Source organism: Novosphingobium bradum, assembly GCF_042646485.1.
GTDB classification, from domain to species: domain Bacteria; phylum Pseudomonadota; class Alphaproteobacteria; order Sphingomonadales; family Sphingomonadaceae; genus Novosphingobium; species Novosphingobium bradum.
In genome coordinates this window covers 1-48,749 of record NZ_JBHRTQ010000014.1, presented here as the reverse complement: position 1 = coordinate 48,749, position 48,749 = coordinate 1, and the positions used below count along the sequence as shown (strand labels likewise).

The following is a 48,749-nucleotide window of genomic DNA, read 5'->3' as shown; positions in this document are numbered from 1 at the left end:
TTCCTATCCGCTGTCCTCATCGTCGCCGCCATCATCTGGTGGGCCAATTGAGTCCGGACCCTAGCGCGCGGCCCTGCTCACTCCACCCACAGCAGCGAATCGTCGCGCGCCAGCACCGCCAGCGTCAGGCCCGCCGCCCGGGCGCGGCTCGCCGCAAGGTCGGTGGGGGCGGAAATGGCGACCAGCAGCGGGCAGCCGGCGCGCACGGTCTTTTCAACCAGCTCATAGGAGCAGCGCGAGGTCACCGCGATGAAGCCGGTGGCCGCATCCTCGCCGCTTCGGGCAAGCGCGCCGACCAGCTTGTCGAGCGCGTTGTGGCGGCCGACATCCTCGCGCAACGCAACCAGCGTGCCATCGGCGCGGCAGAAGGCGGCGGCGTGGGTGGCGGCGGTTTCGCGGCCCAGGTCTTGCGCGGCGCGCAGGGCGGCAAGTCCGCGCGCGATCGCGGCGGCATCCACCCGCGCCCGCGCGCCCAGCGGCGGCAGCGGACGCAGCGCGGCCTCCACGCTCTCGATCCCGCAGATGCCGCAGGAACTGTCGCCCAGCCGCCGCCGCGCGCGCTCCATCAGCGGCGCGGCGCGGTGGGGCGGCAGGTTGAGCCGGGCGACGATCCCCGCGCCGCCCTCCACCGCATGGAACGCCGCCGCCCCGATCTCGCCGGCATCGGCCAGGCCTTCGGACAGGAGGAACCCGGTCAGGAAATCATCGAGATCGCAAGGCGTCGCCATCATCACGGCATAGGCCACGCCGTTGAGTTCGATGGCGATGGGCACTTCGCGGGGCACGGCGCGCGTGGTCCGCTCGCCCGCGCCGGCATAGTCATCCCGGCGCACCGCAATGGCCACCGCGCCTTCGCTCATGTCTCAAAATCCTCCGGCCAGTGGCGCAGGGCCGAGCGGACCGGATAGGGGGTGAACCCGCCCAGCGCGCAAAGCGAGCCAAGCTCCAGCGCCTCGCACAGATCATCGAGCAGGGCGAGTTCGGCCTCCCGGCTGGGCGGAGCCTTGGGGGCATTGGCCATCTGCGGCAGGGCGGCAACCGGATCGGCCACCGGCTGCCCGGCGCGCAGCCGATCGATCAGCTCCACGCCCCGGGTGGAGCCGATCCGGCAGGGCGTGCACTTGCCGCAGCTTTCCGCCGCGCAGAAGGCAAAGGCAAAGCGGGCCATGCGGCCCATGTCGGCGCTATCGTCGAACACCACCACGCCGCCGTGGCCGATCAAGGCCTGGGCCTCGGCGAAGGCCTCATAATCAAATGGCAGGTGGAACTGCGCGGGCGGGATATAGGCGCCGAGCGGCCCGCCCACCTGAACCGCCTTGACCGGCCGCCCGCTGGCGGTGCCCCCGCCGATGTCCATCACCAGCTCGCCCAGAGTCATGCCGAAGGGCACCTCGAACAGGCCGCCATGGCGAATGTTGCCCGCCAGTTGCACCGGCATGGTCCCGCGCGAACGGCCAGAACCGAGCGCGGCATAGGCCTGCGCCCCGCCGGGCCGGAGGATATGGGGCACCGCGGCCAGCGTCAGCACGTTGTTGACCACGGTCGGGCAGCCATACAGCCCTTCGAGCGCGGGGAGCGGCGGCTTGGCCCGCACCTCGCCGCGCTTGCCCTCGATGGAATTGAGCAAGGACGTTTCCTCGCCGCAGACATAGGCGCCGGCCCCCACCCGCAGTTCGACCGCGAAGGGGGCGATCATCGGCTCGGCCAGCGCGATGGCGGCGCGCAGCTTGGTTATGGCGTGGGGATATTCGCTTCTGACGTAGATGTAGCCCGCTTGCGCGCCCGTTGCATGGGCCGCGATCGCCATGCCTTCAAGCAATTGAAAAGGATCGCCTTCCATCAGCATCCGGTCGGCAAAGGTGCCGCTATCGCCCTCATCGGCATTGCAGACGATGAACTTGCGCGCCCCCTTGGCCCCGGCCACGGTCTGCCACTTGATCCCGGCGGGAAACCCCGCCCCGCCCCGCCCGCGCAGGCCCGAGGCGATGACTTCGGCGACAACCTGTTCGGGCGCAAGAGCGCGGGCGCGCGCCAGTCCGGCCCAGCCGCCGGTGGCGGCATGATCATCGAGGCTGAGCGGCCGGGTGCGGCCGGCGCGGGCAAAGGTCAGGCGCTGCTGGCGGGCGAGAAAGGGATGGTCCGCAATCTGCCCGATCGCCTTGGCGCTGGTGCCCGCGAGGATTTCCGGCACGTCGGCCGGGGCGGCCGGGCCGAAGCCCTGCCCGGCGATTTCCACCAGCGGTTCAAGCCAGTGCAACCCCCAGGACGATACCCGCTCCACCGTGCAGCCGGCCTCGGCAAAGGCTGTGGCCACGGCATCGGCCCCGCAGGCCAGCGCCAGGGCATCGTCGCTGATGCGGACAATCGTCATCGCGCATCCTCGATCAGCCTGACCAGCGCTGCTTCATCGAGCCGGGCGTGGACCGTGTTCCCCACCCGCGCGGCAGGGCCGGCGCTGCACAGGCCGAGGCAATAGACGGTGGACAGGCGCACCCGATCGCCGGCCGCCGCCTGTGCCGCCGCGACCAGGGCTTCCACCCCGCGCGCCTGGCAGGCTTCGGCCCGGCACAGCTGGACATGGGGTCGCGGATCGGGCGCGCTGGTGAAATCGTGGTAGAAGCTGACCGTGCCGCGCACTTCCGCGCGCGACAGGTTGAGCGCCTCGGCGATGGCGCGTTCGGCTTCCGGCGAGACGCAGCCAAAGGCCTCCTGCACATCGTGGAGGATCGGCAGCAGGGCGCCTTCGCTGGCAAGGTGGCGCGCGATGATCAGGGCAAGATCGGGCTCGTTCACCCGGCTGGATTGCTCCCGGCGAAGCCGCGCGTCAACCGCCCCGATCAACCGCTGGCGGCGGCCCGGTCAGCCGCCAGCACGGCCTGGATCGCGGGGATCACGGCAGGGTCCTCGATGGTTGGCGGAATGGCCACAGCCTCGCCGGCGGCGAGCTTTCGCAGGACATTCCGCAGGATCTTGCCCGAGCGGGTCTTGGGCAATTGCGCGACCACGTGGGCGGCCTTGAGCGAGGCGACCGCGCCGATATCCACGCGCACCGCGGCGATCACCCGCGCGGCCATGGCGGCGGCATCGGCATGGCCAGCGCGGGCCACCACGAAGGCCACGGGAACCTGGCCCTTGAGCGGATCGTCGGCGCCGATCACCGCGCATTCGGCCACGCCATCGGCGGCGGCGACGATCTGCTCCATCTGCCCGGTGGAGAGGCGGTGGCCGGCGACGTTGATGATATCGTCGGTCCGCCCCATGATGTGGAGGAACCCTTCGGCGTCGCGGTAGCCGGCATCGCCGGTTTCGTACCAGCCGGGAAATGTGGCGAAGTTCTTCGCGAAAGCCGCCGGGTTGTTCCAGAGGCTGCGGAAGGCGCCCGGCGGCAGGGGCGCCCTGATCGTCACCGCGCCGCTCTGGCCATCGGGCACGGGGTGGCCATCCTCGTCAAGGATCGCGAAGTGGTAGCCGGGCACCGGGAAGCCGGCCGAACCGGGCTTGCGGCGCCTATCGCCCAGCGGCAGGCAGGTGGTGATCGCCGGCCAGCCCAGTTCGGTCTGCCACCAGTTGTCGACGACCGGCAGGCCGGAGTGGCGTTCCAGCCAGGCGATGGTTTCGGGATCGGCGCGTTCGCCGGCAAGGAATACCGCGCGCAAGGGGCCGGTGCCGATCTCGTGAAGGAAAGCGGCCTCGGGATCGTCCTTGCGGATCGCGCGGATCGCGGTGGGCGCGGTGAACATGGCCGTGACCTTGTGACGGGTGACCACGCGCCAGAAGGTGCCCGCATCGGGCGTGCCGACCGGCTTGCCCTCGAACAGCACCGTGGTCGCCCCCACCAGCAGCGGGCCGTAGACGATGTAGCTGTGGCCCACGACCCAGCCGATGTCGGAGGCGGCGAAGAACACGTCGCCCGCCCCGATCCCGTAGATATTGGCCATCGACCAGGCCAGCGCGACGGCATGGCCGCCGTTTTCGCGCACCACGCCCTTCGGCACCCCGGTGGTTCCCGAGGTGTAGAGGATGTAGAGCGGATCGTCGGAGGCGAGCGGAACCGGCGCCGGCACGGGATCGGCGGCGCATTGCGCGCGCAGCTCCATCCAGTCCCGATCGATCGCCGGGGTCATCTCGGCGCGCAGCCGGTCGCGCTGGAGCAGCACGACGGAATCGAGCCGGTGCGCCGCAAGCGCGCGCGCTTCGTCGACCATCGGCTTGTAGGCAATGGTGCGGGTGCCCTCGATCCCGCAGCTCGCGGTGAGCAGGACCTTGGGCGTGGCATCGTCGATCCGCTTGGCCAGTTCGTGGGCGGCAAACCCGCCGAAGACCACCGAATGGATCGCGCCGAGCCGCGCGCAGGCCAGCATGGCGAAGGCCGCCTCCGGGATCATCGGCATATAGATCACCACGCGGTCGCCCTTGCCCACGCCAAGCCGGGCCAGCATGGCCGCGACCCGGCCGACCTCGTCCAGCAGTTCAGCATAGGCCCAGGTGCGGGTGGCGCCGGTAACCGGGCTTTCGTGGATCAGCGCGAGGGCATCACCCCGGCCCGCCGCCACGTGGCGATCGAGCGCGTTGTGGCAGGTGTTGAGCTGGCCGCCGGGAAACCAGCCGCGCGCCTCGTCATGCGCCGCGCCCGGCGGGGTGGACCAATCGACCAGCTCGGCGGCGCGCGACCAGAAGCCTTGCGGATCCTGCGTGCTGTCCTCGTAGGCCTGGCGGTAGGCTTCGCTCATGGTGTCCTCGTGCGGTGGTGGCCGGCGCCGGTGGGGCGCCGGCCGGATGGTCAATCGTCGATCGAGCGGCGGAAGGTTTCGGGCAGGAACAGCAGCCCGATCACGCAGGTCGCCGCGGCCACCACCACTGGATACCAGAACCCGTGGTAGATGTTGCCGTTGGCCGCGACCATGGCGAAGCCCACCGCCGGCAGCAGTCCGCCAAGCCAGCCATTGCCGATGTGGTAGGGCAGGCTCATCGAGGAGTAGCGGATGCGGCTGGGGAACAGCTCGACCAGCATGGCCGCGATCGGGCCGTAGACCATGGTGACCAGCAGGACGAGATACCACAGCAGCGCGATGACCCGGGGCTTGTCGATCCGCGCCGGGTCGGCCCTGGCCGGATAGCCGACCTTGGCCAGTTCGCCGGTCACGCTGGCGGCGAAGGCGGCGATGGCGGCCTTCTTCTCGTCACCCGAGTGGACCTTGGGATCGGGGGCGACGATGGTTTCGCTGCCGATCGCGATCGCGGCGACAGTGCCGGCGGGGGCCGCGACATTGGTGTAGTTCACCGCGGCCTTGGCCAGCGCGTTCTTGACGATATCGCAGCTTGTGCGATCGAACTTGTTGGTGCCCACCGGATCGAACTGCGAGGAACATTCGCCGGCATAGGCGGTGACCGTGACCGGCGCGCTGGCCTGGGCGCGGGCGAGCGCCGGGTTGGCGGCCTCGGTCAGCGCGTGGAACACCGGGAACAGCGTGGCGGCGGCCAGCGCGCAGCCAGCCAGGATGATCGGCTTGCGCCCCACCTTGTCCGACAGCCAGCCGAAGACCAGGAAGAACGGCGTGCCCAGGAGCAGCGCGACAATGATCAGGGTGTTGGTGGTTAGCCCATCGACCTTGAGCATCTTTTCAAGGAAATACATCGCGTAGAGCTGGCCGGTGTACCAGATCACCGCCTGGCCGGCGATGGCGCCGAAGAAGGCGATCAGCACGATCCTGAGGTTCTTCCATTCCCCGAAGGCTTCGGTGAGCGGGCGCTTGGACGAGGTGCCCTCGGCCTTCATCTTCTGGAACACCGGGCTTTCATGCAGCTTGAGGCGCAGCCACAGGCCCACTGCCAGGAACAGGCCGCTGAGCAGGTAGGGAATGCGCCAGCCCCAGTCCTTGAACGCCTCTTCGCCAACGCCGGTGACCGGCGAGCGCACGGTGATCACGATGAGGAGTGCCATGGCGAGGCCCGCCGTGGCGGTGATCTGGATCCAGCTGGTGTAGAAGCCGCGCCGGTTGTCGGGCGCGTGTTCGGCGACATAGGTGGCCGCTCCGCCATATTCGCCCCCCAGCGCCAGCCCCTGGAACATCCGCAGGCCCACCAGCATGACCGGCGCGGCAACCCCGGCCGTTTCATAGGTGGGCAGGCAGCCTACAAGGAAGGTCGACAGGCCCATCACGAGGAGGGTGATGATGAAGGTATAGCGCCGCCCGAAGGTATCGCCGATCTTGCCGAAGACCAGCGCGCCGAACGGGCGCACGATGAACCCGGCGGCAAAGACCAGCAGCGCCATGATGAACGAGGTGGTGGGGTTCAGCCCGGTCAGGAACTTGGCCGCGATGATCGCGGTGAGAAGGCCATAGAGATAGAAATCATACCATTCGAACACCGTGCCGAGCGAGGACGCGGTGATGATCAGCTTCTCATCGTGGGTGGCCTGGTGGTGCCTTGGCAAGGCGGCATATTCCGCCGCGGTTTCGTGTTGGACCATAATCCCCTCCTCTTGTTGTCGTTGTGTCAGAAGTCGCAGGCTTTCAGAAGTTGTATCGGGCGGCGAATTCCACCCGGTCGAGCGCGCCGGACGCGCCGCTGACCAGCTCGCGCGTGCCGTGGCGGTATTCGACGCCGAGATCGACCTGTTTGACCGGCGACCAGAACAGGTTCGCGGCCGCGCTCCACGCGCTTCGGTTGAGCGCGGCAAGGCTCGCCGCGGTGAGCGAGCGATCGTAGGCAACGTGCTGGAAGCTGCCCATCAGGTTGACCCGCAATTGCGGGGTCAGCGCGACATGGGCCGAGGCCAGCGCGGCCAGCACCCGCACCTTGGTCAGGCGGTTGGTGGTGGGGTCGTAGACCGCGTCGGGCGCGAAGTTGAGGCCGACATAGCGGCCGATGCCCTGCCCGAAGGTGGCGATGAAGCGGACATCGCTGGTCCTGCGCTCATCGAGGAACAGCTTACCGCCGATACTGGCGCCAAGCCCCGTGGCGGTGACCCCGCCGCCGGTGGCTCCGGCACTGGCGACATTGTTGACCAGCGCCAAGCCGCTGCTTTCACCGCGCACCTGCCGGGCCACGCCGGCCAGCGAAAGCTCGCCGCGCTTGCCGGAATAGGCGAGGCGCGCGGTGAGATCGGGCAAGCGATCGGTCCCGCTTTCCAGGGTGGCGGCGGCCCCGGCGGTAACCAGCGCGGATTCCGGGTTCTCGATGCCCACGGCCAGGGTTAGCGCCTTCGACAGCGGCGCGGCATAGCGCAGCTGCGGCTGGCGCACGAAGACCGTGCCTTCCGCCCCGCCGACATAGTCGGTCGATTCCGGCAGGGCGCCGGTATACTGGAAGGTGGTCCAGTCCTGGCCGATGGTGAAGCGGTCCACCTGGACGAAGGCCCGGCGCAGGCCCAGGGTATAGCCGTTGGTGGTGCGCTGCGAGCCGCCGGCGGTGACGTTCTGGGCGGCGCTGGCGGTGACCTGGAAATCACTTTCGAGATAGCCCTTCACCACGTGGCCGGCGACCTGCGTATCGAGGTTCAGCCACAGCCGGGTCTGCTTGGCGGTGAAATCGGTGCCGGTGAAGGCGCGGCCGCCGGGCGTGGTGGGCAGGCCTTGCGGCAGGTAGAAATCGCGGCCCAGCGTGTTGGTGGCAACCGAGCCACGGGCAAAGCGGCTGCGCGAGGCGACCATCTTGAGATAGCCGCCCAGCCGGATCGTGGTGCTGCCCGAGCGGAAGCCTTCGGCCGGCGCGGCGGGTTTCGCTTCCAGCACGGCAAGGCGGGCGGCGGTGGCAGCCGCCTGCGCGCTGGCGGCCTCGGCCTGCCGGCTGGCGGCAGCGGCGTTCGCGGCGGCAACGGCATTGGCGGCGGCCACCGCCTGGGCCTGGACCTGGGCCTGGCGGGCCTCGGCCAACTGGCCCTGTATCGCGGCCATCTGCGTTTCGAGCCGGGCGAGGCGCGTTTCCAGCGCGCGTTCGTGCGCGGCATCCGCGAGCGCCGGCGTGGGGGCGAACAGGGGCGCGGCCAGCGCGCTGGCGGCCAGCAGCCTTGCGACAATGCGGGTCCGGCGAAAGCCCATGCCCCTCTCCTCTCGTCATTTGTTCTTCGGGCAGGGATGATCGTGGCCCCTTTGCGGGATCGCTTGCAGCCGGACCTTGGTCGGTTGGCCTACGACCTTGGTCGCGGGAGGTCGGGGCAAGACGCGAGGTGCGCTCTGCCCTTGCCGATCCCGCCACGGGCGATAAGCTGGCCGCAAACACGAAAACGGCGCGGAGGAATGCCATCGACACGATCCTGATCGCCGACGATCATCCCCTGTTCCGCCAGGCGCTGGCCGTGGCGGTGGGCGCGGTTGCGCCGGGGGCGCGGGTGGTGGAAGCCGGCACGCTCGCCGCCGCCGTGCGCGCGGCGGGCGAGATCGCCCAGGCGGCCCCGGATGACCTGCGGCTGATCCTGCTCGATCTCAAGATGCCCGGCGCGGTCGGCTATTCCGGCATTGCCCTGCTCCATGCCGAATGCCCGGGCGTGCCGATCCTGGTGGTCTCCAGCGCGGATGCCGCCGGCGCGGCGGACGAGGTGCGGGCCTTCGGCGCGGTGGGGTTCCTGAGCAAGGACGCCGACCTTGCCGCGATCGAGGCGGCGATCGCCGGGGCGCTGGGCGCGCCGGCCCCGGCGGCGGCGGGCGAGCAGCCGGTCGACGCGGTGCGGCGCGAACTGGCGCAATTGACGCCAACCCAGCTCAAGGTCCTGCTGGCCGTGCTGGACGGCAAGCTCAACAAGCAGATCGCCTATGACCTCGCCATCACCGAGGCCACAGTGAAGGCCCACATGACCGCGATCATGCGTAAGCTCGATGTCCGCAACCGCACCCAGGCCGCGCTGGCGGCCCGCGCGCTGGGGCTAGACCTGTCCCACTGACACCCCGCCGAGGAAAGCGGCGATGGCCGCCGGATCGGTCGGCTTGGCCAGCACCGGAACGCCCATGGCGGCGGCCCGCGCGGCCACGGCGCGATCCTGCTCGGCGGTGACCAGCGCGGCGGGCAAGCCCGGCCGACGCTGGCGCAGGGCCGCGATCAGGGCAAGGCCGTCGCCATCGTCAAGGTGATAGTCGGCCAGGACGGCATCGCAGGGATCATCGAGCGCGAGCGCCTCGGCCAGGCCGCCCGCGCCCCGGGCCTGGTGCCCGGTCGCTTCGAGCAGGGCCAGGGTAGCGGCGACGATCTCGGGCTCGTTGTCGACCACCAGCACCCTGCGCGCGCGGTGCTGGCCGGCCTCGGCCGGCGGCGCGGGCGTCGGCGCTGGCACCGGCGGCGCGGCGGGGAGCAGCAGGCTGAACCGGCTGCCCTTGCCCCGCACCGAGGCCAGCTCGATCCGCCCGCCCAGCAGCCGGGCGAGGCGCGCGGCGATGGCCAGGCCCAGCCCCAGTCCTTCGGCCTCGGCCTCGCCCAGGCGGATGAATTCGCGGAAAACCTCGGCTTGCCGATCGGGCGCGATGCCAAGGCCGGTGTCGATCACGTCGATCCGCCAGTCGCCCCCGCGCCGCCGCACGCCGACCAGCACGCCGCCCGACGGCGTGTAGCGCACGGCATTGGTGAGGAAATTCTGGAGGATCGAGCGCAGGAGGCCGGGATCGGTGAACAGGCTGCCGGGGGCCGGGCCGAGCCGCAGCTGCAGCCCCTGTTCGGCGGCCAGCGGGCGCATCCCGTCGATCAGGTCGGCCAGGAACGGGGCGAGTGCAAGGCCGCTGCAATCGGGCTGCACCCCGCCCGCATCGAGCCGCGAAATATCCAGCAAGGCGCGCAGCAGGTTTTCCCCGCCGGTGATCGCGCGGTCGAGCCGGGTGACCAGCTCGGGCCGGGTCAGGCCGGGATCACGCGCGAGGGCGGCGGCGAACAGGCGGGCGGCGTGGAGCGGCTGGAGCAGGTCGTGGCTGGCGGCGGCGAGGAAGCGGGTCTTGTCGCGGGTGGCCTCGGCGAGCTGGCGGTTGGCCTCCGACAGTTCGCGGGTGCGCGCTTCCACGCGGCTTTCCAGCTCGGCCAGGGTGCGTTGCAGGGCATCGCGGGCCTCGGCCTCGGCGGTGACGTCGGTGAAGCTCATCACGTAGCCGCCGCCGGGCATCGGGCCGCCCACGGTCTTGATCACCCGGCCATCGCGGCGGTGGCGCGCGAATTCGTGGGGCTGGCCGCGCCGCATATGGGCAAGCCGCTTGGCCACGTGATGCTCCACCGCGCCGGGGCCGAAATCGCCGGCCTTGGCATTGTGGCGGATGAGATCGGCGACCGGCGCGCCGACCCGCACCAGGGCCGGGGGATAGTCGAACATATCCAGATAGCGATTGTTCCAGGCGACCAGATTCATCTCGGCATCGACCACGCTGATCGCGGCATCGACGTTCTCGAAGGTGGCGGCCAGCAAGGGCCGGGAGAAGCGCAGCGACTGGGCGCCTTCATCGAGCAGGCGGGTAACATCGGCCAGCCGCATCTGCCCGCCGGCCAACGCCGAGGCCACCAGCGCGCGGGCCGAACTGGCGCCGACCACCCGGGCGATGAGATCGCGCGCGCGCTGGGCGGCGGCGCGATCGACCGGCTGGCCGTGGCGATCGGCGGGAAATTCGCGCTCGGCGGCCTGGGTGCCGACGAAATCGGCGACCAGCCGGTGCAGCCCGGCCATGTCGCTCACCGGACGGCCGGGCGCGAACAGGCGCAGGCGCGGGGCAACCGCGCTCCCGCGCGCCGCGACGAGGCCGAGCAGGGCCACATCGACCCCAAGGCTCCAGCCCACCCCGTGGACCAGCGGCCCGGCCCGGCCCACGCCCAGGAGGTTGAGCGGATCGACCGGCGTGCCGTGAAGCGCTGCCAGCCAGGCTTCGGGCAGGATCGGCGGCAGGGCCAGGGTCCACAGCCACAGGGCCAGACCCGCGGCCAGGCTGATCCGCGCGGGCAGCGGATCGCGCCCGCCGCCCACCGCGGCCAGCAGCAGGTGGGGCGCGAACAGGGCCATCGCCGCGAAGGCGACATAGCCGATCGAGGCGAGCGAATTGCGCCCGCCGACCAGCACCGCCCAGGCCAGCGCCAGGGCGACGATGGCCACGATCGACAGCCGCCGGACCCGCAGCATCCGCCGGCCGATGGCGCCGGCGCCAGCCTCTGCGCTTTCCGGCCCGTCGCGCGCGGCCTTGAGGATCGAGGGAAAGACGAGATCGTTCGAGACCATGGTGGCCAGCGCGGTCGCATCGACGATGACCATCGAGGCGGCGGCGCCCACCCCGCCGAGCAGGGCCGCGACCAGCGCCCAGCGCGCGCCGGCTTCCAGCGGCAGTTCGAGCACGAAGACATCGGGCGGCACCGCGCCATCGAACAGGGCGACCCCAGCCAGCGCGATCGGCAGGGCCAGCGCGGCCATGGCGGCGATATAGGCGGCCAGCCCCTTGCGGGCGCGCACGAGGTCTTCCGGTTCGCGCGCTTCAACCAGCCCCATGTAGAACTGGCGCGGCAGGGCGATGACGGCGAAAGTGGAGATCACCAGGATCGCCAGGGTTTCGAGGCCGAGGCGGGTGGGATCGAAACGGGCGGCGATCTGGGCGAGGCCCAGCGCCTGCCGCGCCGGCCCGGCCCCGGCGAACAGCATGGCGGCGAGGCCCGCCACCACCGCCAGCGCGCCCAGCTTGAGCAGGCTTTCCAGCCCGATGGCAAAGACCAGCCCTTCGCTGCGGCCGGCCAGTTCGAAGCGCCGCGCCCCGAACAGGATCGCGAACAGGGCCAGGACCACGGCGGCCACCACCATCGCCGCCAGGCCCAGCGGCGCGCCCGCGACCAGCGCCAGGGCATTGCCGATCGAGCGCAATTGCAGCGCGACATAGGGGATCGTGCCGAGCAGCGCGATCACCGTGACCAGCCGCGCCACGATCACATCGTGGCCGAAGCGCGCGGCGATGAAATCGGACACGGTCTTGGCCTGTTCCTGCGCCACGGCGCGGGCCAGCCGGCCAAGGAAGCGCGGGGCGAACAGCAGGAGCAGCACCGGGGCGAGATAGATCGGCAGGAAGTTCCAGCCATCGCGCGCGACCGAGCCGACCGAGCCATAGAAGGTCCAGCTCGTGCAATAGACCCCGAGCGCGAGGGTATAGGCGCCATGGCGCAGGCGCGGCCGCGCGAAGGCGGCCGCGCCGATGCGGCCATGTTCGACCAGCGCGGCGAAGGCGAACAGCAGCAGGATCGGGGCCAGGGTGGCCAGCGCCGCCCATTGCCAGCTCATCGCGGGGGTTCTCCTTGGTTGGTCAGGCCGTGAGTTGGTCGGGCCGGGGCGCACAATCGGCCGGGGCGGCGGGGAGGTCAACGCCCTGCCCGTTGCGCGCGCCGGACCCGATCGGCGCGGCGGCCGTTGTGGCAGCGAGAGGGGCCGATGATGGGAAGCGGCCGATGACTGACCAGGCCGAGAAGCGGCGGCGGATGGTGGAAAGCCAGCTTGCCGCGCGCGGCGTGCGCGATCCGCGCGTGCTGGAGGCCATGGGCCGGGTGCCGCGCGAGGTCTTCGTGCCCGAGTCCTTGCGCGAATATGCCTATGACGACACGCCCCTGCCGATCGAGGCCGGGCAGACCATCTCGCAACCCTGGATCGTGGCGGTGATGATCGAGGCGGCCGCGATCCAGCCGGGCGACCTGGTGCTCGAAGTGGGCGCGGGTTCCGGCTATGCCGCGGCCGTGCTGGGGGAGATGGGCGCGGAAGTGGTGGCGATCGAGCGGCACGAGGCGCTGGTGCGGCTCGCCCGCGAGCGGATGCTGCTGCTGGGCTACCGCAATGTCGACGTGGAGCCGGGCGACGGCTCGCAGGGGCGGCCCGGGCTGGCGCCCTTCGCGGCGATCCTGGTGGCGGCGGGCGGGCCGCGGGTGCCCGAACCCCTGCTGGCCCAACTGGCCGTGGGCGGCCACCTGATCATGCCGGTGGGCGAAGCCGACGAACAGGTGCTGTGCAAGGTCACCCGGACCGGCGCGGACAGTTATGAAACGCAGCCCCTGGGCGCGGTACGCTTCGTGCCGCTGATAGGCGCCCATGGCCGCGACGGCGCCGGGCCGGGCGACCTGTCGGCTCAGGGCAGCGGGGGTTCGCGGTAGAATTCGACCTGGCAGCGCAGCGGGCCGGCCAGGCGCACGAAATGCGTTTCCTGCGGGGGGATCACGCCGGGTTGGCCGGGGGCGACCGCCACTTCGCGGCCCGAACCGGTGAAGACCAGCGTGGCCGCCCCTTCCAGCACGCGCAGCAAGCCCCAGGTGCCCGGCTTGGTGCGGTGTTCGCTGCGGATCGCCTCGGGCAGGGTGGTTTCATCGAACACCGGGGTGGACTTGTAGGGGGCCGGGCGGCTCATGGCGTTTCCATTCAGGCCGGGGCGAGGCCCGGCTGGCGGCAGATATCGGCCAGACTGTAGCCGGCGAGAACCTGGCGGAAGGCGGCATCGGCCTGATCGAGCACGCCGGGCAGGCTGCACCGCTTGACCAGCCGGCACGAACCGCAATCCACCAGCGGGCAGCGCGGTTCCATCGTCTCGATCACCGCGCCGAGATTGATCGCCTCGGGTGGGCGGGCCAGCATGATGCCGCCGCCGCGCCCGCGCACCGCGGCGATGAAGCCGGCGCGGGCCAGTTCGTTGGCGATCTTCATCAGGTGGGTGCGCGAGATGTCCTGCGCTTCGGCGACGGCGGCGATCTGCGAGCGTTCATCGCCCCGGCCGGCGAGATAGATCAGCAGGCGCAGTGCGTAATCGGTGTGTCGGGTCAATTGCATGGCGTTCAGCCCCCTGCCGGTTTCCTAACTCACCAGCGCTTCCGGGCAACTCCCTTATCGGCCGGAATCTTCGCCCTGCATTTGATTCATGTCAAAGCCATGTTTCGCCCGGCGACATAAGTGGAATTTCGTTGTCATCTTTTTGCGGGAGTTCCTCCATGTATTGCGTGCAGTGCGAACAATCGAACAAGGGCGGCTGTGCCGTGAAGGTCGGCTCCTGCGGCAAGACCGCCGACGTGGCCGACCTCCAGGACGTGCTGCTGCGCGTGATGGAAGGCGTTTCCGTCTATGCCGACCGCGCCGCCAAGGCGGGTGCGCGCGATGCGGCGGTGGATGCCTTCACCCCCCATGCCTGGTTCACCACGCTGACCAACGTGAACTTCGACGCGAGCCGCTTCGAGAGCCTGATCGCGGAAGCCCTGGCCATGCGCGAGCGCGCCCGGCTGCTGGCGCAAGGCGCCGGAGCCGATCTTTCCGACCTGCCCGAACCCGCCACCTGGAACCCCGGCACGAGCGCGGCGGAGCTGGCCGAGGCCGCGCCGATGGCCGCGATCCAGCGGTTCATGGACCGCGACGGCCCTTCGATCACCGGGCTTCGCAATCTCATCCTCTATGGCCTCAAGGGCACGGCCGCCTATAGCGAGCACGCCCGCGTGCTGGGCCAGGAGGAAGCGGCGGTGAGCGCGGAATTCCACCGCATTTCCGCCTTCCTCGCCAGCGATCCCACCGACATGAACGCCCTGCTGGCCGAGGCGCTGGCCACGGGCGGGCTGAACCTCAAGGTGATGGAGCTGCTGGACGCGGCCAATACCGGGCGGTTCGGCCACCCCGAAGTGACCATGGTGCGGATGACCCCGGTGGCCGGCAAGGCCATCCTGGTTTCGGGCCACGACATGGGCGACCTGGAGGCGATCCTCAAGCAGACCGAGGGCAAGGGCATCAACGTCTATACCCACGGCGAGCTGCTGCCGGCCAACACCTATCCCGGGCTGAAGGCCTACCCGCATCTCGCCGGCAACTATGGCGGCGCCTGGCAGGACCAGCAGAAGGACTTCGCTGCCTTCCCCGGCGCGATCGTGATGACCTCCAACTGTCTGATCAATCCCGAGATCAAGGGCTACCAGGACCGCATCTTCACCGCCGGCCCGGTGGGCTGGCAGGGCTTGCCGCATATCGAAAACCACGATTTCGCGCCGGTGATCGCCTGTGCCCTGGCCCAGCCCGGCTTTGCCGAGGACGCGCCGGAACAGCGCATCCCCGCCGGCTTTGGCCGCAACACGGTAATGGGCGTGGCCGATACCCTGCTGGGCATGATCAAGGACGGGGACGTGAAGAACCTGTTCCTGATCGGCGGCTGCGATGGCGCGCGTCCGGGTCGCAACTACTTCCACGATCTCGCCATGGCGACGCCGAAGGACAGCCTGATCCTGACGCTGGGCTGCGGCAAGTTCCGCTTCAACCGCGAGGACCTGGGCGAGATCAAGGGCGTGCCCCGCGTGCTCGACATGGGCCAGTGCAACGATGCCTATTCGGCGATCCAGGTGGCCGTCGCGGTCGCCGGGGCGCTGGGCTGCGAGGTCAACGACCTGCCGCTGCACTATGGCATCAGCTGGTTCGAGCAGAAGGCCACCGCCGTGCTGCTGACCATGCTCCACCTTGGCCTCAAGCGCATCCACCTTGGCCCCACGCTGCCGCAGTTCCTCACGCCTGAAGTGCTGGGCGTGCTGGTGGAGAAGTTCGAGATCCGTCCGACCGGCGATGCCCGCGAGGACCTGGCCCGGATGCTGGAAGCCGCCTGACCGACCCCTTGTCGTCAGGCAGCTTGCTGCAACCCTCCGGCGCCGCCCCCCGGCGCCGGAGCGGGAGAGCCCCTTCACCCGCAACCCTCATCGCGGGTGAAGGGGCTCTTTTTGCCCGCGCCGCTTGACCGTGGCGGCAAGCGGCCAAACACTGCCCGCATGACCAGCCCCGCACCCCTGATGCACGCGATGCAGTTCGATGGCGTGGGCCAGCCGCTGCACATGGTCAGCCGGGCGCTGCCCGAGCCGGGGCCGGGGCAAATCCGCGTGGCCGTGCGCGCCTGCGGGGTGTGCCGCACCGATCTCCACGTGGTGGAGGGCGATCTCCACGGGCCGCTGCCGATCGTGCCGGGGCACGAGATCGTGGGCACGGTCGACGCGCTGGGCTTGGGGGTGGATGGCCTTGCGCTTGGCCAGCGGGTGGGCGTGCCGTGGCTGGGCCATGCCTGCGGGTACTGCCGCTACTGCGAAAGCGGGCGCGAGAACCTGTGCGATGCGCCGCTGTTCACCGGCTTCACCCGCGATGGCGGCTATGCCAGCCATGCGCTTGCCGATACGCGGTTCTGCTTCCCCCTGCCCGACCGGTTCGACGATCTCCATGCCGCGCCGCTGCTGTGCGCCGGGCTGATCGGCTACCGCGCCTTGCGCCTGGCCGGCGATACCCCGGTGCTGGGGCTCTATGGCTTCGGCGCGGCGGCGCATATCCTGGCCCAGGTGGCGCTGTGGCAGGGGCGGCGGGTCTTCGCCTTCACCCGCCCCGGCGACCGGGCCGCGCAGGACTTCGCCCGCAAGCTCGGCTGCCACTGGGCCGGGCCAGCGGATGCCAGCCCGCCCGAAGCACTTGATGCGGCGATCATTTTTGCCCCCGCCGGCAAACTGGTGCCCCAGGCGCTGAAGCAGGTGGGCAAGGGCGGCCGGGTGGTCTGTGCCGGCATCCACATGAGCGACATTCCCGCCTTTCCCTATGCCGACCTGTGGGAGGAGCGGCAGATCCTTTCGGTCGCCAACCTGACCCGGGCCGACGGGGTGGAGTTCCTCGCGCTCGCCGCCAAGGCCGGAGTGCACACCCATGTCGAGGCCATGGCGCTGGCCGAGGCCAATGTCGCGCTGGCCCGCCTGCGCGAGGGCCAGGTGGAAGGGGCGCTGGTGCTCGTCCCCTGAGCGGACGGACTTTCGGCTTGGTTGACAAGTATTTGACGCGACTCGGGCAGAAGCGTCATGTTCCATCTCGGGACGGGGGGTATGGAGCCACCCCATGGAAGACGATCGCTCCTTCTATCAGCGTCGCCTGGCCGAGGAACTTGCACTTGCCGCGGCCCAGACCGACGAAGGCCTGAGCGCCCTGCATCGGCGATGGGCCTGCCTCTACCGTGAGCGCCTGGCCGCGCTTGGCCCGACCCGCCGGCCAGCCCGGCCGCTCGGCAGCCACGCCGAGCGCCTCGCCGAGCGCCTGTCGGATGCGCCCCCGCGCGTGCTGCTGCCCTGAAGGGGAGGCATTGGCGCCGGCCTGGCGGCCGTCCCGGCGATCCGGCGATTTTCGTTAACCTTGCGCGTGAACGCGTGGGCAAGCAGTCGCGCTTAGGCTGTGTTGACCAGTTTGCCGGGGAGCGTCGGATGGAGACGATCACCATCGACGGCGTGGACGAACATACGTTCCGCCATGGTGTCGAAGACCTGTTGCGCGTCGATCAGGTCGACATGGCGCTCGACCAGTTGCGTGAGCAGCTGGCGCCCTATGCCGGCCCGGGCAAAATCCTGCCCGCGCGGTTCCTGGAGGTGACCCCGGGCGAGGTCGAGATCACCGGATGGGAGCGGCTTGCCAGCCGCCTTGCCAACCATGACCGCCCCCATTTCCCGATCACCGCGATCGGCGTGGTCCTAGCCGATGCGCGGGTGCTGGGCGGCCCCGGCCCCCAGGGCGGGCGGCTCGCGCCGTTCATCAAGACCTACTATTTCAGCGATGACGCCTATCCCTTCACCAATGCCGGGCGCGACGACCTGCTCGACGGCTATTCGCGCGAGGGCTTCGGCTGGCAGGGCGACTACCAGGCGACCGACGCGACCCTGGCGATCAAGGGCATCGATGATCTGCACGGCGCGATCATCGAGCTGGAAGACCGCCTGTTCGACAGCGCCCGCCCGGACGAGGACCAGCTGCGCGCCGGCTCGATCGGCGCCTGTTTCCTCGCCGCGCTGATCCACCAGGCCCTGCGCGAGACGATCCGCCGCCAGGGTCTGCCCCGGCCGCTCTGCGTGCTGGCCGCCTGCGACGGGATCTATCCGTTCTTCGATGCGCCGGTGGCCGGCTGGGACGACGGGATGATCGATGCGGTTGCCCCGGCCGAGGCGAGCCTGGCGGACGGGGGCGAGGAAACCTGGCCCAACGAACTGGACGAAGGCGCCGCCGGCGAGCAAGGTAGCCTGCTGTCCATCGTTTCGCGCAAGGGCACCAAGGCCATGGCGCTGGAACTGGGCGAGGACGATGTCCGCGAAGCCGCGCGCTTCACCGCCGATGCCGGCGCCCAGCGCCTGACCATGACCGACGACATGGCACTGAGGGGCCTGTTCCACGGCGTGGCCGCCGCCACGCTGCTGGCCGGTGACGAGCCGGAAACGGACGGGGATGAGGCGGCAGCCGCCGGCCCCGGCCAATCGCCCCCGACCGATGCCACCGCCGCGCCCGCTGCCGTGCCCGCTGCCGTGCCCGACGCCTTGATTTCCGCCGGAGCGGACCCGGCTCGGGCGATCGCCCCCGACCTCCCGGCTCCGGACAACGACCCTGCCCCCGCATCTGGCCCAGCCCCTGCTGCCACCTACGCCTGGGCCGACCCGCGCGAACAGTTTCGCCGGGCCGAGGAAGCCCATGCCTTCCCCACCGGGACCAGCCTGCGAAGCCGCTTCAAGGCCGAAGAGGTGCAATCGGCCAATCCGCTTCTGGCCATGGCCGGAGCCTTGGCCAATCGCGCCCGCACCCGGATGACCACCCTTGTGGCGCGGGGGCGATCCGGCGTTTCGGGCCAGCTTGCCGCCGGGCGGGACAAGTCCCGCCAGTGGTCGCGGGGACTGGCCATGCGCGCCGGGCTGGTACTGGTCCGCACGCGCCGGGCGCTGGCCTTCGCCGGCCTGCGCGCGGCGGTCCGCCAGCGCGCCCGGGCCATTCTTGCCGCAAGGCCGCGCTGGCGGCGCTGATCAGCGCGCCCGCTCAGCCGAGCAGAGCTTCCGGCGCGGTCCAGGCGAGGCCGTGTTCCTCGGCCACTTCGCGGCAGGTCACCTGGCCCAGCGCCACGTTGAGCCCCTGGGCGAGGTGGGGATCGCGGCGCAGCGCCTCCTGCCAGCCGAGATCGGCGATCCGCAGGGCGTGCGGCAGGGTCACGTTGTTGAGCGCATAGGTGCTGGTGCGGGCCACGGCGCCCGGCATATTCGCCACGCAATAGTGAACCACGCCATCGACCACGAAAGTGGGTTCGGCATGGGTGGTGGGGTGGCTGGTTTCAAAGCAGCCGCCCTGGTCGATCGCCACGTCGACCAGCACCGCGCCGGGCTTCATCGTGGCCAGCATCGCACGGGTCACCAGCCTGGGCGCGGCGGCGCCGGGCACCAGCACCGCGCCGATCACCAGATCGGCCTCGGCCACGGCGGCGGCCACTGCGGCGCGGCTGGCGAAGGCGGTGCGCGCGCGGCTTTCGAAATGGATCGCCAGGCGTTCGAGCACTTCGGGATTGCGATCGAGGATGGTGACATCAGCGCCCAGCCCCGTGGCCATCTGCGCGGCGTTGAAGCCGACCACGCCCCCGCCCAGGATCGTGACGCTGGCCGGCAGCACGCCCGGCACCCCGCCCAGCAGCACCCCGCGCCCGCCGTGTTCCTTTTCGAGCGCCGTGGCCCCGGCCTGGATCGCCATGCGCCCGGCGACCTGGCTCATCGGCTTGAGCAGGGGCAGGCCGCCATGGCCATCGCTCACCGTTTCATAGGCGATGCACACCGCGCCGCTGGCCACCAGTTCGCGGGTCTGGACCGGATCGGGGGCGAGGTGGAGATAGGTGAACAGCACCTGCCCCTCGCGCAGCAGGGCACGTTCATGGGCCTGGGGTTCCTTGACCTTCACGATCATCGCGCATTCGCCGTAGACCGCCTCGGGCCTGGCCGCGATCCGCGCGCCGACCGCCTCGTAATCGGCATCGGCCGCGCCGATGCCGAGGCCCGCGCCGGTCTCCACCGTTACGGCATGGCCGTGCTCGACCAGTTCGCGGGCCGATTCCGGGGTCAGGCCGACCCGGTATTCGTGGTTCTTGATCTCGCGAAGGGTACCGATGTGCATGGCTTTGCCCCGTCAGGTGGAACAGGGATCATATAGGCGGCGCGCGGCCCGTTTGCAGGGTGGCCGGCGCGCGCCGGCTCAGCGCACCGTGAAGGCGTAGGATCCTTCCACCCGCTGCTGGTCGGCGGCGGCGGCGTGCCATTTGAGCTGGTAGCTGCCGGCGGGCAGCGGGCGCGGCAGGGTGACGGTCAGGACCGGGCCGGCGGTGGCCGTGGTGAAGCCGCGGATCGGCATGGGGGCGTGGCTGGCCATGCCGGGCATTCCGGTCATCACCAGGTCCACCCCCGAAAGCGGCGCGGCCAGCGTTTCGGAAAAGGTCAGCCTGAGCACGGTGGGCCGGCTGACCGTGGCATTGGCGGCCGGCGTGGCCGCGACCAGCCGGGGCTGGGCCAGGGCCGCGCCGGGGATGGCGAACAGGGCAAGGGCGGCAAGACCAAGGGCGGCAGGGGCAGGAAGCGAACGGCGCATCGGAAGATCCCGTGAGAATGGCAGATGGGGGCATAGTGCCCCGGATCGACGGCACATATCCTGAACCAGCGCAAAATGCCGGCGACAGGCAAAAAAATTCCCCCTCTCTATGGGGTTGGCGCCGTGCACCGGCTATGGATCGGGGGATGGATCGCCCGCCCCCGGATGCCGCCCTGCTGACCCGCCGCGCCCTGCTGCGCTCGGGCGGTTCGCTGGCCGCCGGGCTTGCGCTGGCTCCGCTGTTCCCGGCCTGGGCGCAGAGCGGCACGTCGGGCGCGGGCCTGGGCACCACCGGGCTGACGATCGCGCCGGGCCACGCGATGGTGGGCGGGCGCGCGGCGCATCACGCGGTCATGGTCAACGGCACGATCCCCGGCCCGCTGGTCCGCCTGCGCGAGGGCGATGTGGCGCGCATCGCGGTGAGCAACCGCCTGGCCGAGCCGACCTCGATCCACTGGCACGGGCTGCTGGTGCCCTTCCAGATGGACGGCGTGCCCGGGGTGAGCTTTCCCGGGATCACCCCGGGAGAGACCTTCGCTTACGAATTCCCGCTGATCCAATCGGGCACCTACTGGTATCACGGCCATTCGGGGATGCAGGAGGCGCTGGGGCTTTATGGGCCACTGATCATCGATCCGGCCGGGCCGGACCCGATCGGGGCCGAGCGCGAACACGTGATCATGCTGGCCGACTGGAGCCCGCTGCACCCGCACGAGCAATTGCGCCGCCTCAAGATCCGGGCCGGCTACTTCAACCGCCGCCACCAGGACCTCGCCGGCCTGCTCGCCGGGCGCGACCAGCCGCTGGCGGAGCGGCTGGAATGGGCCAGGATGCGGATGGACCCGACCGACATCGCGGATGTCACCGGCGCCACCTATGCCTATCTGATCAACGGCCACGACACGGCAGCCAACTGGACCGGGCTGTTCCGCCCCGGCGAACGCGTGCGCCTGCGGATCATCAACGCCTCGGCGATGACCAATTTCAATTTCCGCATTCCCGGCCTTGCGCTCTCCGTGGTCGCGGCCGACGGCAATCTCGTCCAGCCGGTGGAAACCGACGAGCTGCAGATCGCGATCGCCGAGACCTACGATATCCTTGTCACCCCCACCGAAGACAAGGCCTTCGGCGTGATCGCCGAGGCGCTCGATCGCTCCGGACAGGTGCGCGGCACCCTGGCCCCGCGCCAGGGCATGGCCGGCGACGTGCCGGCGCTGCGCCAGCGTCCGCTCCTCACCATGCGCGACATGGGAATGGACATGGGGGGAATGGACATGGGGGGAATGGACATGGCGGGAATGGATATGGGCCATGGCGGGGTGATTGACCTCTCGCAGCCGGCAAACCCCGCGATGGGCGGCCATGCCATGGCCATGCGCGACAAGCGCGCGGCGCCGCAGGTGGCCTTCGGCCCGGCGGTCGCCACGATCGCGCCCGCGCCGGTCGACCGGCTGGCCGACCGGCCCACCGGGCTGGAGGCGGTGGACCACCGCGTGCTCACCTATGCCCAGTTGCGCGCGCTGGCCCGCAATCCCGATGGCCGCGCGCCCGGCCGGCAGATCGACCTGCACCTCACCGCCAACATGGACCGCTATATGTGGTCGATCGACGGCCAGACCATGGCCGACGGCGCCGCGCCGATCCCCTTGCGCGAAGGCGAACGCGTGCGGATGAACCTCATCAACGATACGATGATGCCCCACCCGATCCACCTCCACGGCCATTTCTTCGAACTGGTCAGCGGGGAGCCGGGGCACCGGGCGCGCAAGCACACGGTCAACGTCCTGCCGGGGGGCAGGGTTGCCTTCGATCTCACCGCCGATGCTCCGGGCGACTGGGCGTTCCACTGCCATATGCTGCTCCATATGCACGCCGGGATGATGCGCGTGGTCACCGTGCGCCGCGCCGGGGATCAGGCCTGATGCGCGCGCTGGCCCTGTTCGCCCCCGCGCTGCTGGCCGCCACCCCTGCCCCGGCCCAGGATTCCGCTCACCACCACGCCATGGGCCAGATGGCCATGCCCGGCGAAGAAGCGCCCCCAGCCACGGCCCCGGCCCCAGCCCCGGCAGACGACCAGCCCGGCGAGGATGCCCCGCCGCCCATCGCCACCGACCACGCGGCCGACCGCTATCATGCGCCCGGGCGCATGGCCGCGGCCCGCGCGGCACTGCTGCGCGAGGGGCAGTGGACCGGCGGCGCCCTGATCCTTGACCGGCTGGACTACCAGGCCGGTTCCGGTCCCGATGGCCTGGCCTGGAAGGCGCAGGCCTGGCGGGGCGGGGATAGCGACCGGCTGGTGATCGCCACCGAGGGCGAAGCGCGCGCGGGCCATGGAGTGGAGCGGGCGGAGATCGCGGCCCTGTGGCGCCATGCGCTGGACCCGTGGTTCAACCTGGAGGCGGGGGTGCGGCAGGACGTCCGGCCCGGGCCGCGGCGCACCTATGCCGTGATCGGGGTGGAAGGCCTCGCGCCCTGGTGGATCGAGACCGAGGCCCGGCTGTTCGTATCCCAAACGGGCGATGTCCACGCCCGGCTTGGCGCCAGCCACGACCTGCGCCTGTCAGGCCCGCTGGTGCTGCGGGGCGAGGCGGAGGTGAACCTGGCCTTCCAGGCGGTGCCGGCGCTGGGCATCGGCGCCGGGTTCGAGCGGACCGAACTGGGCGCGCGGCTTCGCTACGAGCTGCGCCCGGAGCTGGCGCCCTATGTCGGCATCGATTGGGAGCGCCGCCTCGGCGCCACGGCGCGCGCAACCCGGGCGGCCGGCGAGCCGGCCTCGCGGGTCAGCGCGGTGATGGGCCTGAGCGCCTTTTTCTGACCGGCGCGTCCGTGTTGCAAAGCCCTCGGGCCGTGCCGCACGGCGCGGCACGGCCCGAGGGCTGTTCCTCGATCAGAACGGCAGGTTGTAGAGCTTGACCGCGTTGGTCTCGAGGATCTTCTTCTTGATCGCGTAGTCGTGGTGGCCCAGCACCTTGACGATATGCTCCTGGACATCGGGATAGAGCGAGGTCGGGTGGGGATAGTCGGTCTCGAACAGGACCTTGTCCTCGCCCACCAGGTCCAGCATCTTCGAGGGCGCGATGGATTCGTACCAGAAGGTGCACCAGAAATTGTCGCGGAAATACTCGGTCGGGCGCTTCTGGAGGGTCTTCTTGAAGTTGGGCATCATCTCGTCGAACTGGTGTTCGAGCATCTCGACCACGAAGGGAATCCAGCCCATCCCGCTCTCGATCAGGCCGATCTTCAGCTTGGGATAGCGGTCAAGGATGCCCGAGACCATCCAGTTGCCGAGATTGGAGGCATTGGCGATCGACATCATCATGCCGACCACGGCGAGACGCTGCTCGAACTCGAACTCGTCCCAGGTGAGCGCCTGGGGATTGAGCGAGGAATTGAGGTGGAAGTTGAGCGGCGTGCCGGTGGCCTCGCACATTTCCCACAATTCGTCCCAGTAGCTGTTCGACCAGCTCGGCTTGCCGATCCGCTCCGGCTTGTCGGGCAGGACGAAGCCCTTGAGGCCGAGATCGATGCAGCGGCGGGCCTCGGCCATGGTCGCCGCGCGGTCCCACATCGGCAACTGGGGGAGCGAGAACAGGCGGTTGCCCGATTCCTCCTGCCGCGCCGCGCAGGCATCGTTGAAGGTCTGGATGATGACCAGCGCAAGCTCATCATCGCCCAGTGCCATCAGCGAGCCGGCCTGGGTGACGCCGCCGTTCTGAAAGCAGATGTGGGCATGGACCCCCATCTCGTCCATCCGCTCCAGCCGCTCCTTCACCCGGTAGGAGCCGGGATCGCCCAGTTCGAGGCGGGGATAGGCGAGGCGGCCATAGAGCTTGGAGCGATCGTTGCCGATCACGTTGCCGCCGGTGAGGCCGAAGCTGCGATCGCCGATGAACCACTTGTCGAAGCCATCGACCGTCCGCATGACCGGCATCCGGTCCTTGTACTTGGCCGGCGCGTTCCTGAAGAGATCGGGCGGCTCGCTGAAATGGGTGTCGCAGTCGACGATCTTGATGCCCTTGAGGCTGGGATCGAGCCCCTGCATATGGCGTTCGTCAAGCGGCACGCGCTCACCGCCGTCGGTGAAGCCTTCCATCAGCCAATAGTGATCGGCGTCCGACGCCTTGGCGCGGGTATCGCTACCGTCAGTCATCACAGCTCTCCATGGTCTGTTGTCATCGTGCAGGATTCAAGCCTGTCTGGCCGCGATGATAGGCCCGCGGTCGGCGCCGGGTCCAACGCATTCAGCGCCCGCGCGCAAAGCAACGCCCCGGCGGAGTAGCCCGTCAGCCGGCCGCGTCGATGACCTCGGCGGGGACGGTGATCGTCGCCGGATCGCGCGCCGGGAAGGCGGGATCGAGCGTGGTCACCCGGCGCAGCGCGCGCACTTCATGGGCACTGTCATAGCGGCGCATCCGGTGCATGGTACAGCGGTTGTCCCAGATGACCAGATCGTGGCGGCGCCAGCGGTGGGCGTGGACATGGTCGGGCCGGGTCGCCAGCTCGGTCAGCTCGTGCAGCAGCATCCGCCCGATCGGCACCGGCATTCCCACGATGTGCGAGGCATGGGCCGAGAGGTAGAGCGAGGTCCGCCCGGTTTCGGGGATGGTCCGCACCAGATCGTGGGCCACGCCGGCCTGGGCGAGCTGGGCCGCGCTCCAGTCGTCGAAGCCCAGCATCATGCGGGCATGGGTGGCGGAATGGGCGGCGACCAGCCCGGCGATCAGCGCCTTCCAGCCATCGGACAGGCCATCATGGGCCGCGCGCATATCGGCGAACTCGGTTTCCCCGCCGGTGCGCGTGACCTGCTGCGCGTAGAGCATCGAGAGGTGGGCGCTGACCGGCTTGTAGGAACTGTCGGTGTGCCAGAACTTGTTGCCGATATCGAGCAGGCGGCGGCGCTCGGTCGGCCCGGCCGGGCCGGCGGCATCGTCGTCGGCGTTGGACACCCGGAGCAGGTCGGCGCGCAGACCGCCGTTGTAGGAGCCGGTCAGCAGCGAGTTCACATCCAGCAGGCCGAAGCGTTCGCCAAACCGGGCCTGTTCGTCCTCGGTGAGCTCCTGGCCGGGAAGGACCAGGACGGGATAGGCGAGCGAGGCCTGCCGGATCGCGGCGATCTGCGCGTCGCTGGCCGTCCGGGCATCGATCCCGGCGATCTCGGCGGCAAAGCCGGGTTTCAGCACAGTGAGCGCCAATGCGTCGTTAGCCATCTGCCTTGCCTCTCGCGGGTGGGCCGGTCGCTGGGCCGCCCTTTCAGGCGCGATGCTGCCACAGGCGCCGCCCGGTGTCACACCCGGTGGCATCATGGGCGGCCTCATGGGGCGGGCGACACTTCCGGAACCGTTTTCTGGCAGTTTCGGACCTTGCACAGGGCCGGCTCGCCTCCCTAGACTGGGCGGCAGGCGATCAGGGTCGCGCGCAGCAATCCGGGAGTGGCGGCATGGCAGGGCAGCAAGGACACGACCTGCCGCGCGTCGGCTTCATCGGCTTGGGCGACATCGGGGCGCCGATGGCCCGGCGCCTGCTGCGCCAGGGCTTTCCCCTCTCCATCTGGGCGCGCCGGCCCGAAACCATCGCCGCCTTCGCCGAACCGGAAGCCCGCGCGGTGGCCGATCTGGCCGAACTGGGCCGATCGGTCGACATCGCGGCGATCTGCGTGGGCCATGATGCCGACCTGCTCGACCTCCTGTTCACGCGCGGGCTGATCGCGGCGATGCGGCCGGGCGGCGCCCTCGTGATCCACAGCACGGTGCATCCCGGCACGGTGAGCCAGGCGGCCGAGGCGGGGCGCGCGCGCGGCGTGGCCGTGATCGACGCGCCGGTCAGCGGCGGCCGTTCCGGCGCGGCGCAGGGCACGCTCACCCTGATGGTGGGCTGCGAGGAAGCGGACCTGGCGCTGGTGCGCCCGATGCTGGAAGCGCTGGGCACGCCCACCCGGCTCGGGCCGGTCGGCGCGGGGCAGACCGCCAAGATCCTCAACAACACCCTGATGAGCGCGAACATCGGCCTGGCCGCCGATGCCATGGCTTGCGCCGCCGACCTCGGCCTCGATCCCGCTGCCTTCGCCCAAATCCTTGCCCGGTCCAGCGGCAACAGCGCCGGGCTGGGCATCCTGATGGCGCGGCTGGCCGAGTTCAGGGCCGGCGGCAATCCGCTGCGCCCCGCGATCCTGGCCAAGGACGTGGGCCACTTCGGCGCCATCCACCTCCCCGGCCACGGCGCGGACCGGCTCGACGCGGCGGCGCGCCAGGGCGTGGCAGCGCTCACCCACCTGTTCGCGCCGGCCAACGGCCCGCCTGCTGCCTGACATGACCTTGCCCCGCCCGCCTCTTGCACCCGACCATCTGTGCACCCCGGCCCCATCCTGGACATTCCGATGACCGCATCCCAACGCCCGATCCCCGTTCCCGACGCCAATTCGGCCGGCCACTGGGAAGCCGCCGCGCGGCACGTCTTCGCGCTCGCCCGCTGCCCGGATTGCCAGCGCTTCAGCCATCCCCCCGACGGCATCTGCGCCTCGTGCGGGGCGATCAACCCGGCGTTCGAATTCGTTCCGCTGAGCGGCAATGGCCGGGTGCGGTCGTGGACCGTGATCCGCCAGGCGCTGCTGCCCGGGTTCGACCGGCTGGTGCCCTATGTGCTGGTCGATGTCGAACTGGCCGAACAGGCCGATCTCAGGGTGATCGGGCGCCTGCTCGATGGCCCGGAGGCCGAAGTGACGATCGGAGATGCGGTGAAGGTCGAATTCGACGACGTGGCCGAGGGCGTGTCCATCCCCGAATTCCGGCTGGTGCGGGCATGACCGGGTTCGCCGCGCGCAACCAGGTGGCCATCGCCGGCCACGCGCAAAGCCCGATCGTGCGCCGCGCCTCCGAAACGCTGGGCGCGATCACCCTTCGCACGGTGCGCGCGGCCATTGCCGATGCCGGGCTTTCGGTGAGCGATATCGACGGCTTCATCACCAGTCCGCTGTTTCCCAGCCTTGGCACCCACGTGGCCGAGGATGGCGTGGCCTTCGTCTCGTCGAACTGGGTTTCGCAGCGCCTCGGGATCGCGGCCGAGTTCGAGCAGAACCCGCAGGGGCAACTTCCCGGCTCGGTGGCCCTGGCGGTGAACGCGGTCCATTCCGGCGCGGCGCGGCACGTGGTCGTCTATCGCGCGCTGCACAATCCGCCCGGCACCTATCACGCCAATTCCACCACCCGCGCGGCGGGGCGCGAGCAATGGGGGATGCCGCACGGCCATTTCGGCCCGATCGCGGCCATCGCCATGGCCTACAACGAATATGCAACGCGCTACAACGTGCCCGAAGGCGCGCTGGGCCAGGTGGTTGCCGAGGCGCGCAAGAACGGGGCGCGGCTGCCCTGGTCCTACTGGAAGGACAAGCCGCTGGCGCTGGAGGACTATCTTGCCGCTGCCCCGATCAACGATCCGATCCGGATGTTCGATTGCGACATTCCGGTCGACGGGGTGGCCGCTTTCGTCCTGACCTCGGCCGAACGCGCGCGCGACCTGCCCAACCGCCCGGTCTACGTCTCGGGCTATTCCGAAGTCCTGCCGGTCAGGCGGCGCTCCGCCCTGCACTGGCCCTATGACGACATGATGGACCTGGGCGCGGCCTGCATGGAGCGCCTGTGCCGGCGCGGCGGGGTGAGCCTGGCCGAGATCGACCTGCTCCAGGCCTATGACGGCTTCGCGCCCTTCGTCTATTTCTGGATGGAACTGGCCGGCCTGTGCCCGCGCGGCGAGGCGCACCGCATGGTGGCAGACGGCGGGATCGACAGCGACCGGCCCGGCGCCTCCCCCGTCCTGCTGGGCGGCGGCGCGCTGGGCAACGGGCGAATGCACGGCACGCCGCAGATGCTGGAATGCTACCTCCAGCTATCGCGCCGCGCCGGGGACCGCCAGCGCGAGGTTTCGCTGGGCATGGCCTGCCAGGGGGTGCCGCACATGGGCGGCGCGGTGCTGTATAGCGCCGAGGCGTTCTAGCGCGGGGCTGGCGTCAGTTCACCGAGCGGCACTGGCCGCCATCGACCCGGTGATCGGCGCCGGTGACGAAGCCGGAGAGCGGGCTGGCCAGCAGGCAGGCGATGCGGCCGATGTCTTCCACCCGGCCAAGGCGATTGACCGGCAGGTTGAGGCGTTCCTTGGCGAGCAGGCGTTCGAGTTCCTCCGGGCCGGGATCACCCCAGCCGCTCTGCCGGGCGATCTCCTTGCCCCATGACTTGAGCACGCCCTCGGTGGTGATGATGCCCGGCGAGATGGTGTTGACCGTGATGCCGGTGCCGCGCAGGGCGCCGGCCAGGCTCACGGTCATGTTGTTGATCCCGGCCTTGGCGCTCGAATAGTCCGGCCCGATATTGTTGGGCTGGGTGCCGACCGCGCTGGAAATCTGGATGATCCGGCCGAACCCGGCCTCCTGCATGGCGGGCACCAGCCGCTGGATCAGGCGCACGGCCGACAGGGTGTTGCTCTGGTAGGTGGCCACCCAGTGCTTCATCGTCACATCGAGGAAGGCCTGGGTGGTGGAGGCGATGCCGGTGTCGGGATCGGTCCAGCCGCCGCCGGCATTGTTGACCAGGATTTCGACATGGCCGCCAAGCGCCGCAAGCGCGGCCTCGCAGGTGGCATCGGCGCCTTCGTCGGTCGACAGGTCGCCCAGCGCGATGCCGGCGGCGCCGATCCGCGCGGCCACCTCCTCGGCCCGGCGCTGGTTGCGGCCGTGGACGATCACCCGCGCGCCCTCGCCCGCCAGCAGCCGCGCGATGCCTTCGCCGATGCCCTTGGTGCTCCCGGTGACCAGCGCGCGGCGCCCTTTCAGCTCCAGATCCATGATCGCTCCCTTGGCGTGTTGTTGTCAGGTGTTCAGTGGCGGCTGGCCGGCACCTGCGCCCCGCGCACCAGCCGCCCCGGCAGCGCGCCGGTGGGTTGGCCGTGGCGGTAGGTGACCTGGCCCGCGACCAGGGTGGCGGCATAGCCGGTGGGGTCCTGGCCGATGCGGCGGCCCTGTTCGGGCAGGTCGAAATGGATCTGCGGCCGAGGCAGCGCAAGCGCGGCCAGATCGATCACGTTGATGTCGGCCCGGTGGCCCGGCGCCAGCAGCCCGCGATCGGCGAGCCCCACCGCCATGGCCGTTCGCCGGGTCAGCGCGTGGATCGCCCGCTCCAGCGGCCAATCCCCGCTGCCGACCCAGCGGGTGAGCATATAGGTGGGCAGGCTGGCATCGCAGATCATCCCGCAATGGGCGCCGCCATCGCCAAGGCCCAGGATCGTGGCGGGGTGATCGAGCATTTCCCGCACCGCCGCGATGCTGTTGTCCGCGAAATTGACGGCGGGCACAAAGAGCACGGTGTCGCAGCCGCGATCGAGCAGGAGGTCGTAGGTGAAGGCGGCGGCGCTCTGCCCGGCGGCCTCGGCGCGCGCGGCCATGCTGGCGGCGGGATCGGGCTCGTAGCCGCTCCCGTCGGCCAGCTCGTAGACCTGGGCGAACCTTTCGAACAGGTTGAAGAGCTTGCCCCGGCCGTCCGGGCCGACCTGCCCTTCCGGCCAGCCGGCATCGAATTCGGCGAGGATCGCGGCGCGCACCTCGGGCCGGCGCATGATCCCAGCCCGCTCCGCCGCCGGGAGGGGCATCAGCGCGCGATAGGTGGGGCAGTTGATGAACGGATTGCGGCTGAAATCGAAGCCGCCCATGATCCCCACCGGCCGCCCCGAAACCTGGCCGCTGATGTCCAGCCCTTCGGCCCGGGCCTGGTCCACCCGGTCCAGCAGTTCACGCCAGCGGTGCGGCGCGAGGTGGACCTGCATCAGCGAGAACGACAGCGGCCGGCCGGATTCGCCCGCCATCCGGCGCAGGATGGCGAATTCGGCGTCCATCTCGTCGAAATCGGAGATGATCTGGAGCACGCCCGCCCCGGCATCCCGAAGGCCCAGGGCAATGCCGGCCAGTTCATCGGCCGCCGCGCCGTAGGTGGGGGTGATCGAGCCGTCGCTGGCCTTGTGGTTGAGGCTGCGCGAGGAGGAGAAGCCCAGCGCGCCGGCCGCGATGGCCTCGGCTGCCAGCCGGCGCATTCGGGCGATATCGTCGGGCGTGGCCGGTTCGCGGGCCATGGCGCGGCTGCCCATGACCGCCAGGCGCAGCGGGGCGTGGGGAAGCTGGGTGGCCACGTCCATGTCGAACTGGCGGCTGGCCAGCAGGTCGAGATAGTCACCGAAGGATTCCCAGGTCCACGGCAGGCCCGCGCTCATCACCGCTTCGGGGATATCCTCCACCCCCTCCATCAGGGCGATAAGCCGCTGGCGGTCGGCGGGCGCGCAGGGGGCGAAGCCGACGCCGCAATTGCCGGTGACGACCGTGGTGACCCCGTGCTGCGAGGAAGGAGCCAGCCGGCTGCTCCAGGTGGCATGGCCATCATAATGGGTGTGGATGTCAACGAAGCCGGGGGTGACCACCTGGCCGGCGGCATCGATCTCCTCCCGCCCCGGCCCGAGGCCTTCGCCAACCGCGAAGATCAGCCCATCGCGCACCGCGACATCGGCGGCGACCGGCGCGCCGCCGGAGCCGTCGACCACCAGCCCGCCGCGGATCACCAGATCGTGCATCACCCGTCTCCCGGATCGAGTCCCTTTTGCGGAGCAGTGTGCGGGCAGGCAGGCTTTGCGTGAAGCCCGGCCCCCGCAATAACGCGGGTGCGACGCCGGAGCGATGCGGGGGCCGGTTTCACGCCGGGGCGATGGCCCGCCCCGGCGCGGGGATCACAGCCCGGCCACGGCCCGGGGTTCGCCATCGAGAATGATGAACTTGGTTTCCAGGTAATTGGCCAGGCCTTCCGAGCCGCCTTCGCGGCCCAGGCCCGATTGCTTGAACCCGCCGAACGACACGCCAAGATCGCTCCGCATGATGTTGTGGCCCACCGTGCCCGAGCGCAGCTGGCGCGCGACCGCATAGGCGCGCTCCAGGTCGTTGGTGAAGACCGCGTTGTTCAGCCCGAAGATCGTATCGTTGGCGAGGCGCACGGCCTCGGCCTCGTCCGCCGCGGGGATGACCGAGAGCACCGGGCCGAACACTTCCTGCTGGGCGATGGCCCAGGAATTGTCGACATGGCCGAACACGGTCGGCTCCATGAAGTAGCCCCGGTTGAGGTGGGCCGGCCGCGCGCCGCCGGTGGCGAGCGTTGCCCCGTCGGCCTTGGCCCCGGCGATGTGACCCTCCACCCGATCGCGCTGGATAGCGGTGGCGAGCGGCCCCATCTGGCTGGCCGGGTCCATCGGATCGCCGACCACGACCTCGGCGAACCGCCCGGCCAGCGCATCGAGCAGGGCATCGTGGCGGTGGCGCGTGACGATCACGCGGGTGAGCGAGGAGCAGACCTGCCCGGCAAGGAAGGTCGCGCGCGAGGCGATGTCGGCGGCAGCCCGCTCCACGTCATAGTCATCGAGGATCACCGCCGCCGACTTTCCGCCCAGTTCGAGCGTGCAGCGCGCGATCCGTTCGCCGCACAGCGAGGCGATGCGGCGGCCGGCGCCGGTGGAGCCGGTGAAGCTGATCTTGTCGACCCGGGGATCGCGCACCAGCATTTCCGAAACCTCGCGGTCGGCCGCGACGACGTTGATCACCCCGGCGGGCAGGCCCGCCTCCTGGCAGATCTCGGCCAGCACCCAGGCCGCGCCCGGCGCCTCGGGCGAGGCCTTGACGATGGTGGTGCAGCCGGCCAGCAGGGCCGGGGCGACCTTGTGGGTAATCAGCAGCAGCGGCACGTTCCAGGCGACGATCGCGCCGACCACGCCAACCGGCTCGCGCACCAGCAGGCCGAATTCGCCGCCGGCCGACGGGGTCCGCCGCTCGTAGAACGGGTAGGTCTCGGCCAGGTCGGCATAGTCGGCCCAGTTCTTGGCGATGCGCTGCGCCGCGCCCACGGCGGCGTGATAGAGGATGCCGGATTCAGCGGTCCAGATCCGGGCGATATCCTCGGCCCGGGCCATGATGCCCTTGCTGATCGCCCGCAGGTAGGTGGCGCGCTCGGCATGGGTGAGCGAGGGCCAGGGGCCATTGTCGAAGGCGGTGCGGGCCGCGGCGATGGCGCGCTCCATGTCGGCCACCTGGGCTTCGGCCACCTCGAGGAAGACATCTTCCGAAGTGGAATCGAACACGGTCATCCGCGCGGCGCTGCTCGGCTCCACCCATTGGCCATCGATGAACAGCTGCCCGGGATGGGCGACTGGGGCGGGAGTGCCGGTGGTGGTCATGATCTGCGTCCTGTGAAGCGGTTTAACGGCAATGGGATGAGATCGCCCGCGCAGTGGCCCGCGACGACGGGGGGCAATCCCCCGGGCGGACGGCTGATTCCCGAACGGTTCCCTGACACCCGCCCTAGGAGGGGGAGGGGCCGCTCGGCAACCATTTTGCGCGGGACGATCAGAACAGCGCGCCGGCGGGAAGCTCGACGGTATAGGCGTTGGTGCGGACCAGCCGGCGGCTGGCGATCAGCCAGCGCCCGGCGACCTTCTCGTAGGTCTCGTGGTAGTGGCCATAGCCGTGGAGGCACTTGGTCTTGCCGTCCTTTTCCCAGAACAGCACGTCTTCCATGGCCCAGATGCCCGTGGCCGTGGTGTCGGAGGTAAGCTCGATCTCGGGATTGTGGACGTGGTGGTTGGTGCGCTTGCCCTCGGTCGCCTTGCGGACGCTCTGGGTCATCGCCTCGTTGCCGACCACCGGATCGGCATCCGAACCCAGCGCATAGGACTTGCAATCGACCGTGTGGCAATCGCGGTAGAGATCCCAGTCCTTGGTATCGACCGCCCGGCAGCGCCGCGCCTTGACCTTGCGGATTTCCTCGATGGCCAACAATTGTTCTGCGGCATCCATGTTGCGGGCCTTCCTTGCCTGTTGCTCGTCGCGGTGCCACCATCATACCGGGCGAGACCCTGAATTCCAGAGAGTGGCCGTTGTCATCGCCGGGCCGGCGCCCGGCAACCGCACCGCGGCCAGGCGCCGCTATCGCGGGGGGTGGCGCGAAGCCGGGCCAGGGCGCGAACGGGAGGAAGCAATCATGTTGAAGGGCAGGAAGATCCTGATCACCGGCGCCGCCGGCAATGTCGGCTATCCGCTGGCCCGCTCGCTGGTCCAGAACAACGAGGTCTGGGGCCTGTCGCGGTTCGGCAATCCGGCCGAGCGCCGCAAGGTCGAGGCGCTGGGGGTGACCACCCTGGCGGTGGACCTCGAAGCGCCCGATTTCAGCGGCGTGCCCCGGGATTTTGACTATGTGATCCACCTGAGCGCGATCACCTCGGCCGCCGGATTGGACTATCAGCGGGCGATCCGGGTCAACGCCGTGGGCACCGGCCTGCTGATGACCCATTGCAAGGGGGCCAGGGCGTTTCTCTCGATGTCGACCACCTCGGTCTACAAGCCCAATCCCGATCCGTGGCACGCCTTCCGCGAAACCGATCCGATCGGCGATGCCAACCTCCCCGGCACCCCCACCTATTCGATGTCGAAGATCAGCCAGGAGGCGGTGGCCCGGTTCTGCGCGCTGCAGATGCAGATCCCGACCATCATCTGCCGCCTCAACGCCGCCTATGGCGAGACCGGCAACGGCGCCCTGCCCGGCCGCTTGTTCGACACGATCCGCGACGGCCAGCAACTAGTGCTGCGCGGCGATCCCAATCCCTACAGCCCGATCCACGACCGCGACATCTTCGACCAGCTCGAAGCCATGCTGGGGGCCGCCTCGGTGGACTGCCCGATCGTCAACTGGGGCGGCGACGAGGCGGTTTCGGCCCAGGACATGGCCGCCTTCTTCGGGGAATTGCTGGGTGTGACGCCCGATGTCGTCTCGCGGCACTTTCCCGGCTCGCAGACCGGGGTCGCGCTCGACACGGCCAGGCGCATGGCGATAACCGGCCCGTGCAAGGTCCACTGGAAGGACGGGATGCGGGAAATGGCCGAGGCGCATATGCGGGGCCGGCCCGTGGCCCGGGCGTGAGCCGGATCGGGGCGCGCGCGGAATGATCCGCGATGCCAGGATCCTGGTAACCGGGGCCACCGGCGAGGTTGCCCAGCCGCTGATCCGCCATCTCGCCGCCGACAACGAGGTGTGGGGCGCCGCGCGGTTCGCCGACCCGGCGGGCGCAGACAAGGTGCGCGCGCTGGGCGCGCGGCCGGTGCAGGTCGATGTCGGCAGCGGCGACCTTTCGGCCCTGCCCGACAACTTCACCTATGTGCTCCACCTCGCCTTCCATCGCGGCGGCGCGACCGACTACGACGGCGCCGTACGGATCAACGGCGAAGGCACCGGCCACGTGCTGCACCATTGCCGCAAGGCCAGGGCGGCGCTCGTCATGTCATCGGGCGCGGTCTATTCGGCCGTGGACGATCCCCATGCCTATCCGGCCGAGGACAGCCCGATCGGCAATGCGCTCACCCCGTGGTCGCCCACCAGCGGCATGGCCAAGGTGGCGCAGGAGGCCGTGGCGCGGTTCTGCGCCCGCGCCTTCAACCTGCCGGTGGTGATCCCCCGGCTCAACACGGTCTATGGCCAATCGCCGCGGTTCCTGCCGACCATGCACATGGACTCGATCATGGCCGGGCGCGAGATCGCCGCGCGCTGGGATCCCAACCCCCACCACCCGATCCACACCGATGATCTGTGCGGCCAGCTCGAAGCCATGCTGGACGCCGCCTCCACGCCCGCCACCGTGGTCAACTGGGGCGGCGACGAGGTGGTGACCTTGCAGGAATGGTGCGCGATGGTGGGCGAATGGTCGGGCAAGGCGGTGCGGATCAACACCGTGCCGGTGCCCGGCACGACCCGCACCGGCGGCTCGGACCAGACCAGGCGCCGGGCGATCACCGGCCCCGCGACGGTCCGCTTCGCGCAAGGCTACCGCCGCCTGTTCGACCAGCGCCACGGCGCGGCGATCGGCCTGGCCGACTGACCTTTCGCGCCCGGCTCAGGCCCGGAAGGCCGCGCCCGGGTCCGCCTTGCGCCGGGCCGACTTGCGGACATTGCGCGCCCAGTAGCGCGGCACATCCAGCGGGCCGAGCAGGCCGGGCCGCGCCGCGCAGACCGCCGGAATGGCGTTCACCACCGGCATGACCGTGGCCCCGCCGGTCGATCCATCGGGCGCATAGGCCACTTCGAGAGTAAAATTGGGATCGCCCTCGATCTCGATCCGGTGGGCAAGGTCGACCGGGGCGTGCTGCGATTTCCATTGCCGCCCGGCATCGCGCCAGACCTTGTCGACGTGCTCGACAATGGCGATCGGCTTGCCGCCCGACAGCGCGCGCAGCTCGAAATGGAGCACCACCGCGGTGCCCGCCGCCACCGTGCCGATCCCGGCCTCGATATCGTGATCAAGGGTATCGACCTCGAAATGGGTTTCCCAATCCTCGATCTCCACGCCCAGCACGTCGGCGATGGCATGAAGCGTGGGCGCCCACAGGCCCATCAGCTTGCCGTCGCGAAGCATCCCCGGCGTGGTTCCCGGCGCAATGCCGAAGCCGAAGATCTCGCGCAACGACTGCGAGGCATAGTTGCCCATCCATCCCAATTCGAGCACCCGCACGCAGTCTACCCGGTCAGCCGCGGCAAGCGCGGCGATGGCAAGGTCGGTCGTGGCCCAGCCCGGATCGATCCCGGTGAAGAAGAAGCTGCTGCCCCCCTTGGCGCAGGCCGCCTCCACCAGTTCGCGCGCCCGGGCCGGAGCGGTGGGCGGATGGGCGAATTCGAAGGCGGAGAAGTGGACCACGTTGGTGCCCGCCGCCAGGAACGGCAGCATATCGGCGATGGTCGCTTCCGCATCGCCGGGCATGGTCCGCCCGAAATAGCAGACGCAATCGGCATCGAGCGCGAGCAGTTCGGCCCAATCGGTGGTGGCCCGCACGCCCACCGGCGCCCGCCCGCACAGCTCGCCCGAATCCTTGCCGGCCTTGTCCGCCGACCAGACATATTGGCCAACCAGTTCGAGATCGGGGTGATCGAGAATGCCCCGAAGCGCCCGCCGCCCCATCGCCCCGCTTCCGCAATGCACAACGCGCAAGCCCATGCCTTGTCTCCCTGTTCTGTCTGGCCGGACTGTGGGCCGGTCGGGACGGGTCTGTAAACAGCGCGAGGGGTCGCGCGCGGCGCAGCGGGCGAACGGCCTGTCGAAATCGGCGGGCCGGCCCCGGCCCAGAAGCCGGGCGCGGCGAGCAGGGCGGCGCGCACGAAGGCCCGGGCCGTCCGACCACCTTGGCGGCCGGCATGACGTGGGCCTTGCCGCGATGAACCACACCACTAACTGCAATTGCCGGGCGGACCGGAAGGCCTTGCCAAAGGCTCTCCAGGCAGTTACCGCTAACACGTTTAGAGTGGGGACCAATCCCCAACGAACGGGAGGGTGCTGACATGAGGAATCGACGGGCAAACTACGTCTACGCTCCGCTGACGGCCGCAATTCTGGCGGCAATGCCGATGGCCGCCCACGCCCAGGCAGCAGGCGGCTCCGGGCAGAATGCGGCAGCAGCCGAAAGCAATGCCAACCCCACCGACATCGTCGTCACCGCGCGTCGCGGGGATGAACGGCTGCAGGATGTTCCGGTCAGCATCCAGGTGGTCACCGGCGACAAGCTGGATCGGCTCGCCATCACCAACTTCAACGATATCGCCAAGCTTGCCCCGGGCCTGAGCTTTGGTGGCGGCGACGGTCTTGACGGCGGCATCTCGCTGCGCGGGATTCGCTGGTCGCCGACCGGGGGAACGCCCGCCATCCCGTTCTACCTGAACGAAGTGGCCTTCTCGCCGGGCAGCATCCAGGCCAGCCTCTACGATATCGGCCAGGTCGAAGTCCTGCGCGGTCCGCAGGGCACGGCGCGCGGCCGGCCCTCGATCTCGGGCGCCGTCACGCTGACCACCCGCCGCCCCAACCTGTTCGAGGCGGGTGGCTACATTTCCGGCCAGTTCGCCAGCCGCGAGCGCCGGCAGGTGCAGGGCGCGGTGAGCTTCCCGATCATCCCGGGCAAGCTGGCCGTGCGCCTGGCGGGCTTCTACGAAACCTATGATACGCCCGTCCGCAGCATCATCACCAACGAGCATTCGCACAACAAGAACATCAATGGCCGCATCTCGGTTCGCTACGAGCCGTCGGATTCGGTCAACTTCAACGTGATGTATGCCCACAACCACAACGAGGCGCGCACCTACCTCCAGGTGGTGGGCGCGGGCAGCCCGGGGTTCACGACCTCGTCGCCATTCGGCGCCACCCTGGTGCTGCCGGCGGCCTACAACACCGGCGGCCGCACGATCAAGGGCGAGGACTTCCTCTCGGTCATGGGGATTCCGAACACGTCGAAGGGCAATTCCGACCTGATCTCGGCCAACCTGAACATCGATGTCGCCGGGCAGCGGCTGAGCTACATCTTCGGCTACGACAAGAGCGGCGGGCCGTCCACCGCTTCGCCCGATACGGCCAATATGCTGATCGGCTACGACCCGACGGTGGTTGCGCCCCGCAACGCCAGGAGCAAGGACAACGTCGTCATGACGCACGAACTGCGTCTGTCGTCGATCCGCGGCGACCGCTTCTGGGATTACGACGTCGGCCTCTACTACTACGGGCTCAACCTGGACCTGCAGAACCAGCAGATCGCCTCGTTCCTGCCCGGCGCCTTCGGCGCGCCGATCGTTGCCGCGCCGAGCCCCTACGTGACCAATCCGGCGATCCCGAACTTCTATGCCCTGCCGATCCTGCTCGACATCCGGGCGCGGGAACGCAGCTATTCGGCCTATGCCAATGTCATGCTGCACTTGCCGCATGGCTTCGAACTGACCGTGGGCGGCCGCTATATGAGCGACACCCGCCCGTTCCGGACGGTCGGTTCGACCCTCCAGGGCACGCTCACGCTGCCCAATGCGCTGGTCGGCGGAGCGCCGGGCTGCGCCTTCATCGGGGGTACGGCGAGCGCACTCTATGGCGCCTCGTTCTGCGACACGATCCGGGCACAGGCCGTGGTCATAGACCAGGACTACAAGGAAAAGTTCCACCCGTTCATCTACAACGTGTCGCTCTCGCGCAAGTTCAGCGATGACCTGCTGGTCTACGGGACCGTCGGCAGTTCCTATCGCACGGGCGTTCCCAACATCGGCACGGCCACCAATGACATCTCGTTGGCGCAGACCCGTCCGGAACGGGCGACCTCCTTCGAACTGGGCCTCAAGTCATCGTTCGCGGATCGGAAGGCCTGGTTCAACCTTGCGGTGTTCCAGATCAACTACAAGGGCCAGATCAACACGTTCCGCGACGTGAACTTCTGGGACGTCGGCAAGGCAGCCGTCGCCAAGACCAGCGTCGGTTTCAACCAGAATGCCGACGTGCGGGTTCGCGGACTCGAGGCGGAAATCGGGTTCGACCCGACTCGCAACCTCAGCCTGGCAGCCAATGTCAGCTACTCGAAGATCTCTTCGCGCGTGAACCTGCTGCCCTGCAACGATCCGGCCAATCCGCCGACGGCCACCAATCCCATCGCCCGGTGCACGGTGCCGGCCGGAATTGGCTTCAACGTCAACCCGCCCTTCCAGGCCAGCGTCAACGGCAGCTACGACGTGCCGCTCGGGCCGTTCAACGGCTACCTCCGGTTCCTCGCCAACTACCAGGGCGCAAACCCGAACTTCAAGGGCATCGTCAACGGCGTGGCGGCCTACGATCGGGTTGCTCCCTATATGCTGGTCGACGTGTTCGGCGGCCTGCGCTCGCCTGACGGGGCTTGGGACATCGGGGTCTATGCCAAGAACGTGTTCAACAAGCTGATCGTGGTGAACACCAATCCGGCCAATCCGATGGCGGGCCTTGACGGGACTTTCGGCCCCAGCGGCCTGAGCACCGTGTTCTCGACCCAACCGCGGGAACTGGGGGTGCAAGTGCGCTACAGCTTCGGATCGCGCTGACTTTGATGGAGCGGGGGCTGCCCGGCAGCCACCGCCACGCAACACAGGCCGGACGCCACACCCGTGGCGTCCGGCCTTTTTTTCGTTCCGCCGCGCTTAACCGAACTGAAAGCCGAAGTTCCCGGGTGCCAGCCGCAATCAGCAAGCCCCGCCCAATCCCGCAGGATCGGGGGCGGAAATCAATAGTCGATGGATCAGGCCCGAAGGCCGGTGGCGGAGCGGGAGTCCGCCAAACTATCCGCCGCTGGCGACCGGACGGAACCTATAAACCCCAGCAATGCCGCCGCTTTCTGAAAGGGCTTTTCCGCAACGGTTCGCGGATGGCCGCTTGCGTTTATGGGCAACCGCGATATTTTAATGGGCAACATCATGGGCAAGAGAGAGTATCCGCCTAATGCCCCGCAAGCTGCACAACGCGCTCAATCCGATCATGGTCAAGAATGCCGGCATCGGTCGCCATGCTGATGGCGGGGGGCTTTATCTGCGGGTGCAGGCCGGCGGGGCGCGGTCCTGGCTGTTCCGCTCCACCATAGGCGGCAAGGCGCGTGACGTTGGCATAGGGCCGGCGGCTGGGCCGAACGCGATCCCGTTGACCAAGGCCCGCGACATGGTCCGCGCGCTGGCTGCCCAGGCGGCACAAGGCGAGATGATCGAAGGGAAGCGGACGGTGGCCCGCAAGGTGGCGGCAAAGGTGCAGGCAGCGGCATTGGCAGCAAAGCCGTTCCGGGAGGTGGCCGAGGCCTTCATTGATCTGCGGGAGGATAGCTGGCGCAACGGCAAGCATCGGGCGCAATGGCGCGCCACGCTGGTAGCCTATGCCTATCCCGTCTTTGGCGATCTGCCGGTTTCGCAGATTGAAACGGCGCACGTGATGGAGGCACTGGAGCCGATCTGGAAGGCCAAGCCCGAGACTGCCAGCCGGGTGCGCGGGCGGATAGAGAACATTCTGGACGCGGCGAAGGTGCAAGGGCTGCGCTCGGGGGAGAACCCGGCGCGCTGGCGCGGGCACCTTGACCACCTGTTGCCCAAGCGGGCGCGGCATACGCGGGGCAATCATGCCGCGCTGCCCTATGCCGATCTGCCCGGCTTCATGGCCGATCTGCGGGGGCGCGATGCCGTTGCCGCTCGGGCGCTGGAATTCACCATCCTGACCGCCGCGCGCTCGGGCGAGGTGCTGGGGGCTACATGGGGCGAGATTGATCTGGAGGCGGCGCTATGGACGATTCCAGCCGGGCGCATGAAGGCGGGGAAAGAGCATCGCGTTCCGCTATCGCCGCGCGCTATGGCCCTGGTGGAGATTGCCAAGGGCTTGCGGACCCGCGCCGAACCGGATGCACCTGTTTTCCCTTCCGCCAAGGGCAAGACCCTGTCCGGCATGGCCATGGCGATGCTGTTGCGGCGGATGAAGCTGGAGGCGATCACGGTTCATGGATTCCGCTCCACATTCCGCGATTGGGCTGCCGAGCGCACCGGCTTTTCCCATGAAGTCTGCGAAATGGCGCTAGCGCACGTGATCGGGAACAAGGCCGAGGCAGCCTATCGGCGCGGCGACCTGTTCGACAAGCGGCGCAAGCTGATGGAGGCATGGGCGGCTTATGCCGCCTCGCCTGTCGCGGCTGGGGGCAATGTGAAGCCGATAAGGGCGAAGGCCGGATAGAGTTTCACCGGGCGCGGTGCCCGATGGAAGCGGGCCGGCGGGGAGATGCGACCTTCCCCGCCGGTCCTGACCACAACCGACTAACTGGAGTCGAGAATATGGCTGACCTCGCAATGACAACCGAACCCCAGCCGGACAATGCCTTTCGGGCGATCAATTCCCTTGCCCTGGAGGTGCAGGCTCGTGCCCGCGAAGCGTCGCATTTGATCGCGGCGATTGATGCTGCCAGCGATGATCTGGTCTGCGGCGGCGAAGTTGCGGGCGCGGCGCATTTGGAGGCGCTAGACCGCATTGTCGTTTTCTGCCGGATGGCGCGCGAAGCGGCGCGCGCGGCTGGCGACCTGGGCGAGCAAATCGAAATTGCTGCGAAACACTGACCCCCTGCGACATTGCGACAACTGCGACATTTGACCGGCTGGGGATTGCGGGCCGAGGGTGCCTGACAAAATGCCCCAGCCGGGCATAACGTGACGGCGGGGATAGGCCGGCCAGCCGACAAGCGCACTTCCCATGCGCTTCCCCGCTCCACCTTTGGGAACCGCTCGGGAGGCGGGGGCATGGCGAACTGGGTTAATCCGGCAGAAGCGGTTCAATCACTTGCGCGGCTCCACGAGATGTCTGGCAGGCTTGCAGATTTTGACGTCTGTTTGAATGCTGCCGAGGAAACTCTTTTGGCCCGGCTCGCATCTGGGCAAGTGCCAACACGCGCCAGTTTTGTAGAATACACGTCCACCGAGGAATTTCTCGTAACTAAGACTGACGAAGCCGTTCCAAAAACGTTCTGGAGGAACTGGGTTGCGGCAAGACCGATAGACCGCGAGGCAGATTGGATCGTCGGAGATTTTAGATACGATCACGGGGCCGATTGGAGCGACCTTCCCTGTTGGGGAAAGGCATTTGGCGTTGCTTTCGAGGCGAGCGCGCTGCCTTGGATGGATGCCTGCCAAGTCGCGCCCGAGAATTCATCTCGCATTGTTGAACTAGAATCCGCATTGGACGAAATGACAACAGAGGTGGTCCGATTGCAGGGCAGGCTGATCTATGGTCCTCCGCAAACGTCCGCTCTTCCCTCTCGATCTGGCAAAGGACGACCGGCTGCCAATTGGTGGCCTGCGTTTGCCGAGGAACTGGCCGTTTACCTCCATGATAGCGGCCCCCCGCAAGGGACGGGAACCGAAGGCCAATCGGAAATGCTCGCTGAGATTTTCCGGCGCATGAATGAACGTGGGCACGGCGAGCCATCGCGTTCCACCGTCCAGCCCGTGATAAACGCGGTTTTGCAGCGGGTGCGCTAGGCCGGAAAATCCTAGCCGCCATTTCCGGCCAATTCCGGCTCTAACCGGCTGACCTGACCGCCACGGCAACCGACAATCGGCCCCGCTTTCCTGCGAACGGAAACGGAGCCGATAGAATGAATACCGCACCCAATCCCGAGCCGCTGGCCTATTCGGTCGCGGATGCCTGCCGCGTTTCGACGCTGGGCAAGACCAAGATTTACGCGCTGATTGCCGAGGGCCGGCTGGAGGCCCGTCGCATCGGCAACCGCACCTTGATCCCTGCCGGCAGCCTGCGGGCGCTGATCGAGGGCGAGGCTGCGCGCTGATGCCCCGGAAATGCAAAACCCCGCCGGATCATGGCGGGGCTTCGCGCGATAGCTTTGCGGGCCTGTCGCTGCCTCTCGCTACCCTTGATGCCTACCGGGCACAATTCCTTTCCCTGGCCTTGGCGGTCCAGCCGGAGAGGGCCGTCATGCTGGCGGCGCTGGCCTTCGGGGGTGGCTGCCATGATTGACCTTCAGGCGATCGCCGCGCGCTATGGCGGCAACCTATCGGGCCGGGAGTGCCTTATCCCGACGCCGGGACATTCGCGCCGCGATCGGGGAACCGCCCTGCGGCTGGCACCGGGCGCGCCGGATGGCCTGCTAGTGACCTGTTACAACGGGGGGATGGCGGAAGCCCTGGCGGTGAAGGATGCGCTTCGCCGGGACGGTTTCCTGCCCGCCCGCGATGGCACTTGCCGGGAACTCACCCAGGCCGAACGCGACGCCATCCGCCGGGCCGAGGCCGAACGGGAGCGCGAACGGCATGAACGGCAGGCCCAAGCCGCAGAGATTGCCCGCCAGCGCCTCGCTGGAGCGCGTCCAGCCGATCGGGGGCACCCTTACCTCAATCGCAAGCGGATCGGCCCTGAGAGGCTTTGGCAGGAAGGTGACAAGCTGATTGTTCCGATGGCCGATGCCGAGGGGAACCTGTGGAACCTTCAGGCGATCGGGCCGGAGGGTGAAAAGCGGTTCCTCGCTGGCGGCAGGATCAAGGGCACGTTCTGGCATTGCGGCAAGGCTGCCGACCGGCTGGTGATCGGGGAGGGCGTGGCGACTGTCGCCGCTGTCCGCCGCGCCACGGGCCTGCCGGTGATCGCCGCCATGACCGCCGGGAACCTGCCCGACGTTGCCGCCGCCATCCGCGCCAAGCGCCCCGACCTTCAACTGATAATCGCTGCCGATGACGACAAGGCGGGCATGGAAGCCGCCCGCATCGCCTCGCAGCGCACAGGCGCGCTTATCGCGCTGCCGGGAGAACTCCACCATGGATAACGCCGCAACCGCCTACACGGGCCGGGACTTTGCCGACCTGGACGACGCCGCCACCATTGCCAGCATCGCCAATGCCCGCCCGATCCCGACCGAGGGGCCGATGCCCCTTTTTCGCCCGCTGCCAGCCGCACCGGAATACCCGGTCAACGCGCTTGGCCCCGTGCTGGCCCCTGCCGCCAAGGCCATTGCCGGGATGGCGCAATGTGCGATCGCCTGTGCCGCCAATTCGGTGCTGGCGGTGGCTTCGCTCGCCGCCCAAGGCCGCGCCAATGCCGTGCTGCCGATCGGGACCGGCAAGGCAACGCCGCTTTCGCTCTACCTGCTGACCGTGCTGGAATCGGGCGAACGCAAATCGACTGCCGATAGCTTCGCCCTCAAGCCGGTGCGTGATTATGAGCGCGAGTTGGCCGAGGCCGAGGCCGGAGAACGGCAGGCATGGGCGGTCAAGATGGCTGCCCACGATACCGCCGCCAAGAACCTGCATTCCAAGTTGAAAGCCGATCGCGCGGCACTGGAAGCGGCCTTGCACGATCTAGGACCGGCACCTCTGCCGCCCCTGCTTTCGATCCTGGCCCCCGGCGGCGATCAAACCTTTGAAGGCCTGTTCCGTATCTATCAGCATGGCCGCCCCTCGCTCGCCATGCTGTGCGATGATGGCGCATCCTTTCTTGGCGGCCATAGCCTGAAAGCCGAGAACAAGAGCGGGACAACCGCGAACCTGTGTAAAGCGTGGGATGGAACCCGATTGGAGCGCATCCGATCGCTTGATGGCGTCAACGTGCTGCATGACCGCCGCCTTGCCGCGCACATAATGATCCAGCCGGGCGTTGCCGGTGACTTTCTCGGGGACGCGCAATATGCCGACCAAGGCTTTCTGGCGCGGTTTTTGTTGTCCGCCCCCGGATCGCTGGCGGGGACGGATGCCAGGTTGCGAAGCGAGGATGCCGCCGCCGAACGCGCCGCCGCTGCCCGCGCTGCCGGTGACCTGGCTCCCTATAACGCCGTTGTCGGGCGTCTGCTTCGCTCGCCGATCCGGTGGAAGAATGAACACGACCGAAGCGCGGGCATTGACCTGGACGAACTGCCTTTGAGCGAGGATGCCCGCCGCCTGTATGTGCGCCTTTGCAATGCGACATCGGGAGCCATGGCCACTGGCAAGGCGCTAGAGAGTGTGCGCCCGTTCGCCAACAAGTTGCCCGAAAACGCTGTGCGGCTGGCGGGCATCCTGACCCTGATTGCCGATCCCGAGGCGATCGAGATTGACGCGGCCACGTTGGCCGATGCGGCAACGCTGGCGAAATACTATGCCGATGAAGCGGTGCGATTGACCGATGCCGCCGCCACCGATCCGGCCATGAAGCGAGCCGATATGCTGCGGCGGTGGCTGTTGTCCCGCCCTGGTGACGTGATCGGTCTGGCAACGGTCTATCAGTTGGGCCAGCCGAAGTCCCTGCGAACTGCCAAGGCCGCGCGGGAGGCCATGGAAGCCCTGGTGGCGCACGGGTGGGCAAGTCCTATCCCGGACGGCGCGATGATCGACGGGAAGCGCCACCGGGAAGCCTGGCGGATTGTGCGCGGGGGGCAGGCATGAACGCCTTGAACTTCGATCCCTATGCCGCCCTCGCGGAAATTCAGAACGGCAGGGGGCTAAGGGCTAATTGGGCTAAACGGGCTAATCTTGATCCCGTTCGGGCCGATACCGCTCCAACTTTAGCCCCATTAGCCCCTTTAGCCCTTAGCCCGGCTTCAATTCCGAAAATGGACGAAAGGCCTGAAACCGCCGCCGATCCAGCGTCATGGCTGGCGCACCTTGCCCGGCTGGATGCTGCAACCGCACCCGAGGGCTTCACCTCTGCCCGGTGGCGCGAACTGGTGGCGGATGCGCGCTGGCTGACCGATCGGCACGGGGAGAGCGCGGCAGCCCTTGGCTGGACCGCAAGCGACCTGTTCGGCCTGGACGATACCCTAGACGGATGGGGCGGGCTTGCCGATCGGCTGCGGGGAGCGAGGCGCGCGACCTTCACCGATACCGTTGCACGCTGGCGATCCGATGAAGTGGACGGATGGCTATGGCGGCGAACTCTTCGCCCGATGCGGGCAATATGGGAGATGCAGGAATGACAGCACGAAAGAACAAGGCGAAGGTCCCGGCAGAGACGGCGAACAACGCCTTGGATGCGCGGCAGCGCGACGGCGAAACCAAGTTTCAGGCGGCGGCCCGCGCGATCACAGTCCCGGACTTCCGGCATGGGCAAACCATTGCCCACCTTTACACGGGGCAGTTAAAGCACACCGGGGCCGAGCCGGGACTTGGCGACTATAGCGCGACCGTTCGGCAGGCGGTAGACAAGGCAGCCAACGGCGATCTGTCCTTTGCCAGCCGGACTCTTGCCGCCCAGGCCATGACCCTGGACGCGATCTTTACCGAAATGGCCCGCCGCATGGCCTGCAACATGGGCGAATATCTCGGGGCGACCGAAACTTATGCCCGCATCGCCATGAAGGCCCAGGCCGGCAGCCGGGCTGCAATCGAGACGCTGGCGAAGCTGCACCAACCGCGCGAGCAAACCGTGCGCCACGTTCACGTTAACGAAGGCGGGCAGGCTGTCATTGCCGAACAATTCCACCACCACGGGGGGAGCGGAGAAAATGGACAATCAGGCGGACAACCCCAAGCAACCGGAACCGGCGATCCTGGCGCAAGCCCCGCGCTGCCATGCCCGGACCCGCTCGGGCCAGCCGTGCCGATCTCCGGCGGTGAAGAACAAGGCCCGGTGCCGGATGCACGGCGGCAAGGGCAGCGGGGCGCCTAAGGGCAACCGCAATGCCTGGAAGCATGGCGGGCGCTCGGCTGCCGCTGCGGCTGCCATGGCCCGAGTGCGGGCGCTTTGCCGGATGATTGATGACCTGGAGGTTTGAGGCCGTCGCGCATTCCGCGCGGGCGCGCGAGGACCGCAAGATTACGGCAAGGGAGGGGGCGGGCGAAACCCTGGCGAGCCGATCCACTGGACCGCGCCCGATCCCAAATTTTCGCATTCACACTTCACGGGACGGGGCGGGCTGAAACTCTGGAGCCGCTACCCAGCCGAACCGCCTGCCCTGCCATGCGGAGAGTTTTCTAGCGGTGCTTGATTTTCGCGGCTGGTATGAGCCTGGACGGGAGGGGGCAGGCAAATCTCTTGGGCGACGGAACGGGAAACCGTCACGTCTCCGTTACGATAACGCCAACACAGTTTTTCGCCCGCGCGCGCGGGGCCGGGGAATTCTCTGGCATGACCGCACGCGCTCCCGCGTCAATCGCTAAACCCAGAAATTCTTGGAGCCTTCATGCGCGCGCGAATGCGCAGATTGGCGAACTGATTCAGTCGGGAGGAGATTCAGGTCGCTTCAACCGCCGGCAGACGAATTCGCCTACGAGATAGCCGACTACGAACGTAATCAGGATTACCGCCACAACCACAAGAACGTCCGCCATAACCACCTCCGTGATCGGCAAAGGCACTCGCGAATGTTGCGCCAACCGCATTCTCCGGCGGTATGTGCGCCAAAAAAGATTCTTTGCGGGATTTCTGATTTCAAGAGGGCGTCCGGCAAAAAATTCGGTCGCTGCCGTTCGCTCCCAGCCGCCACCTGCCGGAAAGCTATCGTAGGCTTAGTTATGGGCAAAAGCCGGTTGAGGTGCCGTAACCCTAGCTTTTCTGCGGGGTAATGGCGGAGCGGGAGGGATTCGAACCCTCGATACGCTTTTGACGTATACTCACTTTCCAGGCGAGCGCCTTCGACCACTCGGCCACCGCTCCGCGTGCACTGGAATGCGGCCCCTAGCCGTTGCCGGCGGGTTTCGCAAGGCAGCGTGACGTGGCAATGTCCGGCAATGGAAGAGCACATCTCCTGCACGGCGCGGCTGTGGCGCTGGACCGGCGGCAAGGACGGCAAGGGCGGCGCCTGGCACTTCCTGACCATCGCAGGAAAGCCGGCCGAAGTCCTCGCCGGAACCGCGCTGATGCGCCGGCTCGACGGCTCTAGCCGCGGCTTCGGCTCGCTGCGGGTCAGCGCCACGATCAGCGAGACCACCTGGCAGACCTCGGTGTTCCCCGAGAAATCAGCCACGGACGCGCCGGAATGGCTGCTCCCGGTGAAAGCAGCGGTCCGCAAGGCCGAACACCTTGATGAAGGCGACGAGGCCGCACTGGACCTGCTCTTCTAGAGCGGTTTCCACTCATTCTGGATCGTATCCGCATGAGCTGAAGTAGTTGGCGCATTCGTCGGGAGAAGATGTCGACGAGGCTGCCGATCAGGTCCCACGGGCCGCCGACGGTTCCCTCGCCATGCTTTGCACAGCATGGCCTTGATGCGGGAGAACGCCTACTCGTGTCGACCGTGACCTGCCCCCCCCCCGCTGGGTCCCTCAATCTGATGTAGAGTCTGCACCACAAGAAGGAGCAGATCATCGGGATGATCAAGGAGCGTGACGCTAGGCTGCCGACTGCGGAGTTTGCCGCAAGCATGGTCTGAGCCCAGCAACGTTCTACGAGCTGAAGCCGAAGTACGGTGGTCTGGAAGTGTCCGATGCCCGACGGCTGCGGCAACTCGAGGACGAGAACAGGAAGCTCAAGCGGTAGCTGGCCGAAAGCGTGCTGGACAATGCGATCCTGAAGGACCTGATGGGAAAAGCCTGACGACGCCGGGCCGGCAACAGGACGCGGCGCCCGCCGAGATGCGAGACTACCAGGTCTCGCTGCGCCGGGCGTGCGTAGCGATCGGCGTCGATCCCAAGACGGTCCGGCGAGAACCAGACCGAGTGGCACTTCATCGATCCTGGCAAGCCGCAGCAGAATGCGATTCATTGAATCGTTCAATGGGTCGCTGCGCGACGAGCTCCTGAATGAGGAGCTGTTCGACAGTCTGGCTGACGCCCGGAACAAGCTGGCAGTCTGTCGCTACGACTACAACAACGTGAGGCCGCACTCATCGCTGGGGTACCAAACACCGGCACAAGCGCGTCAGGCGTTCCTGCATGATGGAAGCGTCACCCCCGGCCCGCTTGTGCCGGTGGGGCAGCATGAATATCAAACCAGCAGCCCCTCGTTATGACCGTGGGACCAGTGGGGGGGCAAGTCAGGTGTCCACGGCACACCGGGAAAAGGCACAAAAAAAGCCCCGCTGATCACGCGAGGCTGCTGTCGACATGGTTGCGGGGGCAGGATTTGAACCTGCGACCTTCAGGTTATGAGCCTGACGAGCTACCGGGCT

42 protein-coding genes, 1 tRNA gene and 2 pseudogenes are annotated in these 48,749 nt (G+C 68.7%); 25 read left to right on the top strand and 20 right to left on the bottom strand.

From position 1 onward, the window contains the following. Nucleotides 1–77: 77 nt before the first annotated feature. The 6 genes from fdhD to ACFOD9_RS14360 are packed head-to-tail and all read right to left on the bottom strand — an operon-like array spanning nucleotide 78 to nucleotide 8,042. Nucleotides 78–860 (bottom strand): formate dehydrogenase accessory sulfurtransferase FdhD, encoded by a 783-nt coding sequence (fdhD, locus tag ACFOD9_RS14385; protein WP_379510823.1) that lies wholly within the window; start codon nucleotides 858–860, stop codon nucleotides 78–80. Beyond that, entirely contained in the window at nucleotides 857–2,371 is a 1,515-nt protein-coding gene (locus ACFOD9_RS14380) for an NADH-ubiquinone oxidoreductase-F iron-sulfur binding region domain-containing protein (protein ID WP_379510822.1), read from the bottom strand. Before ACFOD9_RS14380 ends, fdhD begins: the two co-directional genes overlap by 4 nt. Then, nucleotides 2,368–2,793 (bottom strand): NAD(P)H-dependent oxidoreductase subunit E, encoded by a 426-nt coding sequence (locus tag ACFOD9_RS14375; protein WP_379510821.1) that lies wholly within the window; start codon nucleotides 2,791–2,793, stop codon nucleotides 2,368–2,370. Before ACFOD9_RS14375 ends, ACFOD9_RS14380 begins: the two co-directional genes overlap by 4 nt. A gap of 44 nt (nucleotides 2,794–2,837) precedes the next feature. Further along, complete coding sequence (locus tag ACFOD9_RS14370; RefSeq protein WP_379510820.1) at nucleotides 2,838–4,730, bottom strand: AMP-binding protein; 1,893 nt, start codon at nucleotides 4,728–4,730, stop codon at nucleotides 2,838–2,840. A gap of 50 nt (nucleotides 4,731–4,780) precedes the next feature. Continuing rightward, complete coding sequence (locus tag ACFOD9_RS14365; RefSeq protein WP_379510819.1) at nucleotides 4,781–6,472, bottom strand: MFS transporter; 1,692 nt, start codon at nucleotides 6,470–6,472, stop codon at nucleotides 4,781–4,783. 43 nt (nucleotides 6,473–6,515) lie between these two features. Beyond that, nucleotides 6,516–8,042, bottom strand: coding sequence for a DcaP family trimeric outer membrane transporter (locus tag ACFOD9_RS14360; RefSeq protein WP_379510818.1), 1,527 nt, complete (start codon nucleotides 8,040–8,042; stop codon nucleotides 6,516–6,518). A gap of 203 nt (nucleotides 8,043–8,245) precedes the next feature. Here ACFOD9_RS14360 and ACFOD9_RS14355 point away from each other — a divergent pair, with 203 nt between their 5' ends. Further along, nucleotides 8,246–8,881: a LuxR C-terminal-related transcriptional regulator gene (locus ACFOD9_RS14355; RefSeq protein ID WP_379510824.1), complete on the top strand. Its 636-nt coding sequence runs from the start codon at nucleotides 8,246–8,248 to the stop codon at nucleotides 8,879–8,881. Here the strand turns inward: ACFOD9_RS14355 and ACFOD9_RS14350 are convergent. Then, nucleotides 8,864–12,217: a hybrid sensor histidine kinase/response regulator gene (locus tag ACFOD9_RS14350; protein WP_379510817.1), complete on the bottom strand. Its 3,354-nt coding sequence runs from the start codon at nucleotides 12,215–12,217 to the stop codon at nucleotides 8,864–8,866. The two genes, ACFOD9_RS14355 and ACFOD9_RS14350, sit on opposite strands and share 18 nt — an antisense overlap. A gap of 164 nt (nucleotides 12,218–12,381) precedes the next feature. On the opposite strand from ACFOD9_RS14350, the gene ACFOD9_RS14345 reads away from it, so the two are divergent. Then, nucleotides 12,382–13,074: a protein-L-isoaspartate(D-aspartate) O-methyltransferase gene (locus ACFOD9_RS14345; protein ID WP_379510816.1), complete on the top strand. Its 693-nt coding sequence runs from the start codon at nucleotides 12,382–12,384 to the stop codon at nucleotides 13,072–13,074. Here the strand turns inward: ACFOD9_RS14345 and ACFOD9_RS14340 are convergent. Together ACFOD9_RS14340 and ACFOD9_RS14335 are read right to left on the bottom strand one after the other, a co-directional pair. Then, complete coding sequence (locus ACFOD9_RS14340; protein ID WP_379510815.1) at nucleotides 13,050–13,325, bottom strand: DUF1971 domain-containing protein; 276 nt, start codon at nucleotides 13,323–13,325, stop codon at nucleotides 13,050–13,052. The genes ACFOD9_RS14345 and ACFOD9_RS14340 overlap by 25 nt on opposite strands. Nucleotides 13,326–13,336: 11 nt before the next feature. After that, on the bottom strand, nucleotides 13,337–13,741 hold the full coding sequence (locus ACFOD9_RS14335) for an RrF2 family transcriptional regulator (RefSeq protein WP_379510814.1): 405 nt from the start codon (nucleotides 13,739–13,741) through the stop codon (nucleotides 13,337–13,339). 158 nt (nucleotides 13,742–13,899) lie between these two features. On the opposite strand from ACFOD9_RS14335, the gene hcp reads away from it, so the two are divergent. From hcp to ACFOD9_RS14315, 4 genes are all read left to right on the top strand, one after another. Next, nucleotides 13,900–15,540 (top strand): hydroxylamine reductase, encoded by a 1,641-nt coding sequence (gene hcp, locus ACFOD9_RS14330; protein ID WP_379510813.1) that lies wholly within the window; start codon nucleotides 13,900–13,902, stop codon nucleotides 15,538–15,540. Between the two features lie 159 nt (nucleotides 15,541–15,699). Further along, entirely contained in the window at nucleotides 15,700–16,701 is a 1,002-nt protein-coding gene (locus tag ACFOD9_RS14325; RefSeq protein WP_379510812.1) for a zinc-dependent alcohol dehydrogenase family protein, read from the top strand. A 94-nt stretch (nucleotides 16,702–16,795) separates the two neighbouring features. Next, complete coding sequence (locus ACFOD9_RS14320; protein WP_379510811.1) at nucleotides 16,796–17,026, top strand: hypothetical protein; 231 nt, start codon at nucleotides 16,796–16,798, stop codon at nucleotides 17,024–17,026. A gap of 128 nt (nucleotides 17,027–17,154) precedes the next feature. Further along, entirely contained in the window at nucleotides 17,155–18,729 is a 1,575-nt protein-coding gene (locus tag ACFOD9_RS14315; RefSeq protein ID WP_379510810.1) for a hypothetical protein, read from the top strand. 13 nt (nucleotides 18,730–18,742) lie between these two features. Here the strand turns inward: ACFOD9_RS14315 and ald are convergent, their stop codons facing one another. Both ald and ACFOD9_RS14305 read right to left on the bottom strand, forming a co-directional pair. Then, a complete protein-coding gene (gene ald, locus ACFOD9_RS14310) occupies nucleotides 18,743–19,858 on the bottom strand; it encodes an alanine dehydrogenase (RefSeq protein ID WP_379510809.1) in 1,116 nt (371 codons plus the stop codon). Between the two features lie 78 nt (nucleotides 19,859–19,936). After that, a complete protein-coding gene (locus ACFOD9_RS14305; RefSeq protein WP_379510808.1) occupies nucleotides 19,937–20,326 on the bottom strand; it encodes a copper resistance protein CopC in 390 nt (129 codons plus the stop codon). 146 nt (nucleotides 20,327–20,472) lie between these two features. On the opposite strand from ACFOD9_RS14305, the gene ACFOD9_RS14300 reads away from it, so the two are divergent. Both ACFOD9_RS14300 and ACFOD9_RS14295 read left to right on the top strand, forming a co-directional pair. Beyond that, nucleotides 20,473–22,248, top strand: a complete 1,776-nt coding sequence (locus ACFOD9_RS14300) for a copper resistance system multicopper oxidase (protein ID WP_379510807.1) — start codon at nucleotides 20,473–20,475, stop codon at nucleotides 22,246–22,248. After that, on the top strand, nucleotides 22,248–23,141 hold the full coding sequence (locus tag ACFOD9_RS14295) for a copper resistance protein B (RefSeq protein WP_379510806.1): 894 nt from the start codon (nucleotides 22,248–22,250) through the stop codon (nucleotides 23,139–23,141). Before ACFOD9_RS14300 ends, ACFOD9_RS14295 begins: the two co-directional genes overlap by 1 nt. A 72-nt stretch (nucleotides 23,142–23,213) precedes the next feature. On the opposite strand, the gene ACFOD9_RS14290 is transcribed toward ACFOD9_RS14295, so the two are convergent. Then, complete coding sequence (locus ACFOD9_RS14290; protein ID WP_379510805.1) at nucleotides 23,214–24,476, bottom strand: amidohydrolase family protein; 1,263 nt, start codon at nucleotides 24,474–24,476, stop codon at nucleotides 23,214–23,216. A 133-nt stretch (nucleotides 24,477–24,609) separates the two neighbouring features. Next, nucleotides 24,610–25,533 (bottom strand): TauD/TfdA dioxygenase family protein, encoded by a 924-nt coding sequence (locus tag ACFOD9_RS14285; protein ID WP_379510804.1) that lies wholly within the window; start codon nucleotides 25,531–25,533, stop codon nucleotides 24,610–24,612. Between the two features lie 230 nt (nucleotides 25,534–25,763). On the opposite strand from ACFOD9_RS14285, the gene ACFOD9_RS14280 reads away from it, so the two are divergent. The 3 genes from ACFOD9_RS14280 to ACFOD9_RS14270 all read left to right on the top strand — a co-directional run bounded on the left by ACFOD9_RS14280 (nucleotide 25,764) and on the right by ACFOD9_RS14270 (nucleotide 28,312). Continuing rightward, complete coding sequence (locus ACFOD9_RS14280) at nucleotides 25,764–26,630, top strand: NAD(P)-dependent oxidoreductase (protein ID WP_379510803.1); 867 nt, start codon at nucleotides 25,764–25,766, stop codon at nucleotides 26,628–26,630. Between the two features lie 69 nt (nucleotides 26,631–26,699). Beyond that, nucleotides 26,700–27,125 carry a Zn-ribbon domain-containing OB-fold protein gene (locus ACFOD9_RS14275; RefSeq protein ID WP_379510802.1) on the top strand — a complete coding sequence of 142 codons (426 nt, stop codon included), beginning with the start codon at nucleotides 26,700–26,702 and terminating at the stop codon, nucleotides 27,123–27,125. Then, complete coding sequence (locus ACFOD9_RS14270) at nucleotides 27,122–28,312, top strand: thiolase family protein (RefSeq protein ID WP_379510801.1); 1,191 nt, start codon at nucleotides 27,122–27,124, stop codon at nucleotides 28,310–28,312. Before ACFOD9_RS14275 ends, ACFOD9_RS14270 begins: the two co-directional genes overlap by 4 nt. A gap of 13 nt (nucleotides 28,313–28,325) precedes the next feature. Here ACFOD9_RS14270 and ACFOD9_RS14265 read toward each other — a convergent pair whose 3' ends face one another. The 4 genes from ACFOD9_RS14265 to ACFOD9_RS14250 all read right to left on the bottom strand — a co-directional run bounded on the left by ACFOD9_RS14265 (nucleotide 28,326) and on the right by ACFOD9_RS14250 (nucleotide 33,188). After that, nucleotides 28,326–29,156, bottom strand: a complete 831-nt coding sequence (locus tag ACFOD9_RS14265; RefSeq protein WP_379510800.1) for an SDR family NAD(P)-dependent oxidoreductase — start codon at nucleotides 29,154–29,156, stop codon at nucleotides 28,326–28,328. Between the two features lie 32 nt (nucleotides 29,157–29,188). After that, nucleotides 29,189–30,925, bottom strand: coding sequence for an N-acyl-D-amino-acid deacylase family protein (locus ACFOD9_RS14260; RefSeq protein ID WP_379510799.1), 1,737 nt, complete (start codon nucleotides 30,923–30,925; stop codon nucleotides 29,189–29,191). A gap of 153 nt (nucleotides 30,926–31,078) precedes the next feature. Beyond that, the gene (locus tag ACFOD9_RS14255) at nucleotides 31,079–32,569 is read right to left on the bottom strand and encodes an aldehyde dehydrogenase (RefSeq protein ID WP_379510798.1); all 1,491 of its coding nucleotides are present in this window, start codon (nucleotides 32,567–32,569) and stop codon (nucleotides 31,079–31,081) included. Nucleotides 32,570–32,738: 169 nt separating this feature from the next. Continuing rightward, nucleotides 32,739–33,188, bottom strand: a complete 450-nt coding sequence (locus ACFOD9_RS14250; protein WP_379510797.1) for a nuclear transport factor 2 family protein — start codon at nucleotides 33,186–33,188, stop codon at nucleotides 32,739–32,741. A 184-nt stretch (nucleotides 33,189–33,372) separates the two neighbouring features. Between ACFOD9_RS14250 and ACFOD9_RS14245 the strand changes: the two genes are divergently transcribed. Together ACFOD9_RS14245 and ACFOD9_RS14240 are read left to right on the top strand one after the other, a co-directional pair. Further along, the gene (locus tag ACFOD9_RS14245; protein ID WP_379510796.1) at nucleotides 33,373–34,308 is read left to right on the top strand and encodes an NAD-dependent epimerase/dehydratase family protein; all 936 of its coding nucleotides are present in this window, start codon (nucleotides 33,373–33,375) and stop codon (nucleotides 34,306–34,308) included. Between the two features lie 22 nt (nucleotides 34,309–34,330). Next, the gene (locus ACFOD9_RS14240; RefSeq protein ID WP_379510795.1) at nucleotides 34,331–35,260 is read left to right on the top strand and encodes an NAD-dependent epimerase/dehydratase family protein; all 930 of its coding nucleotides are present in this window, start codon (nucleotides 34,331–34,333) and stop codon (nucleotides 35,258–35,260) included. A gap of 15 nt (nucleotides 35,261–35,275) precedes the next feature. Here ACFOD9_RS14240 and ACFOD9_RS14235 read toward each other — a convergent pair whose 3' ends face one another. Next, a complete protein-coding gene (locus ACFOD9_RS14235; protein ID WP_379510794.1) occupies nucleotides 35,276–36,370 on the bottom strand; it encodes an NAD(P)H-dependent amine dehydrogenase family protein in 1,095 nt (364 codons plus the stop codon). A 407-nt stretch (nucleotides 36,371–36,777) separates the two neighbouring features. Between ACFOD9_RS14235 and ACFOD9_RS14230 the strand changes: the two genes are divergently transcribed. The 10 genes from ACFOD9_RS14230 to ACFOD9_RS14185 all read left to right on the top strand — a co-directional run bounded on the left by ACFOD9_RS14230 (nucleotide 36,778) and on the right by ACFOD9_RS14185 (nucleotide 46,415). Further along, nucleotides 36,778–39,246, top strand: coding sequence for a TonB-dependent receptor (locus ACFOD9_RS14230; RefSeq protein WP_379510793.1), 2,469 nt, complete (start codon nucleotides 36,778–36,780; stop codon nucleotides 39,244–39,246). Nucleotides 39,247–39,640: 394 nt separating this feature from the next. After that, on the top strand, nucleotides 39,641–40,903 hold the full coding sequence (locus ACFOD9_RS14225) for a tyrosine-type recombinase/integrase (RefSeq protein ID WP_379510792.1): 1,263 nt from the start codon (nucleotides 39,641–39,643) through the stop codon (nucleotides 40,901–40,903). 98 nt (nucleotides 40,904–41,001) lie between these two features. Then, nucleotides 41,002–41,280 carry a hypothetical protein gene (locus ACFOD9_RS14220; RefSeq protein ID WP_379510791.1) on the top strand — a complete coding sequence of 93 codons (279 nt, stop codon included), beginning with the start codon at nucleotides 41,002–41,004 and terminating at the stop codon, nucleotides 41,278–41,280. 180 nt (nucleotides 41,281–41,460) lie between these two features. Further along, nucleotides 41,461–42,198, top strand: coding sequence for a hypothetical protein (locus ACFOD9_RS14215; RefSeq protein WP_379510790.1), 738 nt, complete (start codon nucleotides 41,461–41,463; stop codon nucleotides 42,196–42,198). 116 nt (nucleotides 42,199–42,314) lie between these two features. Continuing rightward, nucleotides 42,315–42,506: a helix-turn-helix domain-containing protein gene (locus tag ACFOD9_RS14210; RefSeq protein WP_379510789.1), complete on the top strand. Its 192-nt coding sequence runs from the start codon at nucleotides 42,315–42,317 to the stop codon at nucleotides 42,504–42,506. 180 nt (nucleotides 42,507–42,686) lie between these two features. Then, entirely contained in the window at nucleotides 42,687–43,496 is an 810-nt protein-coding gene (locus ACFOD9_RS14205; protein ID WP_379510788.1) for a toprim domain-containing protein, read from the top strand. Then, nucleotides 43,489–45,087: a DUF3987 domain-containing protein gene (locus ACFOD9_RS14200; RefSeq protein ID WP_379510787.1), complete on the top strand. Its 1,599-nt coding sequence runs from the start codon at nucleotides 43,489–43,491 to the stop codon at nucleotides 45,085–45,087. The genes ACFOD9_RS14205 and ACFOD9_RS14200 overlap by 8 nt, the downstream gene beginning before the upstream one ends. Continuing rightward, nucleotides 45,084–45,617, top strand: coding sequence for a hypothetical protein (locus tag ACFOD9_RS14195; RefSeq protein ID WP_379510786.1), 534 nt, complete (start codon nucleotides 45,084–45,086; stop codon nucleotides 45,615–45,617). The genes ACFOD9_RS14200 and ACFOD9_RS14195 overlap by 4 nt, the downstream gene beginning before the upstream one ends. Next, a complete protein-coding gene (locus ACFOD9_RS14190) occupies nucleotides 45,614–46,309 on the top strand; it encodes a hypothetical protein (RefSeq protein WP_379510785.1) in 696 nt (231 codons plus the stop codon). Before ACFOD9_RS14195 ends, ACFOD9_RS14190 begins: the two co-directional genes overlap by 4 nt. Further along, nucleotides 46,254–46,415, top strand: a complete 162-nt coding sequence (locus ACFOD9_RS14185) for a hypothetical protein (protein ID WP_379510784.1) — start codon at nucleotides 46,254–46,256, stop codon at nucleotides 46,413–46,415. Before ACFOD9_RS14190 ends, ACFOD9_RS14185 begins: the two co-directional genes overlap by 56 nt. Nucleotides 46,416–47,205: 790 nt before the next feature. Here the strand turns inward: ACFOD9_RS14185 and ACFOD9_RS14180 are convergent. Next, a tRNA-Ser gene (locus tag ACFOD9_RS14180) sits at nucleotides 47,206–47,296 on the bottom strand. 74 nt (nucleotides 47,297–47,370) lie between these two features. On the opposite strand from ACFOD9_RS14180, the gene ACFOD9_RS14175 reads away from it, so the two are divergent. Further along, nucleotides 47,371–47,703: a DUF1905 domain-containing protein gene (locus ACFOD9_RS14175; RefSeq protein ID WP_379510783.1), complete on the top strand. Its 333-nt coding sequence runs from the start codon at nucleotides 47,371–47,373 to the stop codon at nucleotides 47,701–47,703. A 12-nt stretch (nucleotides 47,704–47,715) separates the two neighbouring features. On the opposite strand, the pseudogene ACFOD9_RS14170 reads toward ACFOD9_RS14175, so the two are convergent. Beyond that, nucleotides 47,716–47,861, bottom strand: a pseudogene (locus ACFOD9_RS14170) (IS630 family transposase); the annotation flags it as partial. A gap of 90 nt (nucleotides 47,862–47,951) precedes the next feature. Between ACFOD9_RS14170 and ACFOD9_RS14165 the strand changes: the two are divergent. Beyond that, nucleotides 47,952–48,590: pseudogene (locus ACFOD9_RS14165) on the top strand (integrase core domain-containing protein). Nucleotides 48,591–48,749 lie beyond the last annotated feature (159 nt).

Excerpts from the sequence above, each read along its gene's own strand:
- fdhD (WP_379510823.1), bottom strand. The coding sequence starts at position 860 with ATGAGCGAAGGCGCGGTGGCCATTGCGGTGCGCCGGGATGACTATGCC.
- ACFOD9_RS14380 (WP_379510822.1), bottom strand. The coding sequence starts at position 2,371 with ATGACGATTGTCCGCATCAGCGACGATGCCCTGGCGCTGGCCTGCGGG.
- ACFOD9_RS14370 (WP_379510820.1), bottom strand. The coding sequence starts at position 4,730 with ATGAGCGAAGCCTACCGCCAGGCCTACGAGGACAGCACGCAGGATCCG.
- ACFOD9_RS14365 (WP_379510819.1), bottom strand. The coding sequence starts at position 6,472 with ATGGTCCAACACGAAACCGCGGCGGAATATGCCGCCTTGCCAAGGCAC.
- ACFOD9_RS14360 (WP_379510818.1), bottom strand. The coding sequence starts at position 8,042 with ATGGGCTTTCGCCGGACCCGCATTGTCGCAAGGCTGCTGGCCGCCAGC.
- ACFOD9_RS14350 (WP_379510817.1), bottom strand. The coding sequence starts at position 12,217 with ATGAGCTGGCAATGGGCGGCGCTGGCCACCCTGGCCCCGATCCTGCTG.
- ACFOD9_RS14345 (WP_379510816.1), top strand. The coding sequence starts at position 12,382 with ATGACTGACCAGGCCGAGAAGCGGCGGCGGATGGTGGAAAGCCAGCTT.
- ACFOD9_RS14340 (WP_379510815.1), bottom strand. The coding sequence starts at position 13,325 with ATGAGCCGCCCGGCCCCCTACAAGTCCACCCCGGTGTTCGATGAAACC.
- ACFOD9_RS14335 (WP_379510814.1), bottom strand. The coding sequence starts at position 13,741 with ATGCAATTGACCCGACACACCGATTACGCACTGCGCCTGCTGATCTAT.
- hcp (WP_379510813.1), top strand. The coding sequence starts at position 13,900 with ATGTATTGCGTGCAGTGCGAACAATCGAACAAGGGCGGCTGTGCCGTG.
- ACFOD9_RS14325 (WP_379510812.1), top strand. The coding sequence starts at position 15,700 with ATGACCAGCCCCGCACCCCTGATGCACGCGATGCAGTTCGATGGCGTG.
- ACFOD9_RS14320 (WP_379510811.1), top strand. The coding sequence starts at position 16,796 with ATGGAAGACGATCGCTCCTTCTATCAGCGTCGCCTGGCCGAGGAACTT.
- ACFOD9_RS14315 (WP_379510810.1), top strand. The coding sequence starts at position 17,155 with ATGGAGACGATCACCATCGACGGCGTGGACGAACATACGTTCCGCCAT.
- ald (WP_379510809.1), bottom strand. The coding sequence starts at position 19,858 with ATGCACATCGGTACCCTTCGCGAGATCAAGAACCACGAATACCGGGTC.
- ACFOD9_RS14305 (WP_379510808.1), bottom strand. The coding sequence starts at position 20,326 with ATGCGCCGTTCGCTTCCTGCCCCTGCCGCCCTTGGTCTTGCCGCCCTT.
- ACFOD9_RS14300 (WP_379510807.1), top strand. The coding sequence starts at position 20,473 with ATGGATCGCCCGCCCCCGGATGCCGCCCTGCTGACCCGCCGCGCCCTG.
- ACFOD9_RS14295 (WP_379510806.1), top strand. The coding sequence starts at position 22,248 with ATGCGCGCGCTGGCCCTGTTCGCCCCCGCGCTGCTGGCCGCCACCCCT.
- ACFOD9_RS14290 (WP_379510805.1), bottom strand. The coding sequence starts at position 24,476 with ATGACTGACGGTAGCGATACCCGCGCCAAGGCGTCGGACGCCGATCAC.
- ACFOD9_RS14285 (WP_379510804.1), bottom strand. The coding sequence starts at position 25,533 with ATGGCTAACGACGCATTGGCGCTCACTGTGCTGAAACCCGGCTTTGCC.
- ACFOD9_RS14280 (WP_379510803.1), top strand. The coding sequence starts at position 25,764 with ATGGCAGGGCAGCAAGGACACGACCTGCCGCGCGTCGGCTTCATCGGC.
- ACFOD9_RS14275 (WP_379510802.1), top strand. The coding sequence starts at position 26,700 with ATGACCGCATCCCAACGCCCGATCCCCGTTCCCGACGCCAATTCGGCC.
- ACFOD9_RS14270 (WP_379510801.1), top strand. The coding sequence starts at position 27,122 with ATGACCGGGTTCGCCGCGCGCAACCAGGTGGCCATCGCCGGCCACGCG.
- ACFOD9_RS14265 (WP_379510800.1), bottom strand. The coding sequence starts at position 29,156 with ATGGATCTGGAGCTGAAAGGGCGCCGCGCGCTGGTCACCGGGAGCACC.
- ACFOD9_RS14260 (WP_379510799.1), bottom strand. The coding sequence starts at position 30,925 with ATGCACGATCTGGTGATCCGCGGCGGGCTGGTGGTCGACGGCTCCGGC.
- ACFOD9_RS14255 (WP_379510798.1), bottom strand. The coding sequence starts at position 32,569 with ATGACCACCACCGGCACTCCCGCCCCAGTCGCCCATCCCGGGCAGCTG.
- ACFOD9_RS14250 (WP_379510797.1), bottom strand. The coding sequence starts at position 33,188 with ATGGATGCCGCAGAACAATTGTTGGCCATCGAGGAAATCCGCAAGGTC.
- ACFOD9_RS14245 (WP_379510796.1), top strand. The coding sequence starts at position 33,373 with ATGTTGAAGGGCAGGAAGATCCTGATCACCGGCGCCGCCGGCAATGTC.
- ACFOD9_RS14240 (WP_379510795.1), top strand. The coding sequence starts at position 34,331 with ATGATCCGCGATGCCAGGATCCTGGTAACCGGGGCCACCGGCGAGGTT.
- ACFOD9_RS14235 (WP_379510794.1), bottom strand. The coding sequence starts at position 36,370 with ATGGGCTTGCGCGTTGTGCATTGCGGAAGCGGGGCGATGGGGCGGCGG.
- ACFOD9_RS14230 (WP_379510793.1), top strand. The coding sequence starts at position 36,778 with ATGGCCGCCCACGCCCAGGCAGCAGGCGGCTCCGGGCAGAATGCGGCA.
- ACFOD9_RS14225 (WP_379510792.1), top strand. The coding sequence starts at position 39,641 with ATGCCCCGCAAGCTGCACAACGCGCTCAATCCGATCATGGTCAAGAAT.
- ACFOD9_RS14220 (WP_379510791.1), top strand. The coding sequence starts at position 41,002 with ATGGCTGACCTCGCAATGACAACCGAACCCCAGCCGGACAATGCCTTT.
- ACFOD9_RS14215 (WP_379510790.1), top strand. The coding sequence starts at position 41,461 with ATGGCGAACTGGGTTAATCCGGCAGAAGCGGTTCAATCACTTGCGCGG.
- ACFOD9_RS14210 (WP_379510789.1), top strand. The coding sequence starts at position 42,315 with ATGAATACCGCACCCAATCCCGAGCCGCTGGCCTATTCGGTCGCGGAT.
- ACFOD9_RS14205 (WP_379510788.1), top strand. The coding sequence starts at position 42,687 with ATGATTGACCTTCAGGCGATCGCCGCGCGCTATGGCGGCAACCTATCG.
- ACFOD9_RS14200 (WP_379510787.1), top strand. The coding sequence starts at position 43,489 with ATGGATAACGCCGCAACCGCCTACACGGGCCGGGACTTTGCCGACCTG.
- ACFOD9_RS14195 (WP_379510786.1), top strand. The coding sequence starts at position 45,084 with ATGAACGCCTTGAACTTCGATCCCTATGCCGCCCTCGCGGAAATTCAG.
- ACFOD9_RS14190 (WP_379510785.1), top strand. The coding sequence starts at position 45,614 with ATGACAGCACGAAAGAACAAGGCGAAGGTCCCGGCAGAGACGGCGAAC.
- ACFOD9_RS14175 (WP_379510783.1), top strand. The coding sequence starts at position 47,371 with ATGGAAGAGCACATCTCCTGCACGGCGCGGCTGTGGCGCTGGACCGGC.